43 protein-coding genes, 2 pseudogenes and 1 riboswitch (2 of these 46 only partly in view) are annotated in these 57,671 nt (G+C 72.2%); of the genes and pseudogenes, 15 read left to right on the top strand and 30 right to left on the bottom strand.

Annotation, left to right across the window (positions count from 1 at the left end):
• The 3 genes from H295_RS0107855 to H295_RS0107845 form a co-directional block, all read right to left on the bottom strand.
• Positions 1-702 carry the 5' portion of an arsenic transporter gene (locus H295_RS0107855; RefSeq protein ID WP_199788571.1) on the bottom strand. The gene continues 555 nt to the left of window position 1, outside the view, so 702 of the gene's 1,257 nt are visible here — the first part of the coding sequence; its start codon is at positions 700-702; its stop codon lies beyond the left edge, outside the window.
• A gap of 148 nt (positions 703-850) precedes the next feature.
• On the bottom strand, positions 851-1,510 hold the full coding sequence (locus H295_RS0107850) for a DUF4232 domain-containing protein (RefSeq protein WP_020134797.1): 660 nt from the start codon (positions 1,508-1,510) through the stop codon (positions 851-853).
• Between the two features lie 119 nt (positions 1,511-1,629).
• Positions 1,630-4,011 carry a SpoIIE family protein phosphatase gene (locus H295_RS0107845; RefSeq protein WP_020134796.1) on the bottom strand — a complete coding sequence of 794 codons (2,382 nt, stop codon included), beginning with the start codon at positions 4,009-4,011 and terminating at the stop codon, positions 1,630-1,632.
• Positions 4,012-4,403: 392 nt separating this feature from the next.
• On the opposite strand from H295_RS0107845, the gene H295_RS0107840 reads away from it, so the two are divergent.
• Positions 4,404-6,647: a glycoside hydrolase family 9 protein gene (locus tag H295_RS0107840; protein ID WP_028809168.1), complete on the top strand. Its 2,244-nt coding sequence runs from the start codon at positions 4,404-4,406 to the stop codon at positions 6,645-6,647.
• Here H295_RS0107840 and H295_RS0107835 read toward each other — a convergent pair.
• Positions 6,592-8,121, bottom strand: a complete 1,530-nt coding sequence (locus H295_RS0107835; protein WP_020134794.1) for a cytochrome b — start codon at positions 8,119-8,121, stop codon at positions 6,592-6,594. The genes H295_RS0107840 and H295_RS0107835 overlap by 56 nt on opposite strands.
• On the bottom strand, positions 8,118-9,029 hold the full coding sequence (gene sigJ, locus H295_RS0107830; protein ID WP_020134793.1) for an RNA polymerase sigma factor SigJ: 912 nt from the start codon (positions 9,027-9,029) through the stop codon (positions 8,118-8,120). Before sigJ ends, H295_RS0107835 begins: the two co-directional genes overlap by 4 nt.
• Positions 9,030-9,231: 202 nt before the next feature.
• On the opposite strand from sigJ, the gene H295_RS0107825 reads away from it, so the two are divergent.
• The 3 genes from H295_RS0107825 to H295_RS0107815 all read left to right on the top strand — a co-directional run bounded on the left by H295_RS0107825 (position 9,232) and on the right by H295_RS0107815 (position 12,057).
• Positions 9,232-9,477: a hypothetical protein gene (locus H295_RS0107825; RefSeq protein WP_028809167.1), complete on the top strand. Its 246-nt coding sequence runs from the start codon at positions 9,232-9,234 to the stop codon at positions 9,475-9,477.
• A 3-nt stretch (positions 9,478-9,480) separates the two neighbouring features.
• Positions 9,481-9,858: a hypothetical protein gene (locus H295_RS0107820; RefSeq protein ID WP_020134791.1), complete on the top strand. Its 378-nt coding sequence runs from the start codon at positions 9,481-9,483 to the stop codon at positions 9,856-9,858.
• Between the two features lie 582 nt (positions 9,859-10,440).
• Positions 10,441-12,057 (top strand): RICIN domain-containing protein, encoded by a 1,617-nt coding sequence (locus H295_RS0107815; RefSeq protein WP_020134790.1) that lies wholly within the window; start codon positions 10,441-10,443, stop codon positions 12,055-12,057.
• A gap of 91 nt (positions 12,058-12,148) precedes the next feature.
• On the opposite strand, the gene H295_RS0107810 is transcribed toward H295_RS0107815, so the two are convergent.
• The 3 genes from H295_RS0107810 to H295_RS0107800 all read right to left on the bottom strand — a co-directional run bounded on the left by H295_RS0107810 (position 12,149) and on the right by H295_RS0107800 (position 14,709).
• The gene (locus tag H295_RS0107810) at positions 12,149-13,318 is read right to left on the bottom strand and encodes a lactate 2-monooxygenase (RefSeq protein ID WP_020134789.1); all 1,170 of its coding nucleotides are present in this window, start codon (positions 13,316-13,318) and stop codon (positions 12,149-12,151) included.
• Between the two features lie 59 nt (positions 13,319-13,377).
• A complete protein-coding gene (locus H295_RS0107805) occupies positions 13,378-14,076 on the bottom strand; it encodes an alpha/beta fold hydrolase (protein WP_020134788.1) in 699 nt (232 codons plus the stop codon).
• 69 nt (positions 14,077-14,145) lie between these two features.
• Positions 14,146-14,709: a hypothetical protein gene (locus H295_RS0107800; RefSeq protein WP_020134787.1), complete on the bottom strand. Its 564-nt coding sequence runs from the start codon at positions 14,707-14,709 to the stop codon at positions 14,146-14,148.
• A 323-nt stretch (positions 14,710-15,032) separates the two neighbouring features.
• Between H295_RS0107800 and H295_RS0107795 the strand changes: the two genes are divergently transcribed.
• Positions 15,033-15,467, top strand: a complete 435-nt coding sequence (locus H295_RS0107795; protein WP_020134786.1) for a protease inhibitor — start codon at positions 15,033-15,035, stop codon at positions 15,465-15,467.
• Between the two features lie 134 nt (positions 15,468-15,601).
• On the opposite strand, the gene H295_RS0107790 is transcribed toward H295_RS0107795, so the two are convergent.
• The 11 genes and pseudogenes from H295_RS0107790 to H295_RS47845 form a co-directional block, all read right to left on the bottom strand.
• Positions 15,602-15,973: an STAS domain-containing protein gene (locus tag H295_RS0107790; protein WP_020134785.1), complete on the bottom strand. Its 372-nt coding sequence runs from the start codon at positions 15,971-15,973 to the stop codon at positions 15,602-15,604.
• A gap of 137 nt (positions 15,974-16,110) precedes the next feature.
• Positions 16,111-16,320, bottom strand: a complete 210-nt coding sequence (locus H295_RS0107785) for a CDGSH iron-sulfur domain-containing protein (RefSeq protein WP_020134784.1) — start codon at positions 16,318-16,320, stop codon at positions 16,111-16,113.
• Complete coding sequence (locus tag H295_RS0107780) at positions 16,301-17,005, bottom strand: HemK2/MTQ2 family protein methyltransferase (RefSeq protein WP_020134783.1); 705 nt, start codon at positions 17,003-17,005, stop codon at positions 16,301-16,303. The genes H295_RS0107785 and H295_RS0107780 overlap by 20 nt, the downstream gene beginning before the upstream one ends.
• Complete coding sequence (locus H295_RS0107775) at positions 17,006-18,022, bottom strand: iron-containing redox enzyme family protein (protein WP_020134782.1); 1,017 nt, start codon at positions 18,020-18,022, stop codon at positions 17,006-17,008.
• Between the two features lie 167 nt (positions 18,023-18,189).
• Positions 18,190-19,197 carry a hypothetical protein gene (locus tag H295_RS0107770; protein ID WP_028809165.1) on the bottom strand — a complete coding sequence of 336 codons (1,008 nt, stop codon included), beginning with the start codon at positions 19,195-19,197 and terminating at the stop codon, positions 18,190-18,192.
• Between the two features lie 213 nt (positions 19,198-19,410).
• Positions 19,411-20,913, bottom strand: a complete 1,503-nt coding sequence (locus H295_RS0107765; protein ID WP_020134780.1) for an MFS transporter — start codon at positions 20,911-20,913, stop codon at positions 19,411-19,413.
• A 114-nt stretch (positions 20,914-21,027) separates the two neighbouring features.
• Positions 21,028-23,841 carry an NHLP bacteriocin export ABC transporter permease/ATPase subunit gene (locus tag H295_RS0107760; RefSeq protein WP_020134779.1) on the bottom strand — a complete coding sequence of 938 codons (2,814 nt, stop codon included), beginning with the start codon at positions 23,839-23,841 and terminating at the stop codon, positions 21,028-21,030.
• 1 nt (position 23,842) lies between these two features.
• Positions 23,843-26,065 carry an NHLP family bacteriocin export ABC transporter peptidase/permease/ATPase subunit gene (locus H295_RS0107755; RefSeq protein ID WP_020134778.1) on the bottom strand — a complete coding sequence of 741 codons (2,223 nt, stop codon included), beginning with the start codon at positions 26,063-26,065 and terminating at the stop codon, positions 23,843-23,845.
• The gene (locus H295_RS0107750) at positions 26,062-26,868 is read right to left on the bottom strand and encodes an HlyD family efflux transporter periplasmic adaptor subunit (protein WP_020134777.1); all 807 of its coding nucleotides are present in this window, start codon (positions 26,866-26,868) and stop codon (positions 26,062-26,064) included. Before H295_RS0107750 ends, H295_RS0107755 begins: the two co-directional genes overlap by 4 nt.
• Positions 26,869-26,981: 113 nt before the next feature.
• Positions 26,982-27,197: a hypothetical protein gene (locus H295_RS0107745; protein WP_020134776.1), complete on the bottom strand. Its 216-nt coding sequence runs from the start codon at positions 27,195-27,197 to the stop codon at positions 26,982-26,984.
• A gap of 476 nt (positions 27,198-27,673) precedes the next feature.
• Positions 27,674-27,965, bottom strand: a pseudogene (locus H295_RS47845) (thioesterase); the annotation flags it as partial.
• A gap of 201 nt (positions 27,966-28,166) precedes the next feature.
• On the opposite strand from H295_RS47845, the gene H295_RS0107740 reads away from it, so the two are divergent.
• A complete protein-coding gene (locus H295_RS0107740; protein ID WP_020134775.1) occupies positions 28,167-29,600 on the top strand; it encodes a S1 family peptidase in 1,434 nt (477 codons plus the stop codon).
• A 206-nt stretch (positions 29,601-29,806) separates the two neighbouring features.
• Here the strand turns inward: H295_RS0107740 and H295_RS0107735 are convergent, their stop codons facing one another.
• Positions 29,807-31,954, bottom strand: a complete 2,148-nt coding sequence (locus H295_RS0107735; protein WP_020134774.1) for a SpoIIE family protein phosphatase — start codon at positions 31,952-31,954, stop codon at positions 29,807-29,809.
• Positions 31,955-32,493: 539 nt separating this feature from the next.
• Here H295_RS0107735 and H295_RS48555 point away from each other — a divergent pair.
• Positions 32,494-32,817: pseudogene (locus H295_RS48555) on the top strand (LuxR C-terminal-related transcriptional regulator); the annotation flags it as partial.
• On the opposite strand, the gene H295_RS48550 reads toward H295_RS48555, so the two are convergent.
• The 4 genes from H295_RS48550 to lanKC form a co-directional block, all read right to left on the bottom strand.
• Complete coding sequence (locus tag H295_RS48550; protein WP_020134773.1) at positions 32,740-34,992, bottom strand: ATP-binding cassette domain-containing protein; 2,253 nt, start codon at positions 34,990-34,992, stop codon at positions 32,740-32,742. The pseudogene H295_RS48555 and the gene H295_RS48550 overlap by 78 nt on opposite strands.
• Positions 34,989-36,752, bottom strand: coding sequence for an ABC transporter ATP-binding protein (locus H295_RS0107725; RefSeq protein ID WP_020134772.1), 1,764 nt, complete (start codon positions 36,750-36,752; stop codon positions 34,989-34,991). The genes H295_RS48550 and H295_RS0107725 overlap by 4 nt, the downstream gene beginning before the upstream one ends.
• A gap of 87 nt (positions 36,753-36,839) precedes the next feature.
• Positions 36,840-36,956, bottom strand: a complete 117-nt coding sequence (locus H295_RS0107720) for a SapB/AmfS family lanthipeptide (protein ID WP_020134771.1) — start codon at positions 36,954-36,956, stop codon at positions 36,840-36,842.
• 59 nt (positions 36,957-37,015) lie between these two features.
• Complete coding sequence (gene lanKC, locus H295_RS0107715; protein ID WP_020134770.1) at positions 37,016-39,688, bottom strand: class III lanthionine synthetase LanKC; 2,673 nt, start codon at positions 39,686-39,688, stop codon at positions 37,016-37,018.
• A gap of 194 nt (positions 39,689-39,882) precedes the next feature.
• Between lanKC and H295_RS0107710 the strand changes: the two genes are divergently transcribed.
• The 4 genes from H295_RS0107710 (at position 39,883) to H295_RS0107695 (ending at position 44,430) form a co-directional block, all read left to right on the top strand.
• Positions 39,883-42,330 (top strand): SpoIIE family protein phosphatase, encoded by a 2,448-nt coding sequence (locus tag H295_RS0107710; RefSeq protein ID WP_020134769.1) that lies wholly within the window; start codon positions 39,883-39,885, stop codon positions 42,328-42,330.
• 46 nt (positions 42,331-42,376) lie between these two features.
• Positions 42,377-42,796 carry a CBS domain-containing protein gene (locus H295_RS0107705; protein WP_020134768.1) on the top strand — a complete coding sequence of 140 codons (420 nt, stop codon included), beginning with the start codon at positions 42,377-42,379 and terminating at the stop codon, positions 42,794-42,796.
• Between the two features lie 157 nt (positions 42,797-42,953).
• Positions 42,954-43,130: a hypothetical protein gene (locus tag H295_RS47485; RefSeq protein WP_020134767.1), complete on the top strand. Its 177-nt coding sequence runs from the start codon at positions 42,954-42,956 to the stop codon at positions 43,128-43,130.
• Between the two features lie 496 nt (positions 43,131-43,626).
• Positions 43,627-44,430, top strand: coding sequence for a class I SAM-dependent methyltransferase (locus H295_RS0107695; RefSeq protein ID WP_020134766.1), 804 nt, complete (start codon positions 43,627-43,629; stop codon positions 44,428-44,430).
• A 76-nt stretch (positions 44,431-44,506) separates the two neighbouring features.
• Here the strand turns inward: H295_RS0107695 and H295_RS0107690 are convergent, their stop codons facing one another.
• Entirely contained in the window at positions 44,507-46,459 is a 1,953-nt protein-coding gene (locus tag H295_RS0107690; protein WP_020134765.1) for a glycosyltransferase family A protein, read from the bottom strand.
• 229 nt (positions 46,460-46,688) lie between these two features.
• Between H295_RS0107690 and H295_RS0107685 the strand changes: the two genes are divergently transcribed.
• Positions 46,689-47,201, top strand: a complete 513-nt coding sequence (locus H295_RS0107685; RefSeq protein WP_020134764.1) for a metallophosphoesterase family protein — start codon at positions 46,689-46,691, stop codon at positions 47,199-47,201.
• Between the two features lie 15 nt (positions 47,202-47,216).
• Here H295_RS0107685 and H295_RS0107680 read toward each other — a convergent pair whose 3' ends face one another.
• Complete coding sequence (locus tag H295_RS0107680) at positions 47,217-48,329, bottom strand: XdhC family protein (RefSeq protein WP_020134763.1); 1,113 nt, start codon at positions 48,327-48,329, stop codon at positions 47,217-47,219.
• Positions 48,330-48,562: 233 nt separating this feature from the next.
• On the opposite strand from H295_RS0107680, the gene H295_RS0107675 reads away from it, so the two are divergent.
• On the top strand, positions 48,563-50,479 hold the full coding sequence (locus tag H295_RS0107675; RefSeq protein ID WP_020134762.1) for an elongation factor G: 1,917 nt from the start codon (positions 48,563-48,565) through the stop codon (positions 50,477-50,479).
• A gap of 53 nt (positions 50,480-50,532) precedes the next feature.
• Entirely contained in the window at positions 50,533-52,392 is a 1,860-nt protein-coding gene (locus tag H295_RS0107670; RefSeq protein WP_028809163.1) for a cellulase family glycosylhydrolase, read from the top strand.
• Between the two features lie 489 nt (positions 52,393-52,881).
• Here H295_RS0107670 and H295_RS0107665 read toward each other — a convergent pair whose 3' ends face one another.
• On the bottom strand, positions 52,882-54,126 hold the full coding sequence (locus H295_RS0107665; protein ID WP_020134760.1) for a YncE family protein: 1,245 nt from the start codon (positions 54,124-54,126) through the stop codon (positions 52,882-52,884).
• 219 nt (positions 54,127-54,345) lie between these two features.
• On the opposite strand from H295_RS0107665, the gene H295_RS0107660 reads away from it, so the two are divergent.
• A complete protein-coding gene (locus tag H295_RS0107660; protein WP_020134759.1) occupies positions 54,346-55,008 on the top strand; it encodes a TetR/AcrR family transcriptional regulator in 663 nt (220 codons plus the stop codon).
• A 108-nt stretch (positions 55,009-55,116) separates the two neighbouring features.
• Here H295_RS0107660 and H295_RS0107655 read toward each other — a convergent pair whose 3' ends face one another.
• The 3 genes from H295_RS0107655 to H295_RS0107645 form a co-directional block, all read right to left on the bottom strand.
• A complete protein-coding gene (locus H295_RS0107655; protein ID WP_028809162.1) occupies positions 55,117-56,346 on the bottom strand; it encodes a glycosyltransferase in 1,230 nt (409 codons plus the stop codon).
• 152 nt (positions 56,347-56,498) lie between these two features.
• On the bottom strand, positions 56,499-57,350 hold the full coding sequence (locus tag H295_RS0107650; RefSeq protein ID WP_020134757.1) for a bifunctional 5,10-methylenetetrahydrofolate dehydrogenase/5,10-methenyltetrahydrofolate cyclohydrolase: 852 nt from the start codon (positions 57,348-57,350) through the stop codon (positions 56,499-56,501).
• Positions 57,351-57,372: 22 nt separating this feature from the next.
• Positions 57,373-57,455: riboswitch (ZMP/ZTP riboswitch) on the bottom strand.
• A gap of 129 nt (positions 57,456-57,584) precedes the next feature.
• Positions 57,585-57,671 carry the 3' end of a nuclear transport factor 2 family protein gene (locus tag H295_RS0107645; RefSeq protein ID WP_020134756.1) on the bottom strand. The gene runs 279 nt beyond the window's last position, so the window shows 87 of its 366 coding nt (coding positions 280-366); the start codon falls outside the window, past its right edge — the gene reads right to left on this strand; the stop codon is at positions 57,585-57,587.

The following is a 57,671-nucleotide window of genomic DNA, read 5'->3' as shown; positions in this document are numbered from 1 at the left end:
CCCGGCCAGGGTGCAGCCGACGGTGATCAGGGCGAACAGCGGCAGCGGGGGTTCCTCGGCCGACCCGGGGGAGTGGTCGACCACAGTGAGGTCGGTGGCGAAGAAGCGCCGGAAGACCACGTACTCGACGGCGATCGCGGCGACCCAGGGCAGCGTCATCAGCAGCGCGAAGCGGGTGAAGCTCACCCCGCTCGCCTCGAAGGCCAGCAGGTTGGTGAGGTTGGACACCGGCAGCAGCAGCGAGGCCGTGTTCGACAGGTGGGCGCAGGCGTAGACATGCGGTTTGGCGCGGGCCCCCATCCGGGAGGCGGTGGCCAGCACCACGGGCGTCAGCAGCACGACGGTGGCGTCCAGGCTCAGCACCGCCGTGATCGCCGACGCCAGCAGGAACACCCCGGTCAGCAGCCGTCCGGGCGAGCCGGCCGCGCGTCGTGCCAGCCAGGCCCCGCAGGCGTGGAACAGCCCCTCGACATCGCAGAAGTGGGCCAGCACCAGGACCGCGGCCAGGAACCCGACGACGGGCCCGAGCCGTTCGGCCTCCGCCCAGGCGTGCTCGGGCGAGATGGCCCCGGTCAGGATCACCAGTCCGGCCGCGGGGACGGCGACGACCGCCTCCGGCCAGCCGAAGGGACGCAGGACCGCCCACGCGAGGACGGCTACGAGCAGGGCGATGGACAGGGCTTCGGCGAGCGGGGTGTTCAGGGCGGGTCCTTCGTGAGGTGAGCAGATCGTGCCCGGTCATCAAACCAGGCGAGGGTAAGAACTTCCCGATTCCCCCGGCCTCGACCCCGATACCCCCGATCGTGGACCCGACACGTCCGACCTCTCCCCGGACGCCCGTCTCGGCCGCTCAGGCCCCCGTGCCCGCGCTGAACGGGATGAGCCGCACCGACGACTCGTCGCCGGAGACCGGGACCGCGCCGCCCTTCCAGGTCACCCTCAGCGGGTCCTTCTCGTCCGGCGGGGTCACCACGAGCACGGCCGGGGTGGCGGTCCCGGCCCCGCTGATCTCCGGGTTGGCGAAGGACAGTCCGGCCCAGGCGCTGCCGCCCGGCGCCAGTTTCACGGTCTCCGGCTTCGCGGCGGACCGCTCGGGGTCCGGGCCCAGCTGCTTGCCGGACGCGTCGACGAAGGCGGTGCCCGGATAGCCGTACAGGGTGCAGGTGCGGTGCGACTCGTTCGTCAGCACCACCGGGAAGTTCTCCTGCCCGGCACCGGGGTTGTTGCGGCCGACGGAGGCGCTCAGCTCGGAGGTGTGGCAGCGGGTGACGGACGCGGACGCCGGGGGCGCGGACGGGGTGAGGGAGTTGCTCACCGCGTCGGTCGGGACGCTGCTCGCCCCGGTGGGCGCCCCGGTGCCGGACGAGGTCGCCGTGCCGGACTCCGTCCGCGGGGCGCTCGACGTTCCGTCACTGCTGCTACTGCTGCCGCAGCCCGCCACCAGACCGAGCAGCGCGACCGAACCCGCGGCCAGCACGGCCCGCCGTACACCCAGGAACCTGTTCGTCATGTCTCCACACTCCCGGAGATCTCCCGCACGCGCGCGTACGGTGTCTCGTGCCCCGTCATCAGGGGTCGTCATCAGGATCCGACGCGGCCCGGGCCGGAAAGGTTCGCGCGCTGCACGCCTCACTCCTCGTCGAGGAGGCCGATCTCCGCCCAGATGGTCTTGCCGTCGGCCGTGTGCCGGCTGCCCCAGCGCTGGGTGAGCTGGGCGACCAGGAGCAGCCCCCGGCCGCCCTCGTCCCAGGTCTTGGCGCGCCTGAGGTGCGGGGCGGTGTGGCTGCTGTCGGAGACCTCGCAGATCAGCGTGGTCGCGTCATGGATGAGCCGCAGCCGGATGGGACGGGCGCCGTAGCGGATCGCGTTCGTCACCAGCTCGCTCGTCACCAGCTCGGCGGTGAACGAGGCCTCGGCCAGTTCCCAGCGGGCCAGCTGTTCCACGACCTGCTTGCGCACGGGACCGACCAGGGCGGGGTCCGCCGGGATGTCCCAGGTCGCCACCTGCGAGGCGGGCAGCCCCCGGGTCCGGGCCAGCAGGAGTGCCACGTCGTCGGCGGAGCCGGTCGCCGGGAGCAGCGTGTGCAGCACCCGGTCGCAGGTCTCCTCCAGGGAGTCGGCGGGCAGGGCGAGGGCCTCGCGCAGCAGCGCGTGGCCCGAGTCCACGTCCCGCTCCCGGGACTCGAGCAGCCCGTCCGTGAACAGGGCCAGCAGGCTCCCCTCGGGCAGGTCCAGCTCGGCGGACTCGAACGGCAGCCCGCCGAGCCCCAGCGCCGGCCCCGCGGGCAGGTCCACCTCCCGGGCGACTCCGCCCGGGGTCAGCTGCACGGGCGCCGGATGCCCGGCCCGGGCCAGCGTGCAGCGCCGGGAGACCGGGTCGTAGACCGCGTAGAGACAGGTGGCCCCGACCTCTCCGGGGTTGCCCTCGCCGCCGGCCTCCGCGGACAGCCGTACGACCAGGTCGTCCAGGTGGGTGAGGAGTTCGTCCGGGGCCAGGTCGATGTCGGCGAGGGTGCGGACGGCGGTGCGCAGCCGGCCCATCGTCGCGGAGGCCTGGATGCCCTGGCCGATCACGTCCCCGACGACCATCGCGACCCGCATCCCCGACAGCGGGATCACGTCGAACCAGTCGCCGCCGACCCCGGCCCGCGCGGCCGGGAGATAGCGCGAGGCGGCGTCCACGGCGGCGGTGCGGGGCAGAGAACGGGGCAGCAGACTGCGCTGGAGGGCGAGCGCGGTCTCGCGCTCACGGGAGAAGCGGCGGGCGTTGTCGACGCAGATCCCGGCCCGCGCGGTGATCTCCTCGGCCAGCAGGACGTCGTCCGGGGTGAAGGGGTCCGGCCGCCGGTACCGGGTGAGGACCGCGACCCCGAGGGTCTGGCCACGGGCCTGGATCGGCACGGACATCGTGGAGTGGATGCCGAACTCCTCGACCCGCTCGGCGCGGGTCCGGTTCCAGGTGAGCCACCGGTCGAGCCGTCCGGAGGCCACCGTGGCCACGATGGTGGAGCCCGCGACCAGCGAGTCGGCCTGCGGAGAGCTGGCCGGGTACACCTCGGTGTGGCCCGGCTTGACCACGGCCATCGGGTTCCCGGGGTCCACCGACTGGTGGGCGGCGCGGCGCAGCTCGACCGGCGCGGTGAGCACCGGCGGGATCTCGCCCTGCTCCTGAGGATCCAGCAGGTCGACGCTGACGAAATCGGCGAGCGCGGGAATGCAGACGTCGGCCAGCTCCTGGGCCGTCCGTGTGACGTCGAGGGTGGTGCCGATGCGCACACTGGCCTCGTTGACCAGCTGGAGCCGTTCCCGGGCGAGGAAGTTGTCGGTGAAGTCGTGGGCGGCCAGACACACGCCCCGCACCCGGCCCGACGGGTCGGTGACCGGTGCCATCCGGGCCAGCCAGGCGTGCGCACTGTTCTCGCCGCCGGTCCGCATGTACGTCTGCACGTCCTTGGCCTCGCCGCTGCTGAGCACGTGGAGCAGTTGCTCCTCCAGCTCCTCGCTCTGCCGCTTGCCGCCGATCTCGGACAGTCTGAGGCCCTGGATGCGCTTCTCGGGCAGGCCGATCACCTCGGCCATGGCGTCGTTGATCCGGCGCAGCCGCAGCTGGTCGTCGTAGACGGCGACGGCGCAGGGCGCCTGGGTGAGCACGGCCGTGCCCAGCGGGTCGTCGGCGGAGCGGGCGCCGCCGGGGTCCAGCGGGGTCACCACGAGCCAGTGCCCGGGACCGCCGTCCGCGGAGGGCTGGTGATGGGCGAGCAGCCAGGCCGACACGGCGGTGCCGTCCCGGTGGCACAGGGTGAGGACACCGTCCCAGCGGGCGCCCACGGGCCCGGCGGGCCTCTCCTGGCCGCCGCTGACCAGCAGGTTCATCGCGGGTCTGCCCACCACCTCGGCGGGCGACCAGCCCAGCAGGCGTTGCGCTCCGGCGTTCCACGCGACCAGCGTGCCGTCCTCGCCGACGACGGCCCGCGCTGTCGCCGTGTCGTCGAACGGGTACACGAGGGTCATCGTCGCCACTCCATTGCGGGCACTCTCAGTGAACAAACCGGTCACTTGGGCTCCAAGACTAGTGCGTCGCGCTCGCGCGCGGACGGCGAACCCCTGCCGGACGGGAGACGCCGGTCAAAGGGCACATCCGGTGGGGTCGGTGCGGCGGGCGGAAGCGGCTCACCGCGTCCTCGACGGCCGTATGTGGCTTACCGTCAGGTCCTGTGCGGTCACGATCAGTTGTGGGCGCTTCTGGGCCTCGACGAGGGAGAGGCGTTATGACGGTCGCGTGACAAGTTGGCGCTGCCCGGTGGTTGACGCAGTGTCATGCCTGCAACAAGCATGGCGTCCGTCCGCTTCTGGGAGCGCTCCCATCACGAGCGTCGCCCGCACCTCTCCAGAGGAGCCCAGACGTGAAACGACACAGAACCGCCCTGTTGGCCCTTGCGGCCCTCATGGGGACGGCACTCGCGGGCCTCCCCGCGTCCGGAGCCGCCGCCGACGAGGTCGAGCAGCTCAAGAACGGCACCTTCGACACCGGTGCCGAGCCCTGGTGGACGACCAGCAACGTCACCGCGGGACTGTCCGACGGACAGCTCTGCGCGGACGTGCCCGGCGGCACCGCCAACCGCTGGGACGCGGCCGTCGGCCAGAACGACGTGACCCTGGTGAAGGGGGAGTCGTACAAGTTCTCCTTCACCGCGAAGGGTTCGCCCGAGGGGCACGTCCTGCGCGCGATCGTGGGGCTGCAAGTGTCGCCCTACGACACCTATTTCGAGGTGAGCCCGCAGCTCAGCGTCTCCGGGAACGCCTACACCTACACGTTCACCTCGCCCGTCGACACCGCGCAGGGCCAGGTCGGCTTCCAGCTCGGCGGCAGCGCCGACCCGTTCCGCTTCTGCATGGACGACGTGTCCCTGCTGGGCGGGGTCCCGCCCGAGGTGTACGAGCCCGACACCGGACCGCGCGTGCGGGTCAACCAGGTCGCCTATCTGCCCGCCGGGCCGAAGAGCGCCACCCTGGTCACGGACGCCACGACCAAGCTGCCCTGGCAGCTCAAGAACGCCTCCGGCGCCGTCGTCGCCCACGGCTCGACCCTGCCGCGCGGTGTCGACGCCTCCTCCGGGCAGAACGTCCACTCGATCGACTTCGGCGCCTACCGGAAGAAGGGCACCGGGTTCACCCTGGTCGCCGACGGCGAGACCAGCCGGCCCTTCGACATCGGTGCCTCGGCCTACGAGCAGCTCCGGCTGGACGCGGCCAAGTACTACTACACCCAGCGCAGCGGCATCGCGATCCGCGACGACCTGCGCCCGGGCTACGGCCGTGCCGCCGGTCACGTGAACGTGGCCCCCAACCAGGGCGACAAGAACGTGCCCTGCCAGCCAGGCGTGTGCGACTACACCCTCGACGTCACCGGCGGCTGGTACGACGCGGGTGACCACGGCAAGTACGTCGTCAACGGCGGCATCTCCACCTGGGAACTGCTCAGCACGTACGAGCGTGAACTGCTGGCCCGCACCGGTGAGCCGGGGAAGCTCGGCGACGGCACCCTCGCCATCCCCGAGAGCGGCAACAAGGTCCCGGACATCCTCGACGAGGCCCGCTGGGAGCTGGAGTTCCTGCTCAAGATGCAGGTGCCGGACGGGAAGCCGCTGGCGGGGATGGCCCACCACAAGATCCACGACGAGCAGTGGACCGGCCTGCCGCTGCTGCCGAGCGACGACCCGCAGAAGCGTGAACTGCACCCGCCGTCCACCGCGGCGACCCTGAACCTCGCCGCCGCGGCCGCCCAGGCCGCCCGCCTGTACAAGCCGTACGACAAGGCGTTCGCGGCCAAGGCCCTGACGGCCGCCCGCAAGGCCTGGACCGCCGCGCTCGCCCACCCCGACCTGTACGCCTCGGAGAGCGACGGCACCGGAGGCGGCACCTACGCCGACAACAACGTCACCGACGAGTTCTACTGGGCGGCGGCCGAGCTGTACCTCACCACGGGCGAGAAGGCCTTCCAGGACTACGTCCTCGCCTCACCCGTCCACACCGCCGACATCTTCGTCCCCGTCGGCTACGACTGGGCCCGCACGGCCGCCGCGGCCCGGCTGGACCTGGCGACCGTGCCCAGCAAGCTGCCCGGCCGCGACAAGGTGAGGCAGTCGGTCGTCAAGGGTGCCGACCGCTACCTGGCCACCCTGAAGGCCCAGCCGTACGGCCTTCCGTACGCCCCCGACGGCAACCTCTACGACTGGGGCTCCAACCACCAGATCCTGCACAACGGGATCGTCATCGCCACCGCCTACGACATCACCGGTGCCTCGAAGTACCGGGACGGCGCCCTCCAGGGCATCGACTACATCTTCGGCCGCAACGCGCTCAACATGTCGTACGTGACCGGCTACGGCGAGGTCAACTCCCACAACCAGCACGCCCGTTGGTACGCCCACCAGCTCGACCCGAACATGCCGAACCCGCCGAAGGGCACCCTCGCGGGCGGGCCGAACTCAGGGATCCAGGACCCCTACGCACAGAGCAAACTCCAGGGCTGCGTCGGCCAGTTCTGCTACATCGACGACATCCAGTCCTGGGCGACCAACGAGCACACCATCAACTGGAACTCGGCCCTGACCCGGATGGCGTCCTTCGTGGCGGATCAAGGCTGACCTTCGGATGCTCCACCAGCTCACCGGGCCGCTCGTGCGCGGTGAGCGTGTGGAGCCGGGCCTGATCGAGCGGCTGGTGCACCTCGACGTACTCCCCGTGCGGCAGCCGCTTGATCACACCGGTCTCCCGGCCGTGCAACACCAGCTCCCTGTCCCGGAGTTGGAGACCGAGACAGATGCGCCGGGTGGCCACGAAGACGACCGCCGGGACGACGAGCACACCGATCCGCACGGCCCAGGTGACCGTGTTGATCGACAGGTGGAGCCGGGTCGCCACGATGTCGTTGCCGCCGCCCGCCAGCAGGATCAGGTACAGACTGATCCAGGAGGCACCGATCGCGGTACGCACCGGCCTGTTGCGCGGGCGGTCCAGCAGGTGGTGCTCCCGCCGGTCCCTGGTGAACCGGGCCTCCAGGAACGGGTAGACGCCGATGAACACCAGCAGCAGCGGGAAGACCACGACCGGGATCAGCACCCCGAGGACCAGGGTGTGGCCCCACAGGGTGACCTCCCAGCCCGGCATCACCCGCACCAGCCCCTCGGCGAACCCGAGGTACCAGTCCGGCTGGGCGCCCGTGGAGACCTGGTCGGCGCGGTAAGGGCCGTACGACCAGACGGGGTTGACGGATGCCACGGCCGCGATGACGGTCAGTGCTCCGAAGACCAGGAAGAAGAAGCCGCCCGCCTTCGCCAGGTACACCGGGAAGAACGGCGTGCCGACCACATTGCGTTCGGTCTTTCCGGGGCCCGCGAACTGGGTGTGCTTGTGGTACACGACCAGGATCAGGTGGGCCACCACGAGGGCCGCCATGATGCCGGGGATCACCAGGATGTGCAGCGAGTAGAAGCGCGCCACGATGTCATGGCCGGGGAACTCGCCGCCGAACAGGAACAGCGCGAGATACGTCCCGACGACCGGTACGGACAGCGTGGCGCCGTAGACGAACCTGAGGCCCGTGCCCGACAGCAGGTCGTCCGGCAGCGAGTAGCCGAAGAGGCCCTCGAACAGGCCCAGGAACAACAGGGCCCAGCCGAACAGCCAGTTGACCTCACGCGGCTTGCGGAACGAGCCGGTGAAGAAGTGCCGCATCATGTGCGTGAGCATCGCGGCGACGAAGACCAGCGCCGACCAGTGGTGCAGCTGGCGGATCAGCAGCCCGCCGCGCACGTCGAAGCTGATGTCCAGCGTCGAGGCGTACGCCTCCGACATGCGCACGCCGTTCAGGGGTGTGTAACTGCCGTGGTACGTCACCTCGTTCATCGACGGATGGAAGAACAGGGTGAGCCACACCCCGGTCAGGACCAGCACGACGAAGCTGTACAGGCAGATCTCGCCCAGCAGGAAGGACCAGTGGTCCGGGAAGACCTTGCGCAGGTACTTCGCGCCGAGGGTGCGAGTGCCGAGCCGGCCGTCGAGCCAGCCGGACAGCCGCTCGCCCCTGCCTTGCTCCGCCCGCTGTTCCGTGGTGGTCACGCCTCCTCCTTCTTGACGTGGGTGAGCTTGTCGGGGTTGGTGACGACGAAGACGTTCGCCACCCGGTCGCCCTCCGGGGTGAGGTCCAGGACGATCACCGCGTACGGCGAGCCGTGCGCGAACAGCACGGCCGCGTCGTCGCTGTTGACCCGCCGGTGGCGCAGCTCCAGATCCAGGTGGGCCCCGCCCCGCTGCGCGTACCCGTTGAGCAGCCGGGCGGCCTTGTCCCGGCCGTGCACCGGCCGCAGCGCCTGCTTGCGCAGCCCGCCGCCGTCGGTCCACACCGTCACGTCCGGGGCGAGGATCTCCATCAGCTCCGCGATGTCCCCGCCGACGGCGGCCCGCACGAACCGCTCGGTCGCCTCCCGGCGCACCCGCGGATGCGCCTTGTACAGCGGTCGGCGGGCGTGCACGTGCACCCGTGCGCGATGCGCCAACTGCCGTACGGCGGCCGGTTTCCGGTCGATGATCTCCGCGATCTCGGTGTGGGCGTACCCGAACACCTCGTGGAGCACGAACACCGCGCGCTCCAGCGGGGACAGCGACTCCAGGACCACCAGCATCGCCAGTGACACGGACTCGGTCCGCAGCGCCGGGTCGTCGGCGCCCGGCTCCTCGGTGACCAGGGGCTCGGGCAGCCACGGGCCGACGTACGTCTCACGGCGGCGGTCGACCACGGCCCGCCGCGTCAGGGCGTGGTTGACGGCGATCCGGACCAGGTAGGCACGCGGGTTGTCGACACCGCCGGTGCCCCGGCGCGACCACGACAGCCAGGCGTCCTGGAGGACGTCCTCGGTGTCGGTGACGCTGCCCAGCATGGTGTAGACGACGCCGAACAGCAGTTCACGGTGCTCGACGAAGACGCCGGTCGGGTCTTCGGTGCCGCCGGGCACGGGGATCTCGGTCATCGGGTGGGCCTCCCAGTAGCGCGCTCACTCATGCGAGGCCTTCCGGGGCCCGGAATGTGACATGGAGGGGGCGGAGTGTGACCCACGCCTCACGACGGTGCGTGCCGTGGCGGCATGGTCGGGGACGGCTGCGGTACCGCCGTGATATGGATCTGACCTGCGAGTATTTACGGTGGAGTACCTCGCGCGGTACCGTGAGGGCATGCCTGCTCTCAATGTGGAGTTCAGCGATCGCGAGCTGGAGGACCTGCGGCAGATCGCCAAGGAGCGCGGTACGTCGATGAAGGCCCTCGTGCGGGAGGCCGCCGCGGCGGACATCGCGCGGCACCGGGCCCTCCAGGAAGGCGCGGAGGCGTTCCGGCGGTTCTTCTCCACCCACGCCGACGAGTTCGCCGCCGCCTTCCCCGAGGACGAACCGGCGGGCAAGGGCGCGGGGCGGGTCGCCTGACCGATGGCTTCCGTCGTCCACATCGACGTGCCCTGGCTGCTTCAGCGGCACGAAGAGGTCCTGCCCGAGCAGCCCACGATCAACGACTTCTCGGCGCTCGTCGCCGCCGTCGCCCGGCACCGGGTCGATCCGCCGCGTCTCGGCGTCGACTCCGACCCGGCCTGGCGGGCCGCCGCTCTGCTGCACACCCTGGCCCTGCTCAAGCCCTTACCGTCCGCCAATGCCCGCTTCGCGTGCGCCACCGCCGTGGCCTACATGTTCGTCAGCGGCGTGGGCATCGACCCGCCGTACGGCGCCCTCGTCGACCTCGCCCGCGACCTGATCTCCGGCAAGACCGACGTGTACGGCGCGGCGGACCGACTGCGCTCCTGGCAGATCTGAAGCCCGGGGGCACTGGGCAGGGGGTCCGTGCGAAGCCGTGGCGTACGACCCGGGTGCCGTGGACGTAGGGAAGGGGACCCGGGCCGAGCCGCCGGCCCTCGGTCGTCCCGCCCCGGGGCCGCCGACCGAGGGCGGGAGGAACGGGGTCGGCGGCCGGGGTTTCGCGCGGGAGAGCCGCCGTTCCGCGCGGGGCCTCCGAGAAGGGCCGGTACCAGTGCACTACCGGTCGGCCCCTCGGGGGAGCGTGCGCGGCGCTCCGGCGCGTGCGCGGGTTTCACACGGGGCGCATGGAATGGCGAAAGCCAGTGCGAGGAGGCGCAGTTGCGGCGGCTGCTGACGCGCTTTCAATTGGCGTGGATGTTGCCCGGGTGCCTTGTTGGCCGTGAGTGACTTGTGCAAGGGTGAACCACCTGAGTGGGGGGCAAGGGCCGGGTCGTATTCGTCTCGTGGGGAACCGGGTCGAGGAGGCGTCGGCGAATTCGTGCTTCCCACGCCGCGCCCAAAAGGGATGCCCCGTCCGGCACTTCTTTTCGGCAAGGAGAACTTCTGTGAGTCCCATGCCCCTGGGAAGGAATCCGCTCAGTGCCCACCCCCCACCCACCGCTTCCGCCTTACCCGCCGCCGGGCGGCGCGTCCGGAGAATCCGACGAGGATCTCGCAGCCCGGCTCAGAGGGCGTCCCGACGGTGAGGCCGCCCAGTCCGTCGCCCTGCTCATGGCCCGCCACTGGAAACCGGCCCAGGAATACGCGGTGATCTGTCTGGCGTCCCCGTCCGAGACCGCCTCCATGGTGGCCGCTGCCGCCTTCCACCAGGTCCTGGACCGCCTCGCCCTCGGCGAACCGGCCCTCGCCCTGCGCCCGAGAACCCTCGTGGCCGTGCGGGACACGGTCAGGGAGTGGACGGCGGAGGACCGAATAACGGGTGTGCTGCCGGACTTGGTGAAACCGAACGGCGGCCGCGGGATGCGGGCCGCGAAGTCCATGACCCCGGAAAACCGCAAGCTCGCCGAGCGGTCATTCCAGTCCCTTCCCGGACTGGCCCGCTGCTTGCTGTGGCACACCGAGGTCGAGGCCGACTCGATTGCGGTGCCCGCCGCACTCCTCGGCATGGATGCCGACACCGCGTCGGCAGCGCTCGAACAGGCGCGTGAAAAATTCCGGGAAGGATGTGTACATGCCCATCGGGAACTCGCGCCGACCAAGGAATGCCGCTTCTACAACCGCCTCCTCGATGTTCCGATTCGACGCGGCGGCGCCCTGCTGCCGGATGTCGAGCAGCATCTCTCGGAGTGCCCCTACTGCCGTTCCGCCGCGGAACAACTGAGCCATTTCGAGGGCGGGCTCGGTGTCCTCGTCGCCGAGGCGGTGCTCGGCTGGGGCGCCCGGCGCTATCTCGAACTGCGCGCCGGGCGTACGCCCCCGGACTCGGCCCGCGGCCGGGGGAGCGGCCGGCACGGCGCGGAACGCCGCCGCATCCTGGCGCGCATCCCGACTCCCGGCCGCCGGACCCCCGGCACGGGCAGCGGTCCGCGCTCCTCGCGCACGGTGCTCACCGGAGTGGGCCTGACCTCCGCCGGGATCCTCGCGGCGATGCTCGCCACCGGCCTGTGGTCGCACGACGACGGCGCCGACCCGGCCGCCTCGACCAGCGCCACCGGCAACGACACCGTCCCGAGCACGAGCCCCCGCACTCCGGGCACCGCCCAGCTGCCCACCGCGCCGGCCGTGACCCGGCTGCGCAACGCCGCCTCCGGCCTCTGCCTCGACATCCGGGGCACGGTGAAGGAGGGCGCCGGCACCGAACTGGCGGCCTGCTCGACCGATGTGACCCAGCAGTGGTCGTACGAGGCCGACGGGCTGCTGCGCAGCGAGGCCAACCCGGAGCTGTGCCTGGACTCACACGTGGACGCGGGAGTGGTCATCCTCGGCGAGTGCGCCGAGGACAAGGCGAAGCGGGCCCAGGACGTGCGCTACGACCTCACCGTGCAGGGGGAGTTGATCCCCCGCTGGGACGAGCAGCTCGCCCTCGCCGCCACCACCGGGGAGGCGGGCGCCGACATCGTCGTCAAGGTCCGCGACGGCTCGCAGGAGCAGCGCTGGCTGACCGACCCGCCCGCGGTCGCGAGCCCCGGATCGCTGTCGGTCACCGGGAGCGAGGCCCCGCAGGCCCGGCCGGCGGCGCTCAGGAGCCGGGTCTAGCGGCGGTCCCGCCCCGAACCGGGCCGCCACAGGGAGGTCTCCGTACGCGGAGGCCTCCCCTCAGGCGGGACTCCCTCGGGCGGATCTTCCCTCAGGCGGGGTCCTCCACAAGGTCCTCGGGACCGATCGTGGCCGGCGTCGCGTGGCCCGACAGGGCGAGGGTGAGGTCCAGTTCGGCGAGCAGGCAGCGGATCACATGCTCGACGCCCGGCTGTCCGTCGAGCCCGAGACCGTAGACGTACGGCCGTCCGAGCAGCACCGCTCGGGCGCCGAGGGCGAGGGCCTTGAAGACGTCGTCGCCGGTGCGGACCCCGCTGTCGAAGAGCACCGTCAGCCGCTCGCCCACCGCCTCCACCACCCGGGGCAGCGCATCGGCCGCCGCGACGGACCCGGCCACCTGCCGGCCGCCGTGGTTGGAGACCACGACCCCGTCCATCCCGGCGTCGGCGGCGAGGCGGGCGTCGTCCGGGTGCAGGATGCCCTTGAGCACGATCGGGCCGTCCCAGTGCTCCCGGAGCAGCGCGAGATCGGGCCAGGTCTTGCCGGGGTCCGCGAACATGCCGACGAAGTGCAGCACGGCCGCGTTCGGGTCCTCGTGCACCGGCTTGGCCAGACCCGCCAGGAAGGCCGGGTCGGAGAAGTAGTTGGCGGTGCCCACGCCGTGCAGGAACGGCAGGTACGCCTGGTCGAGATCGCGGGGCCGCCAGGACAGCAGCGGGGTGTCCAGAGTGACGACCAGGGCGGTGAACCCGGCGGCCCTGGCCCGGCCGAGGAAGCTGAGGGCGACCTCCGGGTCCTTCGGCCAGTACAGCTGGAACCAGCGCTCGGCGTCCCCCATCGCCTCGGCGACCTGCTCCATCGGTGTGCTGGAGGCCGACGAGAGGATGTACGGCACGCCCTGGGCCGCGGCGGCGCGGGCGGCGGCGGACTCCGCCTCGGGGTGCATGATCGACAGCACCCCGACCGGCGCCAGTGCCAGCGGTGCGGGCAGGGTGCGGCCCAACACCTCGACGGACAGGTCGCGTTCGTGCACGTCCCGCAGCATGCGCGGGACGATCCGGCGCCGTTGGAGAGCCGCCCGGTTCGCCCGCGCCGTACTGCCGTCACCCGCGCTGCCCGCCACATAGCCCACCGGGCCGGGGCCCAGCCGCTGTTCGGTGAGTTCTTCGAGGCGGGTCAGGTCCGTGGGCAGCCGGGGCACCGCGCCGGACATCCCGTTCAGGTAGATCTCGTACTGGAAGTCCGCCCAGTGCTTGGCCATCGGTCCCTGCCGCCTCTCCTCGTCGAGTGCGCCGACGATATCCGGGAGGTGCCAGGAGTTCAGGAGGCGGTCGTGCCGAGCTCCGCGAGGATGCGGGCCAGTTCGCGGGGCCGGGAGAACATCGGCCAGTGACCGGTGTCCATCTCGACCAGTTCCCAGCTGTCGTTCTTCAGCAGCTCGGCCACGACCGGCATCGGTTCCTCGCCGTCGAGGAGGCACTTGACGTAGGTGGCCGGGAGCTTGTCCAACGGGCCGGTGAGGACGGCGGGTTCGGTGAGGGTGGCGCCCGGGTGCGGGGACGTGCGGGTGATGAGCCGGGATATCTGCTCGTCCGTCAGGCCCTGGTCGGCGAAGTGCTCCGGACCCACCGGGAGCCAGAAGCCGCCGCTCTCCTCGATGGTCCTGCGGACGTCGTCGCTGGGCCAGCCGTCCAGGAAGGACTCCCCGTCGACGGGGACGCTCGCGTCGACGAACACCACGCGCCGCAGCCTGCCACCGATCAGCTGGGCCGCCTGTCCGACCGGGACGCCCGAGTAGCTGTGCCCGACCAGCACCACCTCCCGCAGATCCAGCCGCTCGACCTCGTCGACGATGTCCCGCACATGAGTCCGCTGTCCCGCCGGGACACCCTGCTTCTCCGCGAGGCCCGACAAGGTCAGCGGATGCGGTGCGTGCCCGGCCGCGCGCAGCTCTGCCGCGACCTCGTCCCATGCCGACGCCCCGAGCCTCGCGCCCGCCACCAGTACGTAGTTGGTCATGTGCCGCAATGTAGCCGAGGGCGGCGACCGCGCCGCCGGAGGTCGGGTCCGGTACCCGGGCCGGCCGTCTCATCCGCCCTCGGGGCTCCCGTCGGCGGAGTCGCTCGCCTGCTCGGCGTCCGGCCCCTGGGCCCGCACCCGTTGGACGTGTTCCAGGGACTCCCGAAGTTCGGCCAGCCAGTCGTCGGTGTGGCGCTGCACCAGCCGGACGCACCAGGCGAGCGCGTCGCTGCGGCTGCGGGCGACCCCGGCGGCGATGAGGGTGTCCAGGACCTGACGCTCGGGCTGCCGGAGCCGGGTCATGACGGGGGCCGCCACATGCGTGAACAGGGCGCGCTCGCCGTCGCACTCCACGCCCCAGGACACCTTGCGGCCGAACGTGTGCTCGGCCTCGCGGGCGACCTCCACGCGCTCCTCGCGGGTGCGTTCCCGGAATTCCTGGATCCGGCCCCGCACGGCGGCATCCCGCTCGGCGGCCGAGACGCCCTCGGCGAGCCGCGGCCCGGGGATGCGGCCGATCACGGTGATCTCCTCGCGGTCGACGGTCACCTCGACCAGCGCCTCGAAGAGATCGTCGGGCAGACGGCCGGTGAACCAGCCGCGCAGCTTCTCTCGCTGTTCCTGAGTAATCATGTAATGACGATTACTCCACCCTTCCATGAACGCAAGGGGTCTCGGCGGGGTGCGCCGAGAGCGGAAGCGGAATGTTTCAGGCCTATTGCAGAGGCGGGGTAAACAGGCCATCCGGCCGGAACGAATGATCGAGATCCGTGCGGTTGAGGGGCTCGACTGTTCGGATGATGTGACTTCCCGCCACTGATTCAACACGCAAGGTTACTGAAAACTGTGGGGCTGATGTGAAGTTCGGGCCAGGACTCGGCAGACTCGCGCTCGCCGCTCCGGCACCGACCGAGTCGGACGGCGACACCCTCGAATCCAGCGGAAGGATGCACACAATGCGGAACACCGCGCGCTGGGCAGCGACCCTCGGCCTCACGGCCACCGCCGTCTGCGGGCCCCTCACCGGGGCCGCGCTCGCCGAGCCGGCCGCCGCCCCCCAGAGCCTCTACGCCCCCTCGGCTCTCGTGCTCACCCTCGGCCACGGCGACAGCGCCGCCACCGTCACCCCGGAACGGGCCGTGACCCTCACCTGTGCCCCGAGGCCCTCGGGCACCCACCCGGCCGCGAGCCCGGCCTGCGCCGAACTGCGCGCCGCCGACGGGGACTTCGATGCCCTCGGGGCCAGGTCCGACGTCCAGTGCACCCGGGAGTACAACCCCGTGGTGGTCACGGTCGACGGCGTCTGGCGGGGCAAGCGCGTCTCCTACGAGCGCACCTTCGCCAACGAGTGCGTGAAGGACGCCTTCGGGACCAGCGTCTTCGCGTTCTGAGAGACCGGGATCGTGGGGTGACGTGATCTGCCCGAGGGGCCCGCAACTGGGGAGTGCTACCCCTCTCTCACGGAACCCGGCGATCCCGCTTCGAGGGCCGGCGGACGGAGTGGGGCCGTCCGCCGGCCCCTCGGTCATCGCACCCGGGGAATCGACGGCAGGGGCGTGAAGCGGGCCCACAGGCCCGAGGCGCGCAGCAGCCGGTGCAGCCGGGGATCGTCGGTGACCACGCGCAGGCGCCCGCCGCGCTCCTTGGCCCGGGAGTCGGCGCGGCAGAGCACGCGCAGCCCCGAGCAGTCGAAGAACTCCACGCGCCGCAGGTCGACCAGCACGTCGGGCCGGGCGGTCGCGGTCGCCGCGGCCAGGTGCTCGGCCAGGAAGTCCGCCGTCGCGAGATCGATCTCTCCGGCCGCCTCCACGACCGTGAAGGCGTCGAGGACCCGGGTGCGGGCATACGGGTTCGCCGCGGGCGGTTCGGGAGCGTGGTCGTCGGACTCCGGCGTCATGGCCGCTCCACCTCGGCGAGGGACGCGTTCGGGCTCCGTAATTACCCCGGAGCGGCCGGGAGCATCCATCCCGTGAGGTCCGCAAGAGCTGGTTCACTCGACCCGGTGAATCTCCGCCGATCGTATTGACTTTCTGTCTATAGCCGCTTGCGTTCCCGATGGCTGGTGTCGCACCAGGGGTAGCGCTTACTGCGCCGGCATGTGCACAGGGCCACCCGGAAGCGGTCGGAGGCGACCGTGCTGCCGTCCTCCAGTTCCACCTCCACGGGGCCCTCCACCAGCAGCGGGCCCTGGTGCTGGATCCGGACGCGGCACGGACGCTCGTCCTCAGACGGGGAGTTCGGCACGGACGACCACCAGCTCTTCCTTCTCCTCGGCGGCGTCGCCGGAGTCCCCGGACAGCAGGCCGCGCTCCCGCAGCCAGTCCACCCGCTCCCGCAACACCGGTCCGAAAGCGATCCGGTGACGACGGGTCACCGCGGCCTTGAGCCCCGCCCCGCGCAGATGCCGTACGGTCCGCCCGGGATCGCTCAGTGCGGAGTGCACGATCAGCAGCACACCGCCGGGCCGCAGCAGCCCGGGTGCCTCCCGGCAGACCCGGTCCAGCACGGAGCGGCCGTCATGGCCCGCGTCCCAGGCCCGCGCCCGTCCGCGCGGCGGCCGTCCGTCCCGCACGGGGGCGGGGACGTACGGCGGGTTGGTCAGGATGAGGTCGAACGACTGGTGCCGCACGGGCGTGAAGAGGTTCCCGCGGTGGACCCGGACCGACGCCCCGGTCAGCCAGGCGTTCGCCTTGGTGGTGCACACGGCACGCCAGGACACGTCCACCGCGGTCACCCGGCTGCCCCGGCGGGCCGCCTGGAGCGCCAGTGCGCCGGTCCCGGTACCCACGTCCAGGACATGGGCGCCCGGGTGCAGCGGTTCCTCGGACAGAGCCCCTGCCAGGAGCGCGGTGTCCTCCTGCGGTGCGTAGACACCGGGAAGGGCCAGAGGCGGAATCAGTGATCTCACGTCGGCCAAGTACCCCGGCATTCAGGAAATATGGGAGATTTCGGAAGCCTGGAGTGTGCGCAGGGACGAACGCCCGGCGCGCCAGTCGTCCAGCAGGCGCTCCCCGAGGCGGTCCTCGACGAAACCGGTGGCGTTGATGCCGAAGGCCACGTCAGGGGCGAGATGCGGTTCCTCGGCCAGCAGGCCGCCGATGACGTCGTGGCGGACGACCTGCTCGTGGACCGCGTCCGCCTCGACGTGCTCGTCGTAGAAGTGCTCGGCGGCCGGTCCCGCGCCCGTGCGGCGCATGGCGTCGGCGAGGCGCCGGGAGCCGGGGGAGGAGGTGATCTCGACCGCCGCGAAGTGACCCACCAGCGCCCCGCGCAGGCTGCGGTGCAGTCCCAGCAGCGACATGAGGTTCACCGTCGCGAGCATCTCCGCGCAGGCCGCGTCCAGATAGTGCCCGTACGTCGTGTCCAGGCCGAGGTCCGTCATCAGGTCGGCGAAGAGGCGAGCGTGGACACGTTCGGGTCGGCCGCCGCCGAACTCGTCGAACTCCACCGCCGCCATCCCCGCCTTGGCCCGGCCCCACAGCCGGGGCAGCACCCACGCGTGCGGGTCGGCCTCCTTGAGGTGGTACAGCGAGCGCTGGGCCGCGTACTCGCGGACCTGCCACAGCTCGCCCTCCTTGCTCAGGAAGTGACTGACTCCCGAGCCCTCGACCGGTTCCACGAGCAGGTCGGCGACCGCCTCCTCGACGCTGTCGTGCACCGTGGTGTCGGTGCGCAGCGCGGACAGGAAACGGTGCTCCAGCGCCGCGCGGGTGCGCAGCAGGTCCGGGTCCCACTCCCGGGCGGCGGCCACGCCCGCGAAACCGCGGTAGTGCAGTTCGTAGCAGAGGTACAGGGCGAGCTGGAGGTCGTCGCCGTACACGTCCGCGCCCGCGACGGACTCGTGGCGGGGGAGCGCTCCGGTGCCGAGCAGATGGTCCCGGACGGCCGCGGAGACCGGGCCCCGGGCCGACGGCAGTGCGGGTTCCTGATGACGATCGTCTGGCATGCGCGCCGAGTACCCGCGGCGAAGTGCGTCACCCGCCCGCGGGTACTCCGAGGCGGAATGAAGGCCCTCGTGCTCGACTGATCACGTGGTGCGCCCGCCGACCTGCACGGCATGGCGAGCGCGCCGCCGGAGCAGGTCACTCTCCCTCTGACTCTGTCGGTCTTCGCTCAGCGGGTGGCGGCCGCGATGCGTAGCGGCACCGGGTCCGGGAGCGCGGTCTCCTCGTTGCGGCGGGCTATCTCTGCCCACCAGGACGGGCCGTCCTCGATGTGCCGCAGCAGCACTCCCTCACGGATCGCCCAGGGGCAGATCGTGACGCTCTCGAGGCCGGTGAGCTTCATCGCCGTGTGCCCGATCACCGCGCCCGCCAGGCTCTGGAGGGCCCGCGGGGCGGAGATGCCGGGCAGTTCGGCCCGCTGCGAGGAGGGCAGTGCGGCCAGGGCGGCGACGGCCTCGCGCAGGTCGGAGCGGCGCAACCGACGTTCCACGAAGGGTCCGTGGCGTCCTGCCGGTGCCCCGCACAGCCGTCCCAGCTGCTGGAAGGTCCGTGAGGTGGCGACCGCGGTGCGCGGGCCCTCCCAGCGGATCCGGGCCGCGACGTCCCGCAGCTGATGGCGGACCTTGCGGCGCAGCGCCCGCACCAGCTCGGCGGGCGGCGGGTCCTGGCCCTCGAAGAACTCATGGGTCAGCCGTCCCGCGCCCAGCGGGAGCGAGGCCACGAAGTCGGGCAGCCGGCCGCGCCCGAAGGCCACCTCGAACGAGCCGCCGCCGATGTCCATCAGGGCGAGCGGCCCCGACCGCCAGCCCATCCAGCGCCGCGCCCCGAGGAAGGTGAGCTCGGCCTCCACCTCGCCGGGCAGGGTGTACAGGCCGACGCCGGTGCGCTGCCGTACGGTACGCAGCACTTCCTGGCGGTTGGGCGCCGCCCGCACGACGGCGGTCGCGAAGGCCAGCGGTCCGGCCGCGCCCCATCTCGCCGCCGTCTGGTCCGCCTGCTGGACCGCCTCCACCAGCCGTTCCACGGCTTCCTCCGGCACCGGCCCGCCCGGCCGCACGTCGTCGGACAGCCTGAGCCGCCACTTCGCCGTGTGCACCGGAAGCGGCACGCCGTCCTGGGTGTCCGCCACCACCAGACGCACGGTGTTCGAACCCACATCCACCACGCTTGTTCGCATGGCCCTGTGGGTACCCATCGTCGGCCTCCTCCAACGCTCGGCGCCGATTCCGGCGTCGCTGTGAGCCACAGGTGCCCTACGGTGCGTGCGCCGGGCCCGGTCGGTCGCCACGGCAACGGGAAGGGCCGCCGTCTCCCTGCTGACGGCGGCCCTCCGAGCGGCTCTGTGCGGCTCCGTGCGGCTCTGTGCGGAGCGGTCTACGGGTGCACGCGGCTACATGTGCACGACGGGAGCGGCGCTCGCGTCCTGCTCCGGCACCCCGCGCCGGAAGAGCAGGAAGGCGATCACGGCGCCCGCGGCGAACAGGCCCGCAGACCACCAGAAGGCGGTGGTGTAGCTCTCGATCGTGGCCTGGGCCTGGACCAGCTTGTTCCCCGGGTTCTTGCCGACGAGGTAGTCGGTGGCGGCGCTCGCGGCCAGCGTGTTCAGCAGTGCCGTGCCGATCGAACCGCCCACCTGCTGCATGGCGTTGACCGTGGCGGAGGCGACTCCCGCGTCCTCGGCCGCGACCCCGCCGGTGGCCAGCTGCATGGCGGGCGGCATGACCAGGCCGAGGCCGAAACCGATGACGATCAGCTGCGGCAGCACGGCGGACAGGTAGCTGGAGCCGACACCGATGCCGGTGAGCCAGGCCATGCCGACCGCGGCGACCGCGAAGCCGAGCGGGATGACCACCTTGGGGCCGATCCGCGGGACCAGCACGGTGGTGCTGACCTGGGCCGCGACCATCAGCGCGGCCACCATCGGCAGGAACGCCACGCCGGTCTTGGTCGGGCTGAAGCCCAGGTTCAGCTGGAGGTAGTAGGTGAGGAAGAGGAAGACACCGAACATGCCGCCGCCGGAGATCAGCACGGCCAGGAAGGAGGCGGCGCGGTTGCGGTCCAGCAGGATGCGCAGCGGCAGCAGCGGGTGCGCGGCGCGGGTCTGCCACCAGGCGAAGGCGGTCAGCAGCACACCGCCCGCGATCAGGAAGCCCCAGGTCTCGGGGGAGTTCCAGTCGTGGGTCTCGGCGTTCGAGAAGCCGTAGACCAGGGAGAAGAGACCGGCCGCGACGAGCAGGGTGCCGGGCACGTCCAGCTTGGAGTTGGCGGCGTCACGGTGGTTGTGCAGCAGGATCCAGCCGCCCGCGAAGGCGAACACGGCGATGACGACGTTGACGTAGAGAGTCCAGCGCCAGTCGAGGGCGTCGGTCAGCAGGCCGCCGAGCAGCAGGCCCACCGCGCCGCCGGCACCGGCGATGGCGCCGTAGACGCTGAACGCCTTGGCCTTCTCCCGGGCGTCGGTGAACGTCGTGTTGAGCAGCGAGAGCGCCGCGGGCGCGAGGAGCGCGCCGAACGCGCCCTGGAGGGCACGGGCGGTGACCAGCATCTCGAAGTTGGTGGCGGCACCGCCGAGCGCGGAGACGGCGGCGAAGCCGACGACCCCGACGAGGAAGGCCGTCTTGCGTCCGAAGAGGTCGGCGATCCGGCCGCCGAGCAGCAGGAGGGAGGCGAACGCCAGCGCGTAGGCGGTGACGATCCACTGCCGGTTGCCGTCGGAGAAGCCGAGGTCGGCCTGTGCCGAGGGCAGTGCGATGTTCACGATGGTCGCGTCGAGGACCACCATCAGCTGGGCGAGGGCGACGACGGCGAGAATCCACCATCGCTTGGCCGAGGCTTCGGGCTGCGCGTCGACGGCGCTTTCCCTACCGCTCTCGGTCAGGGTCTTCTCGGACATGGCAAGGCACTCCAGGGAAAGTCGACGGGAACCCGTTCATAAACGAAACGGTTTCGTACGCGTCGAGACTAGACCACGCCGAACGAAACGGCAACGTTTCGCTAGCGTGACCCCTTACGCCATCTGCCGCCGCACCAGCTCGTGCAGCCGGCCGCCCGTGTCCGCGAGCAACTGCGCCGGCGGACCCTGCTGGGCGACCTTGCCGTTCTCCATCACGATCACGCGGTCCGCGTCCAGCACCGTGGACAGGCGGTGGGCGATGACGACCCGGGTCGCGTTGAGGGCCTTCGTGGACTCGATGACCGTGCGCTGGGTGTCGTTGTCCAGGGCGCTGGTCGCCTCGTCGAAGAAGAGGATCCGGGGCCGCCGGATCAACGCCTGGGCGATCATGAGCCGTTGGCGCTGCCCACCGGAGATCGCCCCGCTGCCCGAGACGATGGTGTGCAGCCCCATCGGCATCCGCTGGATGTCCTCCGCGAGCCCCGCCATCGCGGCCGCCGCCATCGCCTCCTCCGGCGTGTACGGCTCGGTGCCGCAGATGACGTCCAGGATGGACCCGGTGAACGGCTGGGCGTGCTGGAGGACGACCCCGCACTGCCGGCGCACCGCCGACTGGTCGAGGGCGGCCAGGTCCTGCCCGTCGTACAGGACGCTCCCGGAGAGCGGGCGGTCGAAGCCGATCAGCAGCCGGAGCAGGGTCGACTTGCCGCAGCCGCTCGGGCCGACGATCGCCACGAACTCGCCCGGCCGGATCTCGAAGGACACGTCGTCGAGGATCAGCGGGCCGTCCTCGGAGTAGCGGAAGGAGAGCCTGCGGGCCTCCAGCGCCCCGGTGAGCGGACCCGGCCGGGTGCTCGCGGTGCGCACCTCCGGCTGCGCCTCCAGGACCGGCTTGATCTCCTCGAACAGCGGAAGCGCGGCCACCGCCGAGACGAAGGCGCCGGTGAGCGAGGTGACCGCGGTCAGCAGCATGGTCACCGAGGTGTTGAAGGTGAGGAACGCGGCCGCCGACATCGAGCCGCGCGCCGGGCCCGCCAGCAGCATGAACATCAGCAGGGTGCACAGCGGCAGATACACCGAACCCAGCACCGTGGTCAGGTTCTTGATCCGGCCGACCTTCTGCTGGAGCTCACGGCTGCGGGCGAACTCCGAGGCCCAGGCCGCGTAGGCGTAGTTCTCGGCCGCCGCCACCCGGAGCTTGGGCAGCCCGCGCAGGGTCTGGAAGGCCTGGTTGTTGAGCTTGTTGCCGAGCACGACCAGCCGCCGCTGCCAGCGCACCTGCCACAGCCCGAGACCGAGGAAGCCGGCCGCGATCACGACGAGCATGGCGATCGCCGCCATCGCCATCGGGACGCTGTACCAGAACAGCAGACCCAGGTTCATCGCGCCGACCGTCACCGACTGGGCGACCGTCGGGCCGATGCCCGCCATCATCCGGCGGATCGAGCTGATGCCCATGGCCTGACTGGCCAGTTCACCGGTCGAGCGCTCGGTGAAGAACTTCGTGGGCAGCCGCAGCAGCCGGTCCCAGACGGCCGGCTGGAGGGTCGCCTCGATACGACCCTCCAGGCGGAGCATCGTGAGGTTCTGGAGCAGCATGAACGCCGCCGTCACCACACCGCTGACCATCACGGCCAGACACACCTGCACGATCAGCCCGGTCTGCGCCCTCGGCACGAACTCGCCGAGCACCTTGCCGGTCGCGATCGGCACCAGCGCGCCGATCGCCACCGTCACGAGACCGCTTAGCAGCAGGTTCGTCACGTCGCCGCCGGTGCCGCGCATGCTGAACCGCACCAGCCCGAGCGGAGTCAGTTTCCGGTCGGGCAGCGGACGGTAGAACATCACCGCCCGCGGCTCGAACTCCTCGGCGTTGTCCTTCTCGATCGGCGTCTCACGCCCGGTCGCCGGATGCACGGCCACATAGCCGCCACGCCGCCACAGCAGCGCCACCGGCGCACCCGACAGGGCCCGGTGACCCACCAGGGGCCCCACGTCGTCCCGCCACCAACTGCCGTCCAGGCGCACGGATCTGATGCGGACGCGGGAGGCGAGGGCGATCCGCTCGACCGGGTCGAGCCGGTCGCTCTCGGTGCCGCTGTGGCCGTTCTCCGCGAGCGTGATCCCGGCCGCGTCGGCGACCAGCCTGCACGCCGCGTAACTCGCGTCCGCGTCGGCGGCCGTCGCCCGCCGCTTGGACCTGCCGATGGACGCCAGCAGGGTCTGGTCGGCCTGCGCGCGAACCGCCTCACCGGCCTTGATGCCGGCGGCCGTCCGGGTCTCGTGGGTGCGCTCCAGCTGCTCGATCCAGCGGTCCAGCGTGGTCAGCAGCCGGTACTGCTGGTCGACCATGGACTGCCAGACCGCCGGGTCCATCAGCAGGTCTGCGGCCGCGTCGGCGCCGTAGAGCGAGCCGTACTGGACGCTGCCCGGCGGGACCTGCATCCAGAACACGTCGTCGTCGGTCGGGGCGGCAACCCGCTCGTCGGCCAGCGGCGCCTGGAAGAGGATGGACAGGCTCCGGCCGACGCCGAGCGCGAGGGCGTACTCCAGCGGGCTCGTCGTCGGCGGCACGTACTGGGGGTTGCCGTACTCGTCGTACGACCAGGTCTGGGTGTGGGCGGGCTCGTACAGCTCGCGCAGGCCGATGCGGTGCACCACGCAGTCCCGCAGCGGGCGTGCGACCAGGGTGTGCTGCGGGCCCGGCACCGGCCCGAGCAGCAGCGCGCCCGGCTCCAGACGGCCCAGGTGGTGCCAGTGGCCCTGCTGTTCGGCGTCCACCGCGAACAGGTCCACCGCGCCCGACACGACCAGCCACAGCACCTGCGGACCTTCGAGATCGATACGGCTGAAGCCGGCGCAGTCGATGCGCGTGCCCATCCCGCCGAGGGCGCCGAGGACCACGTCCCCTTCGTGTGCGGTCGTCATCTCACCGTTCCTTGACCAGCGCCGCGTACGCGCCGCCGCGCGCCACCAGCTCCTCGTGCCGCCCGCGCTCCACGATCGTGCCGTGCTCCAGTACGACGATCTCGTCGCTGTCGCGCACGGTGCTGAGCCGGTGCGCGATCACCACACAGGCACAGCCGCGCCTGCGCAGGTTGTCCATGACGACCAGCTCGGTCTCCGCGTCCAGCGCGCTGGTCACCTCGTCGAGGACCAGGATGCTGGGCCGGCGCACCAACGCCCGTGCGATCTCCAGGCGTTGGCGCTGACCGCCGGAGAAGTTGCGCCCGTCCTGCTCCACCCTGCTGTGGATGCCCCCGGGCCGCCGCACCACCACGTCGTACAGGGCCGCGTCCTTGAGCGCGTCCACCACGGCCTCGTCCGGGATCGACGGGTCCCACAGCGCCACGTTGTCGCGGACCGACCCCTCGAAGAGGAACACGTCCTGGTCGACGAAGGACACCGAGGAGGCGAGCGCACCGCGCGGGATGTCGTCCAGGCGCTGTCCGTCGATGCGGATCACGCCCTCCCAGGGTGCGTACAGGCCGGAGATCAGCCGGGAGACGGTCGACTTGCCGCTGCCGGAGCCGCCGACCAGTGCCACCTGCTGGCCCGGGCCGACGGTCAGGTCGAAGCCGGTGAGCAGCGGCTTGTCGAGCGGGTTGTAGCCGAAGGTGATGTTCTGGAGCTCGACATGGCCGTGCAGGCGGCGCGTCGAGTCGCCGGCGCCGGGGCGGCCGTAGAGCGGATCGGCCTTGAAGTTCTCCACGTCCTTCAGCCGGGCCACGTCCGCCGCGAAGTCCTGGATGCGGCCCGCCACACCGTTGAGGCGGGTGATCGGCGCGGTGAACCGCGTGACCAGGGCCTGGAAGGCGACCAGCAGACCGACCGAGATACCGCCCTCCACGGCCCGCATGCCGCCGATCCACAGGATGAGCGCGCTGTTGAAGGTGGCCAGCATCGGCGCGACCACTCCCAGCCAGGCGCTCGGCACCCCGAGCTTCTGCTGCTCCTCCAGGGTCGTGGCGTGCTGTCCGGCCCACTTGCGGAAGTAGCCGTCCTCGCCGCCGGTCGCCTTCATCGTCTCGATCAGCTGGAGACCGGTGTAGGCGGTGTTGGTGAGCCGGGCGCTGTCGGCGCGGAGCTTGGCGGTACGCGTGGCCCGCAGCCGGATCACGATCCGCATCGCCACCACGTTCAGCAGGGCCACGCCGATCCCGACGAAGGTGAGCTGCGGGTCGTAGGTGTAGAGGAGGAGCGCGTACAGGACGACGACCACCGCGTCCACGCCCGCCGCCGCGAGGTCGCGGGCCAGGGTCTCGGCCACCTGGTCGTTGGACTGGAGCCGCTGCACCAGGTCGGCGGGGCTGCGCTGGGAGAAGAACGTCACCGGCAGGCGCAGCAGATGGCGCAGGAAGCGGGCGCTGGAAAGCGTCGAGGAGATGATCCGGCCGTGCAGCAGGTTCGCCTGCTGGAGCCAGGTCAGGGCGAGGGTGAGGGCCACACAGGCCCCCATCGACGCGAACAGCACCCCGAGCAGCGAGGTCTGCCCGCCGATCAGGAACATGTCGATGTAGGTGCGGGAGAGCGCGGGGGTGGCCGCGCCGACCAGCACCAGCAGCAGGCTCGCCAGGACCGCGGCCGGCATGGTGCCCGCGGTGCCGCGCAGCCGGGCCGGCATCGCGCCCAGCACACCGGGCTTGCGGCCGCCCTTGGTGAAGCCCTCGCCGGGTTCCATCACCAGGACGACACCGGTGAAGCTGCCGTCGAAGTCCTCCATCGGGACGAACCGGCGGCCCTTGCCGGGGTCGTTGACGTAGACCCCGCGGCGGCCGAACCGGCGCCCCATGCCGTCGTAGACGACGTAGTGGTTGAACTCCCAGAACAGCACGGCCGGGGTCTTCACCTCGGCGAGGGCGGCCGTGTCCATCTGCATGCCCTTGGCGGTCAGGCCGTAACTGCGGGCCGCCTTCAGGAGGTTGCTGGCGCGCGAGCCGTCCCGGGAGACTCCGCAGGCGATCCGCAGCTCCTCCAGCGGGACGTGCTTGCCGTAGTGGCCGAGGACCATCGCAAGGGAGGCGGCGCCGCACTCCACGGCCTCCATCTGGAGAACGGTGGGCGTACGGACCGTCTTCGACTTGCCCGTGGGGACCGGGCGTTTGGGCGGGGCGGAGCGGCGCCTGCCGCGGGTCTCCTGTGCGGTGCTCACGGCAGCAGCCAATCGACGGGGCGCTGATCGGCCAGCCGGATCGAACCCGAGGCCACGGTCATGGAGGTCAGGGCGAACGGGGGCCCGTCGGCGGACGACCACTTGTAACCGCTCTTCGTGCCCTTCGACTTGTCCAGCTTCACGAGCACGGCGACCGGACGGCCGTCCTTGGTGAACTGCTCGCCGAGCTGGCTGTCCCCGAGGAACGCGGCGATCTGCTGCGCCGACTGGGCCGAGCGGTCCACCGACTTCACACGGCCGCGCAGCACGCCGTACTCCTGGGTGGGCACCGAGGACACGGTCAGGTCCACGGCCGCGTCCTCGGGTATGGAGGCCGCGTTCTCGGCGGGCACGTACACCGTGGCATACATCGGGTCGTCGGCGTGGGCGACCTTCTCCACGGCGGCGACGTTCGCGCCGGTCGAGATGATCTGCCCGATGGTGGCCGCGAGCGCGGTGATCCGGCCGGCGGCGACCGTGCGCACGACGGTGTCCCCGTCGGCGGTACGGACCTTGAGCACCGGGGAGTCGGCCGGCAGCCGGACGCCCTCCTTCGCGATCACCTGGGTGACCTGCCCCGCGACGGGGCTCTGGAGGATGTAACTGCCCTGCCCGTGCGTGAGGATGGCGGGTGCGCTCACCGTGGAGGCGACCGAGCCGGTCACGGCCCACACGGACGCGGCGGCGACCACCACCACCGTCACGGCCATCACGAGCCAGCCCTGCGGACGGGCGAAACGCACCGGAAGGTCGAGCTCCTCCGGCGACTGGAGCTTGGCGAGGGCCTGTTGGCGGAACTGCACGCGACTATCCCTCACCTCGAGATGTTTCCGAGCACCCGAAAGTCCCGGAACCGCCGGTTTGCGGTCCGGGACGGGTCGACCACAAGAGTGTGATCAGATCGCAAGGAGTGCGATCAGAGGCCGGCGACCAGGCCGGTGACCGGGGCGGTGTTCAGGCCGGTCACACCCTCGACGGTGCCGACGGCCGTGTTGACCAGGCCGGAAACCGGGGCGACGCCGTCCACCAGGCTGGTGACGGTGCCGAGGGCGTTCAGCTGCAGGCCGCCGGAGACGTTGTCGAGGTCCGCGTCGGAGATCTCGACGGTCTCAACCTGGGGGGTGGAGTTCATGATGGAACTTCCCTTCGTATGGGTATTTCACAAGGGGGAGCGGCCCCCTCTGGGGGACAGATGACGGCCGCATTCGCATGGCGCCGAATCCCGTTTCCGGGAGCCCCGACTGCCTTGCGGTGCGATGGATCAAAGCACGCCGCCGCTCTGCCCTTCCAATCAACCACCCGCCTCACCAGGGAACTTGAGTCACAGAAGCCTTCATCCGTGCAGAATTGCGCACGCCTTGGTGCCCACTTCTTCACATGTGGTGTTGCGGTCCTGTGTACGGACCCTTGTCGCCCACGAGGCGAATGCGACACACCTCGCCAATGTCATGAGCGGCGCCGGGCGATTGTGCAGAACTTCCGTCTCCAGTGGCCCGGTTGCGCATTCGGTGTGCAGATTCGCTGAAGAGGGGATTCGGGGTGCTCCGCACAACGGAGCGCATCCGCCCGCTCGCTGAGCGTGTCAGCCGAGCAGTGCGTGGACCGTGCTCGCCCGAGCCTGGTGAGGACCGCCGTGATCAGGACATCCGAACCGGTCACCGCCCGTTGGAAGCTCGTGGACTGCTGCGCCGTCGTCATCGGCACGAAGGCACCCCGGGCGGCGGCCATCAGCGCCTGGCCGCCGAGCCCGCCGCCATCCCGGGCCGGCCTCGGTGACCAGGGAAGTCGCAGAACCGCGCGGTCGTCGCCGAGCGACTCGACCCCTCGGCCCGAGATCGAGGACCCACGGGGCGAAATTGTCGGCGAGGACCTTGTCGGTTTCGGCGGGCGTCATCGCCATATGGGGGGTTCTTCCCGTCCACAGCCCGCCCACAACCCGCGCGGTATCGCCCGTGGCCGAATCGGCATGGCAATCCAGGCGTAAAGAAACGGCATTGAACGCACCGCGCGCACCGCCCGTACCCATGGCCATCCAGGCGTCCCGAACAGAACAACTGCCGTACGGCGGTACAGACTCCGGTCCCCCAGGAGGTCGAGAAGTTTGAGTCACAAGCGAATTCCGAAGCGCAAGGCCGCGTTCGCGGCAGGCACCGTCGTGGCGCTCGGAGCGGCCGCGATTCTGCTGCCCAACGCCAACGCGTCCCAGGACGGCCCGTCGAACGACGCGGCGGCCGTCGCGCCGAAGCCGCTGAAGGCGACGGACGCCTCGGACCTCGCCTCGCAACTCGAGAAGCTGCTGGGCGACGCCTTCGCCGGGTCCTACTACGACGCCGACAGCCGGCAGCTCGTCGTGAACGTCGTATCCGGCGACAACAACGTCGTCGTCCAGGCGAAGCAGGCCGGCGCCAAGGTCCGGGTGGTCGACAACAGCCTCTCCGAGCTGGCGGCCGGCGCGAAGACCCTGAAGGACGAGGCGACCATCCCGGGCACGTCCTGGGCCGTCGACCCCAGGACGAACAAGATCCTGGTCACCGCCGACAGCACGGTGACCGGCGCCAAGTGGAACACCCTCGAGTCGACCGTGAAGAGCCTCGGCTCCGACATGGCCACCATCAAGAAGTCGGCGGGCACCTTCAAGACCTTCGTCTCCGGCGGTGACGCGATCTTCGGCGGCGGCGCCCGCTGCTCGCTCGGCTTCAACGTCACCGCGGGCGACGGCAGCCCCGCCTTCCTGACCGCCGGTCACTGCGGGGTCGCGGCCGAGCAGTGGTCGGACTCCGAGACCGGTCAGCCGATCGCCACCGTCGACCAGGCCACCTTCCCCGGCGACGGCGACTTCGCGCTCGTCAAGTACGACGACCCGGCGACCCAGGCGCCCAGCGAGGTCAACGTCGGCGGCGGCCAGACCGTCGCGATCAACCAGGCCGCGGACGCCGAGGTCGGCTCCCAGGTCTTCCGGATGGGCTCCACCACCGGGCTCGCCGACGGCCAGGTCCTCGGACTCGACGCCACCGTGAACTACCCCGAGGGCACCGTCACCGGCCTCATACAGACCGACGTCTGCGCCGAACCCGGCGACAGCGGCGGCTCGCTGTTCACCCAGGACGGCTCCGCGATCGGTCTGACCTCCGGTGGCAGCGGCGACTGCACGGTGGGCGGCGAGACCTTCTTCCAGCCGGTGACCACCGCTCTCCAGGCGGTCGGCGCCACGCTCGGCGCCGGTGACGCGGCCGGCGGCGCGGGCGGCGACCAGGCCGGCGGCGGGGAAGCCGGTGCCGGTGCCGGTGCCGGTGACGAGGCGGGTGCGGGCCAGGAGGCCGGTGCCGGTGGCGACGCGAGCGCGAGCCCGGGTGACGAGGCCGGCGCGGGCCAGGAAGTCGGCGGCGAGCAGGCCGGCGGCGACGTGATCGGCGGCCAGGACACGGGCAACGGCCAGGACGCCGGTAACGGTCAGGACGCCGGCAATGGCCAGGACGCCGGCAATGGCCAGGACGCCGGCAACGGCACCGGCGATGCGGGCCAGTCCCACAACTGATCCCGCCCCACCGCACCACACCCCGAACCGGCCGCGTCGGCAGCGGTCCCCCCACACCCACCTGCCCGCTGCCGACGCAGGCCCGTACGAACACCTCCCGGCCACACCGCGGTTCCCGGCCCGGGAGGTGCGACGGTCCGGCCCTCCGGCGGGAGGGCCGGACCGTCGCGTCGTTCCACGGACCGCCCCCGTGTCGTGACGGCCCGTCAGCCGTCCGCCCGCAGCAACAGCAGCGCCACGTCGTCGCTCCGCTCCCGCGCCGCCGCGCCACGGTGCACGAGTTCGTCGGCGAGTTCGTCGAGCGGACGGTCACCCGTCTCGGCGAGCTGCCCGCCCAGTTCCGCGAGCGCGTCCTCGATGTCGACGCCGGGTGACTCGATCAGACCGTCGGTGTAGAGGGCGAGGACACAGCCCGGGGTCAGCTCCACCTCGGTCGTCGGATATCCGGCCGCGCCGTCGACCCCCAGCAGCGGCCCGCCGGCGAGGTCCAGCACGCGCACCCGGCCGTCCGGCCGCCGGAGCAGCGGCGGCGGATGCCCCGCCCGTGCCATGACCGCCCGCCCCCGCTCCGGATCCAGCCGCAGGTACAGACAGCTGGCGAAGAGGTCCGCGCCGAGGTCGATGAGCAGCCGGTTGGTGGAGCGCATGACCTCCTCCGGCGTCTGGCCGACGGTCGTGTACGCCCGTACCGCGGTCCGGATCTGCCCCATCAGCCCGGCCGCCGTCACGTTGTGCCCCTGCACGTCCCCGATCACCGCGGCGGCCTTGCCGTGCACCGGCACGAGGTCGTAGAAGTCACCGCCGATGTCCATGCCCTGGGTCGCCGGCAGATAGCGGGCCGCCGCCTCGATGCCGGGCAGCACGGGCAGGGTGTGCGGCAGCAGAGCCGCCTGGAGGCCGTGCGCCAGCTGGTGCTTGGCGTCGTACAGCACGGCCCGCTCCAGGGCCTGGGCGATCAGCCCGCCCAGACTGGTCAGCACCGCCCGCTCGTCCGTGGGGAAGGGATGCCGTTCCGTGTAGGCCAGCACACAGGTGCCCACGGGCCGTCCGGAGGCGATCAGCGGCAGATACGCCCAGGCGGCGAACCCGTCGGGGGTGGCCTGCCGCCCCGGGTACAGGCGCTCCAGCTGCTCACGGGAGTCGAAGAACGCGGGCACGCCGGTGGTCAGGGCCTGGGTGCCCGGAGTCGGTTCGGTCAGCGGCAACCCGTCGAACCGCTCCACGACCCGCGCGTCGGGGTATCCGCGGTGCCCCAGCACATGCAGCCGCCCGGCCCGGGAGCCGAGCACGACCAGCGCCTGGCTGCCCACCGCCGGAGCGATCTCGTCCGCCACCAGCTGCACCACGTCCTGCACGCCCACCGCCTCGGTCAGCGCCCCGGCCAGGCTCAGCACCTGCGAGATCGTCACCAGCCGGGCCGGCGAGTCGCCGGGCCGCGGCCCGGACCGGTTCATCTCCGCCACCGCCCGGGCCCGGGTGATCCGCACGCTCAGCCCGGTCGTGCTCGGGTACAGCCGGAACGACAGCCAGTCCCCGGGCGGCCGCAGCGCCACGAACGACGTGCTGTGCTGACTGATCAGCGCGGCCCGGTAACGGTCCTCGTAGACAGGGTCGTTGAGCCAGGGCACCGTCGCCCACAGCTGCGAGCCCAGCAGCTGGGAGACCGGCACACCGATCAGCTCGGCAGCCGCCGCGGTGGCGAAGGACACCCGCCCGTGCAGATCGAGCGAGCACAGTCCGTACGGCAACCGGGCCACCATCCGTGCCGCCTCCACCGTGCCCAGCGTCCCGGCCGGGCCGCTGACCGGTGCCGCGCCCAGCAGATCCGGTTCGGTGTGCGGCGGCACACTGTCCTCCACGGCCCGCTCAAGTCGCACCGCGAGCCGCCCGCAGGCCGCGATCAGATGGTCCCGCTCCCGGTCGGACAGGTCCGGCGGGTGCGCACCGGGCCAGGTCACGAAGACCGCGCCGTACACCTTGGACGGGGTCGCCACCGGGACGGCGGCCAGCGCGAAGGGATACGGCAGCACCACCGCGATCCGGGGGAAGCGGCGGGCCATCTCCTGTTCGCCGCCGACCCATACCAGCCGCCGCTCCCGCGCCGCCTCGGCCACCGGGATCGGCGCGCTCAGTCCCACCCGCTCCCAGGGGGCCGCGAACGCCCGGGGCAGGCCCGCCACCACCGCCATCTCCAGCACCGGTTGGTCGGCGGCCAGCAGATAGACCGCGCCGGAGTGCGCGTGGACCTCGTCCATCATCGACGCGAGGGCCAGGGAGAGCAGGGGGCGTCCCACGCGGGTCCGGGCGCTCGCCGGCGCCGGGGCCGACGTATGTCCGTCGGACACGCCGACCACCTCCTCGCACGGGGCGCGTCCCCCAGGGGCGCGGGCCGCTGTCGCGAGCCGGGCTCCCAAGGATCAAATCTCCCCCCTCCCGGCGCGTCCCGCACGGCGAGCCCGCACCCGTGCGGGCACACGGGTGCCCGTGCGACGGCGAGGAGGCCCGCGTACCCGCTTCGCCCCCGGCCATGCCCCCTCAGTCGAAGCGCACGACGGCACACGGGCGCCCTGTGTGCGCCCCCGCGCATCCTGATGGCCGATTCCTCGCGCCCGAGAGCGGTCCGGGACACGAACAATGGGGCACGCGTTCATGACCACGAAACCGAGCGGCGAGTCAAAGGGGACGAGCAGTGATCCAGGTGCTTCTGGTGCACGACGCAGGTCTGGAGAGATCGGTACTGGCGGAGTGGCTCCGCCGGGAACCGGACCTCGGAGTGTTCGACACCCCGTGGCACACCGCGCCGAGCCGCCTGCGGTCCGTGCGTCCGGACGTCTGCGCGGCCGACCTCGAGTGTTCGGACGCGTACGGCATCCCGCCCCTGGGGGAGTTATCCATGCGCGAGCCGGACCGTAGTCCGCCGCGCTTGCTCGTGATGGCCAGCGCCAACCGCCCCGGTCTGCTCAAGCGGGCCGTCGAGGCGGGGGCACTCGGATACGTGGACAAGGAGGGGGCGGCACCGGAGCGGCTGGTGCGGGGGATCCGCCGGGTCGCCGAGGGGAAACGTTTCGTCGATGACTCGCTCGGCTTCGGGTTCCTCCAGGCCGCGGAGATGCCGCTGACCAGACGGGAGCTGAGCGTGTTATCCCTCGCGGCCGAGGGGGCCTCCGTCGCGGAGATCGCGGGAAGCCTGCACCTGTCCCACGGGACCGTGCGCAACTACATGGCCGCCATCACCCGCAAGACCGGGGCCCGCAACCGCATCGACGCGATCCGGATCTCGCAGGGGCAGGGCTGGCTCTGACGGTGGTACGGCCGGACGGCCGCCGACGAGTTCGCGGTACGCCGGGGACTCGCGCACCAGCTCGTCGTGCGTGCCGTACGCCGTGCGCGGGCCGTCCATCAGCAGCACGTGCCCGGCGCGGCGGGCCGAGCTGATGCGGTGGGCGACGACGACCAGCGTCGTCCCCGGCCGCTCGGCGAAGGCCCGCTCGGCGCGCTCCTCGGTCCCCGGGTCGAGGTGGCAGGTCGCCTCGTCGAGCAGGACCAGGGGGGCGGGTGACAGATAGGCCCTGACCAGCGCGACGAGCTGGCGCTCACCCGCGGACAGCGCGGCCGGGTCCACGCTCGCCCCCGGCCCGCCGAGCGCTTCCATCAGCGGGGCCAGCCCGACCGCTTCGGCGGCCGCGCGGAGCTCGGGCTCGGGCACCGGCCCCTCGCGGAGGTGGGCGAGGTTCTCGGCGAGGGTGCCTGTGTGGACGTACGCCTCCTGCGGGATCAGCACCCGCCGGGCGGCGGCACCGGGGGAGGGCACGGGATGCCCGAGGAGCCGGATCCGCCCGCCCGTGGGCCGCAGCAGCCCGGCGACGAGAGCGGTCAGCGTGGACTTCCCGATCCCGCTGGGCCCTACGACGGCCAGGTGGGCCCCCGGCGCCAGGGTGAGGTCCAGCCCGTCGACGACGCGGGTGGCGGTGGGGCCGTAGGCGAAGGAAAGCGAGGTGAGCTCCAGGGCGGGCGTCCCGGCGGACGACGGCGGGGCGGCGGAGGCGCGTGCCGTGGCCGCCGTGACGCGAACGGCGCCGGAACCGCGATCGGCTGTCCGGGTCGCCGGATCCGGGCGCCGGCCCGGCCCGCCCGCCCACCGCCCGGGCCGTATGCCGACGCCGGGGCCCGACACACCGCCCTCCGTGTCGGCGCGGGGCGGGTCCACCGGTGACACGGGATGAGAGGTGGAGTCGGCTGCCCGCCGGGACCGTGCGCTTGAGGCGGGCTCGGGGTGGGGGTTCGTGTCGTCGGCGTGCGTGTTCTGCCGCGGTGCGGAGTCGTCGATGTGCGGGGGGTTGCGCTCGGCTGCTTTCCGGGCGGGGCGGGGCGAAACGTGCTCGGGGTGGGGATTCGGCTCGTCGGCGTCGGCAAGGGGGACCGGGCCCGGTTCGTCCTCCAGCGTCGGCTCGCGGATCAGGCGGCGCAGCACCACCACCAGCCTCGACCCGCTCGTGCCCAGGCCGTGGACCAGGTTGTGCAGGGCGGGGAGCAGGGACTGGGTGACGTAGGCGAGGGCGCCGACCAGGGCGCCCGTGCTGACGCCCCGGGACAGCAGCCAGGGGGTGCAGACCAGCAGGAGCACGATCGGGAGCTGGCCGCCGAGGGTGAGGGAGGCCACGCGCAGGACGGACCAGTGGGCGAGGGAGTACGCGGCCCGCTGTTCCGCCTCGACGAGTCGTCCGGTGTGCTCGGCGACCCGCTCCTCCGCGCCCGACGCGGTGATGTCCCGCAATCCCGGGCAGACCCTCCCGAGACCGTCGGCCAGGGCCTCGTCGGCGACCAGGAACTCCTCCTGGCGCCGGGCCAGCGGCCGCAGCGTGGCCGCGAACAGGCCCAGTCCGGCGGCCAGCGGCGGCCCGACCACCAGCAGGAGGAGCGGGTCCAGCGAGGCGAGTCCGACGACCGCCCCGACCGCGGTGAACACGAACGAGCGCGACACCATCACCAGCCCGGCGAAGGTGTCCCGCGCGATCTCCACCTGCTGGGTCAGCCCGGACAGCGCCCCCGGGTCCGCCTCCCGCACGCCCCGCGCGACGACCCGCCTGACCAGCGCGTCCCGCAGCGGCTCGACCAGCGCGGCGACGGCGGCGTACACCCGCACCGTCCCGAACGCCCCGACCAGCACGCCGAGCCCTGCCACCGCGAGCCACCCCAGCCCCACGCCGGGCCGTCCGGCCAGGAACCCCTCGTCGAGCGCGCGGGCGGGCGCGTACCCGGTGAGGAAGGTCTGCGCGGTCTCCAGCACCGACCACCCGCCGAGCCGCACGACAACCCGCCACCGGGCCCGCAGATACCGCAGCCCGCGGGCGGGGACCCCGTCGCTCACCGCCGCGCCCCTCGCCGTGGTCATGCCGGCCCCCCGTTCGGGGCGTCCAGGCCCGCTGCCTCCCCGCCCGCCCCGAACACCGCCCGGTACTCCGCCGCCCGCCACAGCTCCGCGTGCGGCCCCACCGCCCGCACCCGCCCCCCGTCCAGCCATGCCACCGCGTCCGCGCGGGCCGCCGTCGCGGCGCGGTGGGCGACCAGGAGCCGAGTGCCGGGCGTCGCGTGGCGCACGAGGGCCTCGGCGATGCGGGCCTCCGTCACCGTGTCGAGGCTGGAGAGGGCGTCGTCGAGCACGAGCAGGCGGCCGCCGTGGGCGAACGCCCGGGCGAGGCCGAGCCGTTGGGACTCCCCGCCGGAGCGCGGGGCGTCGGCGACGAGGGTGTCGTAACCGTGCGGCAGGCGGCGGACGAATTCGTCCGCGTGGGCCGTGCGGGCCGCCCGGCGGACTCGGGCGGGGGAGGGCTGGGGCAGACCGAGCCCGATCTCCTCCTCCAGGGTGCCGCCGAGCAGGGCGGGCCGCTCGAAGGCGTAGCCGATCGCACCGCGCAGCTCGTCATGGGTGAGCTCGCGCAGCGGCACCCCGTCCAGCAGCACCTCGCCGGAGTCCGGGTCGGCGAGCCGCCCGGCGACGGCGGCGAGCAGCGACTTGCCCGCCCCGGACCGGCCCACCACGGCGAGGGTGGTGCCGCCGGGCACCACGAGGTCGACGCCGTCGAGCACGGCCCGTCCGCCGCGCAGGGCCGTGACGCCCCGCAGTTCAAGGCGTCCCGGGCCGGGTGGCAGCCTGCGGGTGCCGTAGGCGATGGCGGACTCTGCCAGGACCTCGTCCAGGCGGCCGGTCGCGGCCCTGGCCCGGGCGAGACCCGCGAGCTGGCCCACCAGGACGCCGACGCCGGCCGCGAGGACGGCGTACCGGGAGGCGGCGAGGACCTCGCCCACCGTGACCAGGTGCCGGGCGAGCAGGACGCCCGCGGCGGCCACGACGCCGAGCTGGAGCAGCGGGGCGATCGCCACGGACTGCCCCGAGGCCCGGCCCTGCACCCGCCACATGCGGTGGCCGGCCGCGGACAGCTCGGGCAGCGGGCGCAGGACGCGCGCGGTCTCGCGGTCCTCCGTCCCGGCGGCCCGGATCGTGCGGTGGCCGCCGACGGCCTCCGACAGCGCCTGCGCGATCCGCCCCTGCACCTCCTGGTAGCGGGTCACGCACTCCCGGGTGTCGCGGGCGAAGGCGCGCAGCAGCAGGGCGAGGACCGGCGCTCCGGTGAGGAACACGGCCGCGAGCCAGGGGGAGATGAGCCCGAGGGCCACCACGGCGCCGACCGGGCCGGCGAGTGCGGCCGGCAGGGCGGCGCGCGCGGCCGGTGCCGTGCCGGCCTGGGCCGCGTTGCCGACGAGACGTGCGACGAGGTCCCCGGGCCCGAAGCGGGCTGTGGCGCGCGGGCCGACGGCCAGGACATGGCCGGTGAGACGGCGGCGCAGCCAGGAGGTGGCGCGGGCGGTGACGGTGCCGCCGAGGACGGTCTCCGCCACGTCGAGCAGGGCGAGCAGCAGCACGAGGGCGGCGCAGGCCAGCACCCAGCGGGTCGCCGGTTCCCGGGCGAGCAGCAGGTCGAGGGTGCGGCCGAGTGCGGTGGGCAGCAGCAGCGCGGCGCCGGTGGAGGCCGTGCTCACCAGGCACAGGGCCAGGCAGCGGCCGGGTGCCGGTCCCAGGAGGCGGCGCGGGGCCAGGGGGCCGTGCGGGGCCGGCGGGCCGTGCGGGGCCGGGGGCGCGGTGCTGGTCGTCATACGGCGGCCTTCCCGAGGTGGGCAGGACCCCGGGCGGCCCCTCCCTCGTGGGAGTGACCGCCCGGAGTCATGGGCGCACGGTGTCCGTCAGAGACAGAGCGTGACGCTCGCGGCGCTGACGCAGGACAGCAGGCTCAGCGTGCTGTTGGCGCCGCCGCCGGTGTGCTCGTCGGACTCCATCGTCTGCAGGTCGAGAAGTGCCATCTCGTTTTCCTTTCCTCGGTGTCGTCCACCCGTGGGGACGGGGTTGGGTCACGGCTCCGTCAGGTCGCGGAACCGCGTATCGGGGGCCGCCGGAGCGGCGGCAGGAACGGCAGGTGCGCGGTGGCGGGAGCGCCGGGGGCCGCGGGGTCCCCGTGCGCCTCCTGGACCTCCTGGGCCGCGCCGAGCGCGAGCAGGCACCCTGCCGTTCCGGTGCCCAGGTCCATCGACAGACGCATCATCTGGTGGCCTGGGAAGGCCAGTTGGCCCTGGTAGTCCATGGCGAGCCAGCCGAGACCGTCGATCTGTTCGGCGAGCCGCTCCCGGCCCGCGCCCGGCGTGTCCGTGCGCGCGAGGTGCAGGATCATCCCGGCGCGGCCCTGGAAGAGACCGGGCTGCACGTAGAAGCGGCTGGTGGCGGCGGTCAGTATCCCGGCCCGCGCCCGCTCGAACTCCCCCTCGGTGTCGGCGCCGTGGGCGAGGAAGTCGTCCAGCACCATCCCGATGCCCGCGCTCCCCTCCCCGAGGTAGGGCAGCGTCCGCCAGCCCTCGTCGACCTCGAGCGAGCCGCCCGGATGCGTCACACAGCACTCCAGGTCCCTGCGCAGCGCCACCTCGGCCGCCCTCAACAGCAGCGGCTCACCGGTGCGTTCGTACTGCCGCAGCAGGAACAGCGCGGGCCCGGTCCAGCCCCGCAGCAGCCCCGCCCGGCGCTTCCTGGGCGAGTCCGGCAGGGGCTGCGTGAGCCGCCGTACGAGGACGTCGGCCGCCTCGGTCGCGCGGTCCCGCAGCTCCGACTCGCCTGTGGTGTCGGCCAGTTCGCCGAGGACCAGACCGAGGCCCGCGAGGCCGCCGTGCAGGTCGGCGGAGAGGTTCTGCCAGCGTTCCGCGAGGATCCGCCCGACCAGATCGAGGGCACGCTGCCGGTGGCCGAGCCGGTCCAGGACGTGGGCCACGCCCGCGAGGCCGTCGTAGAGCCCGAGCGGGGTGCCCGTGGGCGGGGGCGCGGTGCGCTCCAGGAGCCAGCGCTCGCCCTCCTCGTACCGCTCGGCGCCGATCGCCTCCAGTGTGTACAGCACGCCGGCCGCGCCGTGCGCGAGTCCGAGGCCGCCGCCGTCGTTGAACTGGGTGATGTCGCCGGGGAAGAGCCGGTCCGTGCGCTCGGGGCTCGCCGAGGCGAGGATCGCCTTGACCATGGAGTCGCGGCTGTGGGGCCAGTCGCCCGGCTCGACGAAGGCCGTCGCGGCCAGGGAGGTTCCGGCCCTCGCGGGGTCCGGGGGAGCGATGTCCCGGGTGATCTCCGCGACCGCCTCGTCCAGGAACTCCTTGGGCACGTCCGGGAACTGACGCAGAATCACCTCGGCCAGGTGGGCCGCCTTGCCCCGGTCCACCACGAACAGCGTGGTGACCGGCAGGAACAGGGCGATCCTGAGACAGGCCAGCGCGTAGCGGTCGACGTCCACGCCCTTGCGGTCCGGCGGGGCGAAGAAGCCGGGGTGGGCGACGACCTGGCGGCCGTTCTCCTCGACCGGCGCCGCCGCCTCGAAGTCGAGCAGGGACACCGACTCCTCGTCGGGGCCGACCATGATGTTGAAGACGTGCAGGTCGTTGAAGACGATCCCGCGGGCGTGCACCGCCTCCACGGCCCGCTGCACCGCCCCGTGGATGCGCACCGCCCACGCCGTGTAGTCGGCCACGGCCTTCGGGTCGGGGTCCGGACCGAGCAGCGGATGCCGCTCGGCGAAGAACGAGTTGAGGGGGCGCCCCTCCAGGAAGTCCATGACGAGGAACCGGTGGTCGCCGAGGGTGAACCAGTCCCGCACCTCGGGCACCACGCCGGTGCCCGCCACCCGCTCCAGGGCGTCCTTCTCCCGCTCCAGCCGGGCGATCGCGTCCGCTCCGTCCGCGGCGAGCCCGGCGTGCGGCCGGCCCTCCTTGAGGACGACCTTGCGACCGTTCCGGGTGTCGGTGCCGGTGTAGACCCCGCCGCCGTTGGAGAAGTGCAGCGCCTTCTCGATCCGGTACGGCAGCTCGCCGACCGTCGTGGTGTTGCGGGCCTCCAGATGCGGCTCCAGGAAGTCCGGGAGCGTCACCCAGTCCGGCACCTGGAAGGACGGTTCCCGCCGGTCCGGCACCAGAGTGCCCTCGCCGTTCCGTACCGCCGGCACCAGCGAGCCCCGCTCGTCGACGACGAAGGTGCGCGCGAACGCGCCGTAGCGGACGTACAGCGGGCCCTCGTACCAGCGCAGGTCGGTGAGGATGTACGGCCCCTCGAAGCCCTCCAGGAGCTTGCCGAGCTCGCGGAGCACCTCGTGCAGCTGCTCCTCGTCGGCCGGGTAGATCGTCACGAACTTGCCGCTGGTGTCGCGGGCCGCGTACTTGGTGTTGCGCAGGTGCAGCAGGTGGGGGGCCGGGACGAACTTGAACGAGATGCGCCGGGGCACGCAGTAGTCCCACACGATCGCGGCGATCCGGTCGGCGTTCTCCCGGGTGGCCGAGGCGTGGATCTTCCAGCCCTGCGAGGGGCCGGGCGCCGGCCTTCCGTCCGGACCGAGCGGCGTCAGCGTCAGCCAGTCACCGATCCGTGCCGCGTCCCAGCCGTCCGGGACCGCCCGGCGCGCCGTCTCGTAGCCGGGCGCCCTGCCCGCCTCGCCCGCCACGCCCGCCGAGATCCGGTCGGGCGTCTCGTAGAAGTGTCTGTCGGCGAGCGCGTACACCTCGTAGCGCTTGTCCATGTGTCCCCCTCCTTGGCCCGCCACAGAGCCTTCCAGCGCGGCACGGCCACGGACAGTCACGGCTGTCACGAGATCGCCGTGCGGAACGCATGGGTTTGGAAGTGTCAGGAGGGGTACGGGCGCGGCCCCCGCGGATACCCCTCGGAACGCCCACAGGGGCTGCGCAGGTGCCGTATTAGCGCTGTAATGGCGAAGTGGTGAGTGAGGGCGCTGCGGGACGCGGAGCGAGAACGCTGCGTGCCGAGAACGCCCTGGCCTCCCTCACGCACAGTCCCGGAGCACCGGAACGCCTGCACCGTGTCCTCGAACAGGCGCTGGTCTTCGCCGGGGCGTCCTTCGCCGCCGCGTACACGCCCGGCGACGATCAGGACCTGTTGGTCCTCGTGGAGGCCGCGGGCGTCCCCCGGACGGTCTACGGGCTGCGCGACAGTTACGACGGCTCCGGCGGCTCACCGCTCGCCGAGGCGCACCGCTCGGGGCGGCCCCTCTTCCTCGGCTCCGAGGAACTCGCGGCCGGCGCCGAGTCCGGCGGAGTTCCGCCACGGGAGGTCCACCTGGCCGTGCTGCCCGCGCACGGCAGCGACGGCCGGGCCTGTCTGCTCGCCGTCAGCGAGGCCCCGCGCGGCTTCGACGACGAGGACCGCAAGTGCCTCGAACTCATCGCCGACGCGATGGTCTGCCCACCCCCCGCCGCGGCCCCCGAGGACGGCGAACCGCCCGCCGACGCGTTCAGCCTCGCCATGGACACCGGCCACATCGAGGTCGGCGACCAGATCCTGGACCTCTTCGGCATGAACCGGGCCGACTTCGACGGCAAGGTCGAGACCCTCCTCGGACGCACCGTCCCCGAGGACCTGCCGTCCCTGATGTCCCTGTTCGAGGCCGGTCACATGTCCCTCGGCGACCGCGAGCTGGAGTTCCGCGTCCTCCAGCCCTCCGGACCGCCCAGGTGGCTCCGGCTGCGCGGCCGCATGCTGCCCGGCGGCGAGGGCCGGCCCGCCCTGCTCGTGGGCACCGTCGCTGACGCCTCCACCCTGCGCTCCGACGTCACCGACGTGGCCCGGGTCCAGCGGCTGGCCGCCGCCCTCTCCACCGCCGGCACCGTCCGCGACGTCAGCCAGGCCGTCGTCTCCGCCCTGCGGGCCCCGCTCAGGGCCGACCGCATCGCCCTCGCCGAGCTGGAGAACGACCGGCTCGTCGTCACCGTCCTCGACCCGCCCGAGGCGGAGTCCTGGCCCGAGCTGTGGCGCCTGGAGTGGCGCGGCGAGTGGCCCGAGGCGCCCGTACGGGCCATGCCCACCCTGGCCGGCGCCCTGCGCGAGGGACGCGCCCAGATCTGGCCCGCCGGCACCGTCCTCGAACCCGCCCTGGCCGACGTCGGGCCCGGCGGCCTCGCCGTGCTCCCGCTGCCCGCCGCGGGCCGCATGGCGGGCGCCTGCCTCATCGGCTGGGACACCCCCCACCACTTCGGCCCCGACGAACGCGCCCTGCTGACCGCCTCCGCGGGTCTCGCCGGACAGGCCCTGATGCGCGCCCACGCCCTGGACGCCGAGCACGAGCTCGTCGGCATGCTCCAGCGCCAGCTGCTGCCCCGCAGGCTGCCGGAACTGCCCGGCGCGACCGCCGTCGCCCGCTATCTGCCCAGCACCGCCGGGCTGGAGCTGGGCGGCGACTGGTACGACGTCATCCCGCTGCCCGACAACCACGTCGCCCTGGTCATCGGCGACGTCCAGGGGCACAGCGCGGCCGCCGCCACCCTCATGGGCCAGATGCGCACCGCCCTGCGCGCCTACGCCGTCGAGGGCCACCCGCCCGACGTCGTCGTCGCCCGCGCCAACCGGCTCCTCATGGACCTGGAGACCGACCTCTTCGCCACCTGCACCTACGTCGACCTCGACATGGAGGAGGGCACCGCCTGGTGCGTCCGCGCCGGCCACCTCCCGCCGGTCCTGCGCCACCCCGACGCGAGCACCGACATCGCGGAGTCCGACGGCGGCCCGCCGCTCGGCGTGACCGCCCAGGCCGACTTCCCGATGACCCCGCTGCGGCTGCGGCCCGGCACCCTGGTCGCCCTGACCACCGACGGACTCGTGGAGTCCACCGAGGCCGACATCGACGAGGGCATGGCTCGCTTCGCCCGCGAACTGTCCCTCGCCGACCCCGCCCACCTCGGTCTCGTCGCCGACGCCCTGCTCGGCGGAGCCCGCCGCAGCGACGACGTCGCCCTGCTCCTGCTGCGCTACGACGGCATGGCCACCCATCCGCTGCGGGACGGCTGGACGGTGTGGCGCGTCCCCCAGGCCGCCGGTCACGCCCGCCGCTTCACCCGGCGCGTCCTGCGCGGCTGGGGCGTGCGCGGCGAGCCCCTGGACACCGCCCTGCTGGTCGTCTCCGAACTCGTCACCAACGCCCTCGTGCACACCGACGGCCGGGTCCGCCTCGACCTGACCCTGGTCGGCCCCCGGCTGCGGATCTCCGTCACCGACTCCTCGCCCCGCACCCCCGCCAAGCCCACCAGCATCGGCTGGGAGGCCACCGGGGGCCGCGGTCTCCTCCTCGTCGAGACCGTCTCCGCGACCTGGGGCACGCTCCCGGTCAGCGGCGGCAAGCAGGTGTGGAGCGAGATCGCGGTGGACCTCTGAGCAGGGGTACCCGGGGCGCACCAACCCGCGAACAGAGGGGTACGTCATGACCCAGCACGTCAGCGACATCATGACCAGCGCTCCGGTCACCGTGGAACCCCAGACCTCCGTGACCGCCGTCGCCCGGATCATGCGCGACCAGGACCTCGGAGCCGTCCTCGTCACCGACGGCGGCGAACTGCGCGGCCTGGTCACCGACCGCGACCTCGTCGTGCGGTCCCTCGCCGACGGCGGCGACCCGGAACAGGTCACCGTGGCCGGCGCGTGCAGCGCGGACCTGGTGACCGTGGCTCCCGAGGACGACCTGGACCACGCCATCGCGCTCATGCGCGAACACGCCGTACGCCGGATCCCGGTCGTCGAGGGCGGCCACCCCGTCGGCATCGTCGCCCTCGGCGACGCGGCCATGGAACGCGACCCGGAGTCGGCCCTGGGCGACATCAGTGTGGCCCGCCCCAACACCTGATCCGGGAAAGGGAGTTCGACTGGCCGTCAAGCGGCCGGGTGGCCGCTCACCGGTGAACGGGTGTGCGGCACCGGTGCCCTGACGGCCGGACCGGACCCGTTTGGTATCGCCGGCACCGGGGACCCGGAGCAGCAGCATGGAAGGACGGTGAACCGCCGTGACCCCGCAGACCGCACCGATATCCGTCGTACGCCGGCCCGAGACGGGCTGGTCCAGGGCCCGCCGCCTGCACGGCAAGGGAGACCTGCGGACGTGCCTGCCCGCGGTCGACGAGCCGGGCGGACCCACCACCGCGCACACCGCGGAGGACAACATCGTCCGCGGCGAGGACTGAGCGCTCCCCGAGCCCTCCTCGCCCCCGTCACCGACGCTCCACCATCACGTCACCCCCTGACGCGGCCGGTCCCTCCGGATGCGGGCTAGGGTGACGCAGATGAAGGCTCTCGTGCTGTCCGACGGAGCCGCCACCCGGTCACGGCCGTGCATGCTCCCGTCGGCCACCTCATCGCGTGCTCTCCCGCACCTGACCGACGGCAAGGTGCGGACCGCGTCATGAGTTTCTCCGCCCGGAGGTTCACCTTCCGGCTTCCCGTCCTTACCAAGCCCTTTCCCTCGGGATCGCGCTCCTCGCCGCGAAGTCCTGTCATGGGAAGCTCACAGCAGGTATGTTCCACGGAACCGGTCTTGGCCGGGGCAGCCGGGCCCGCACCACGCCCCGCCGTCGGCGCCCTAGGGTGCGGCCGGAGGACGGGGGCCGCGCCGGACGCGCACCGGGACCGGCGGTCCGCCCTGCACGAAGCACTGCCACACATCCGCAAGGAGATTTCCCAGTGAAACGTCACGAGTTCCTGCGGGGGCTCCACCAAGCCAGCGCGAACCGCAACTACCTGGAGATCGGCGTCAACGACGGCCGCAGCCTGACGTTCTCCCGGGTACCGAGCATCGCGATCGACCCGGCGTTCAAGGTGGTCTCCGAGATCCGCTGCGACGTCCACCTGGCGAAGGCCACCAGCGACGACTTCTTCGCGCGCGAGAACCCGCTCCAGCACCTCAAGGGCGGCCGCCACCCCCTGCGGAACATCATCCGCAACCGCAGCCCGTTCGGGTACTGGAAGGACGTCACGCTCGACCTGGCGTTCATCGACGGCATGCACCTGTTCGAGTTCGCGCTGCGCGACTTCATCAACGTGGAGAAGTACGCGGACTGGGCGAGCGTGATCGTCTTCGACGACATGCTGCCGCGCAACGTGGACGAGGCGGCCCGCGACCGTCACACCAACGCGTGGACGGGCGACGTCTACAAGGTGATCGAGGTCCTGAACCGCTATCGGCCCGACCTGGTGACGGTTCTGGTCGACACCGAGCCCACCGGCCAGCTCGTGGTGTTCGGCGCCGACCCGACCAACACCGTCCTCAAGGACAAGTACGACGAGATCATCGCGGAGTACGTGGTCCCGGACCCGCAGAAGGTGCCCGAGACGGTCCTGGAGCGGACCTCGGCGATCAAGCCGGAGGCGCTGATCGAGGCGCCCTTCTGGAAGGCGCTGGTCAACGCCCGCAACCGGGGCAGCAAGCGGGACCGCAGCTGGGAGCACCTGCGCACGAGCCTCACGCAGCTCAACAACGCGGGTTGACCGCCGCACCCAGGGCATGAGCAAGGGGAGGACGCGTCCGGCGTCCTCCCCTTACTGCTGAGGTGTGCCCGTAGCGCTACTTGCGCCGGGCCCTGAGCCGGGCGAGCACCTTCCGGGCGAGCGGCCTGGCCCTGCGGACCAGTCGCTGTCCGACACCGGGCCGGGGCGGACGTACGGCCGTGACCTGGACCCGGCCGTCCTTCACCCGGAGGACGAACGGCAGCGGGTGGAAACGCGGCTCCGGGGCGTCGGGCGCCGGGCTCAGCGCCACCTGCCAGGGCGTCCCCCCGAGGTCGCCGAGCGGCAGCTCGGCCTCCAGCAGGGCGGCGGAGCCCTCGGGGCGCAGCGCGCCGGGCACCTGCCTGGGCGCGGTCCCGGCGCCCCCGGTGAGCTTGAGCAGGACCGGCGTGTCACCGGGCACGTGGAACGGCACCGGCACCGCGACCCGGTCGCCGGAGACGGTGACCTCGCCCGGTGTCAGACGGCCGAGCTCCAGGCGCTTGCCCGCGGTGTCGACGTCCAGGGCGAGCGTGCCCTGCTTCGCGGTCCAGTACGGCAGCACCACCCGGCCGCCGGCGACTCCGGCGTCCGCCGCGGTACGGCCCTTGAGCGCGACCGGACCCAGCCGGCTCTGCTTGGTCCAGCCGCCGAGCTTGACGCGCACGAACACGTCGTACAGCCCGGCCCCCAGCGGAGCGCCGTCGGCGGCGGTGGCCGGGTCCACGGTCGTGGTGCCCCGCAGCACGAGCCGCACCCGGTCGTCGCCGTCCGCCGGGACGGTCTCCCGGGCGAACTCCACCGGCTGGAAGAACTGCGCGGAGCTGGTGCGTTCGGTCAGCAGCACTTCGACGGTGGCGCGGCCGAAGCCGGCGACGCTGTGGGCGCCGACCCAGTCCACCGCCTCCCGCACGGAGGCCGGCGGCCCGGCCAGCGGCTCCTTGCTGCCCTTGGCGGGGAACGTCATCGGCGTGCCGCCCGACGCGAGTTCGGCGGACAGTCCGATCCGCAGCACCCCGCCGTCCCACTCGACGCCGTCGGGCACCGCCGTGGGCGTGACGGAGACCTCCCACTCGGCGAACGCCACCAGGTCGTCGAGCCGGCCGTCGGCGATCAGCGCCGCGACGACCTGCTGGGTGGGCTGGAGACCGGCCGCGACACCCGGCCCGAAACGCTCGACGACGACGGAGCGGATCTCTTTGAAAAGCTCCTGGCGGTAGTCCTCGGGAGCGGAGAGCAGCCGCTTGCCGCGCATCCGCTCGACCATCTCGTTGCGCAGCCAGCGGCGGAACAGCCGGTCGCGGGTCTTCCCCGGCTCGGTGTACTTCTCGACGACGTCGAGCGCCTCGCGCAGGTTCGCGAAGTAGCCCACCGGGTCGAAGCGCTGGAAGCCCGCGTTGGAGGCGTCGTCGCGCTTGAGGTGGTAGTAGCAGACGTAGTCGCTGAGCACGGAGACGTTGTCCGCGCGCAGGTACGCCTCGGTGACGAAGACGTGGTCCTCCAGCCGGCGCCTGCCCTCGGGGAAGCGCAGACCGATCCGGTCGAGGAAGGCCCGCCTGAACATCTTGTGCGGGGTCAGGCTGTCGATCAGCGGGGCGTTGTCGACGGTGGCCCGGGGATGGTTGCGGCGGAACAGCTCCACCGGCACGCCCCGGCCCTTGCCGGCCATCTTGCCCACGACCACGTCGGCGCCGTTGGCCACCGCGTAGTCGTACATCCGCTCCAGGGCCTCGTCGCCGAGGTAGTCGTCGTTGTCGACGAACATCACGAACTCGCCCGCGGAGGCGGCGATGCCGACGTTGCGGGGCTTGCCGGACCAGCCCGAGGCCTCCTGGTGGATGACCTTGATGTTCTCGACCTCGGCGGCCACCGCGTCCAGCCGGGCCGGGGTGTCGTCGGTCGAACCGTCGTCGACGAAGATCGCCTCGAACTCGTCCGGGGGCAGGGACTGCCTGCGCAGCGAGGCGATGCAGTCCTCGATGTAGTTCCCCGGGTTGTAGACGGGGATGACGACGCTGACCTTGACCGGCATCGGTGTCCGGACTCCTTGGGTGGCTTGTGGCTTGCGTCACGGATTGACGCGTTGTGCGCCGATGTTAACGCCGCCTGGACAAGTGCCGGGGCAGCGGGCTGCCTTGACCGGCAGTACGTCTGGCGTGAGTGAAGATGACAGAAGGGCGTCCCCGGTTCCGCGATATCGACCTGGATGTCGGGACCCGCGCCGCAACGCCCTTCACCTGGCGCCCGCCTACGCTGACCCCGTGCGCCTGCTGCTGATGTCCGACACCCACCTCCCCAAGCGTGCCAAGCAGCTCCCCGACCAGCTGCTCGACGAACTCCCGCGCGCCGACGTCGTGTTCCACGCCGGGGACTGGGTCGACACGGCCACCCTCGACCTGCTGGAGAGCCGCAGCGCCCGGCTCGTCGCCGTGTACGGCAACAACGACGGGCCCGGACTGCGCGCGCGGCTGCCCGAGGTGGCGTACGCCGACCTCGGCGGTCTGCGCTTCGCCGTCGTCCACGAGACCGGCGCCGCCCAGGGCCGCGAGGCCCGCTGCGCCGCGCGCTTTCCCGACACCGACGTCCTGGTCTTCGGCCACAGCCACATCCCCTGGGACACCGTCGCCCCGGGCGGACTGCGACTCCTCAACCCCGGCTCGCCCACCGACCGGCGCCGTCAGCCGCACTGCACCTACATGACCGCGACCGTGACCGACGCCCGCCTCACGGACGTACGCCTGCATCGCCTGCCGCCCCGCTCGGCCGCACGCTGAGCCCGGGGGCCCGCCTCACACGTCTCGCCTCCCGGGCGGGTGGATCGCCCCCGCCGTCGCCGTCAGCGGGACCCCGGTGCCGCCCCAGCGCAGCGCGACGATCTCGGCGGCCACGGACACCGCGACCTCCTCCGGTGTCCGGGCCCCGAGGTCCAGGCCGACCGGTGAGCGCAGCCGGGACAGCTCGGCCTCGGTCAGTCCCGACTCGGTGAGCCGTTTCATCCTGTCGTCGTGCGTACGGCGGCTGCCCATCGCCCCGATGTACGCCGCCGGCCGGCGCAGCGCCTCCTCCAGCAGCGGTACGTCGAACTTCGGGTCGTGGGTCAGGACGCAGATCACCGTGCGCTCGTCGGTGTCGGTGCCGCGGAGACAGCGGTGCGGCCAGTCCACGACGACCTCGACGCCCTCCGGGAAGCGCTTCGGGGTGGCGAAGACCGGGCGGGCGTCGCACACGGTGACCCGGTAGCCGAGGAAAACGCCGATCCGGGCGACGGAGGCCGCGTAGTCGATCGCGCCGAAGACCAGCATGCGCGGCGGCGGGGCGAAGGAGTGCAGGAAGACGCCGACCGCGTCCTCACGCCGTTCGCCGTGCGGGCCGTACCGCCTCGTCCCCGTCGCACCCTGGGCCAGTTCGCCGCGCGCGTCGGCGGTGACCGCCACGTCCAGGCCGGTCGCGCCCAGCGTCCCCGCGAACCGGTCCGGCCACACCGCGAGCGTGGCGCCGAGCGGTGCGGGGCCCTCGGTCACGGTCGCCAGGGTCACCGGGCGGTTCTTCGCGACGGCCTCCGCGACCTCGCCGAACACGGGATCGAGGGCGGCCGTCACGGGCCGTACCAGCAGGGTGATCTCCCCGCCGCAGGTCAGCCCCACCGCGAACGCGTCCTCGTCGCTGTAGCCGAAGGTCGCCAGGCGGGCCTCGCCGCTCGCCACGACCTCCTGGGCCAGTTCGAAGACGGCCCCCTCGACGCAGCCGCCGGACACACTGCCGACGACCTCGTCGTCCGGGCCCACGGCCATGGCCGCGCCGGGGTCACGCGGCGCGCTGCGACTGGTCGAGACGACGTTGGCCAGCCCGAACGGCACGCCCGCCCGGTACCAGCCGGCCAGCACCGGGAGGATGTCACGCATCGTCGGCTCCTTTCACCACCACCGCCCCACAGTGCCACGGTGGCTCCCCGACCCCGGGTACCCCCGCTCGGCGACGCGTCCGGCGTTAATCCGTTGCCGTCGTCGGCGTGCAGCTGCTGGACTCTCCCTGTACTCGTCGTACTCGTCGTCGCACGATCCAGGAGCCGCAATGCGCACTGCGTCCATGTCCCCCCAGGAAGGAACGACACCGCTCTCCAAGGACATGACGCCTCGTGCACCTGCTCAACCTCGGGATCCTCGCCCACGTCGACGCCGGTAAGACCAGCCTGACCGAGCGGCTGCTGCACTCCGTCGGAGTCATCGACGAGATCGGCAGCGTCGACGCCGGCAGTACGCACACCGACACCCTCGCGCTGGAGCGCCGGCGCGGCATCACCATCAAGTCCGCCGTCGTCTCCTTCACCGTCGGCGACGTCACCGTCAACCTCATCGACACCCCCGGTCACCCGGACTTCATCGCCGAGGTCGAGCGCGTCCTCGGCGTGCTCGACGGGGCGGTCCTGGTCGTCTCTGCCGTCGAGGGCGTCCAGGCGCAGACCCGGGTCCTGATGCGGACCCTCCAGCGGCTGCGCATCCCGACCCTCGTCTTCGTCAACAAGATCGACCGACGGGGCGCCCGATACGACGGCCTCCTGCGCTCCCTCGCCGAGCGGCTCACCCCGGCGATCATGCCGATGGGAACCGTCGCCGGACTCGGCACGCGCCAGGCCCGCTTCAGCCCGGGGGCCGGCCCCTGTGACGTCCTCGCGGACCACGACGACGACCTGCTGTCCGCCTACGTCGAGGAACGGGTCGACGAGGCGCTGCTGCACCGGGCCCTGGTCGAGCAGACCCGGCGGTCCCTGGTGCACCCGGTGTACTTCGGATCCGCGGCCACCGGCGCGGGCGTGCCCGAACTGGTCGCCGGCATCCGGGAGTTGCTGCCCGCCGCCGACGCGGATCCCGAAGGGCCCGTCTCCGGCACGGTGTTCAAGGTCGAGCGGGGGCCGGCGGGGGAGAAGATCGCCTACACGCGGATGTTCTCGGGGACGCTCGGCACGCGCGACCGCGTCCCGTTCGGCGAGGCCCGCGCGGAGGGCCTCGTCACCGCGATCAGTGTCTTCGACGGCGGTTCCGAGACCCGCCGGGACACGGTCCCCGCGGGCCGGATCGCCAAGCTGTGGGGCCTGAACGGCATCCGGATCGGCGACACTCTCGGCGAACCCCGCAAGGCGCACGGCCACTTCTTCGCCCCGCCCACCCTCGAAACGGTCGTCGTGCCGGGCCCGGGCGCCGACACCAGGTCCCTTCATCTCGCCCTCACCCAGCTCGCCGAGCAGGACCCGCTGATCGGCCTGCGGCACGACGAGAGCCGCCAGGAGACCTCCGTCTCGCTCTACGGCGAGGTGCAGAAGGAGGTCCTCCAGGCCACCCTCGCCGAGGAGTTCGGGCTCGACGTCACCTTCCGCGAGACCACCCCGCTGTGTGTGGAGCGGCTGGCCGGCACCGGCTCGGCGGTGCGGTTCAACAAGCGGGGCGGCAACCCCTTCCTCGCCACCGTCGGCCTGCGCGTCGAACCCGCCCCGGTCGGCTCCGGAGTGGCGTTCCGGCTGGAGGTGGAGCTGGGCGCCATGCCGTACGCCTTCTTCCGGGCCGTCGAGGACACCGTGCGCGAGACCCTGGGGGAGGGCCTGTGCGGCTGGCCCGTCCCGGACTGCACGGTCACCATGACCCACTCCGGCTACTCACCCCGGCAGAGCCATGCGCACCAGGGCTTCGACAAGAGCATGTCCAGCACCGGCGCCGACTTCCGGGGCGTCACCCCGCTGGTGCTCGTCGAGGCGCTGCGCCGGGCGGGCACCCGGGTCCACGAGCCCCTGCACCGGTTCCGCCTGGAGGCGCCGGCCGACACCCTGGGCGCCCTGCTGCCGGTGCTGGGCGCGCTGCGGGCCGTACCGGAGGACACCGTGGTCCGCGGGGAGACCTGCCGGGTGGAGGGCGTGGTCCCCGCGGCCCGGCTGCACGAGCTGGAGCAGCGGCTGCCCGGACTCACCCGCGGCGAGGGCGAGTTGGAGAGCGCCTTCGGGCACTACGCGGCGGTCACGCACGGGCCGGTCCCGTATCGGGCGACCCCTACCCGAAAAAGCTGAAACTTACTCATCAGTCATAAGTGTTGACGGTGTGCCGGATGAGTCGGACTGTTATGGACATGCCGAATATGCGTGCGCGTCTGCTCGTTGTTCTGGTTGTCCTCTGCGGATTCCTGACGGTCGCGGGCACCCCGTCCGCCTCCGCCGCCCCCATCGCCGACTCCCTGTCCTTCGACGGCACCGCCCTCACCGTGGCGAACGGCCGCTTCGTCGACGGCAACGGCCGCGAGGTCGTCCTGCGCGGCTACAACGTCTCCGGTGAGACCAAGCTCGCCGAGAACAAGGGCCTGCCCTTCGCCTCGGTGGCCGACGCCAAGAAGTCGGCGACCGCCCTCAGAGCCCTCGGCGGCGGCAACTCCGTGCGCTTCCTGCTGTCCTGGGCCTACGCGGAACCGGTGAAGGGCCAGGTCGACGCTGCCTACCTGACGGCCGCCACCGAGCAGATGCGCGCGTTCCTCGACGCGGGCATCCGGGTCTACCCCGACTTCCACCAGGACCTGTACTCGCGCTGGCTGTTCAACTCCGGCAGCTGGTACACCGGCGACGGCGCCCCCGCGTGGGCGGTGGCGCTCGGCAACTACTCCGCCGAGTCCTGCGGGATCTGCATCATGTGGGGCCAGAACATCACCCAGAACGGCGCCGTGAAGGCCGGCCAGTACGACTTCTGGCACAACAGGTACGGCCTCCAGGACTCCTTCCTGGCCACCGCCCAGAAGGTCATGACGTACCTCAAGGCCAACCTCTCCACCGAGGAGTTCGCGGGGGTGGTCGGCTTCGACCCGTACAACGAGCCCTACGCCGGCAGCTACGACTCCGGGCAGAACAGCCGCACGTGGGAACGGGACCTGCTGTGGCCCTTCTACGTGAAGTTCCGGGCCCGGATGGACGCGGCCGGCTGGACGGACAAGCCCGCGATGGTCGAGCCGAACCTGTTCTGGAACGGCAACGTCAGCAAGGAGGAGGGCGGTCTGCTCGACGCGGGCACGATCGGCTCCCGCTATGTCTTCAACACCCACTTCTACGACCAGAAGGCCATCTCCGGGATCCTGATGTGGGGCAACGCCTCGGACGGCCAGTACGTGAGCGACTTCGGCACCGTCCGGGACCGCGCCTCGGCCCTCGGGACGACGTCCGTGGTCAGCGAGTTCGGGCATCCGCTGAACGGCTCCACCGCGGGCAAGGCGCCGACCGTCCTCAAGGCCATGTACCAGGCCATGGACTCCCGGGTGAAGGGCGCCAACTGGTGGTCCTCGCCCGCGACTTCGGGCCCTGTGCTGTCCGGTTCCCAATGGCAGTGGGACATCTACAACGGCCGCCACCACGAGCTGATGAACGACAACCCCAGCAAGGTCATGACCTCGGGTGACGCCTGGAACGACGAGGACCTGTCGGCCGTCCGGCTCGACGACTCCGGTACGGCCGTGCTCCGCCAGGACGCCCGGCTCCTGGACCGGATCTACCCGAGCGCCACCTCCGGCTCCACGGTCGCCTTCACCTACGAGGACCGCTCACGCGACGGCTCCACCACCCTGACCTGGAACCCGGTGCCGAGCAGCCTGCCGAACGTGGCCTCGCTGGTCGGCTCCGGGCAGTACTCGCTGCTGGTGTGGCGGTCGGGCGGCGGTTCGGCACCCACCGAACTCCATCTCCCCGCCTCCTTCCCCACCGCCGCGACCACGGTCGTCTCCGACCTCGGCACGATCTACGGCCCTCCGGCGTACACCTCGTCCACGCCGATCGGCGCGGCCCTCGAACCGGGCGGCACGGGCAGCCGCCGCCTCCTGCTCACCGACGCGGACTCCGGCGTCCTGCACTACGCGCTGGTGACCAACGGGGCGACCTCGCCCTCCACGTCCCAGCTCAACGCGGCCAGGTCCGAGCTGGCGTCCTGGGTGACATCGAAGATCGGCTGACCCTGCGGGATTTCGGTTGAGTGTGCCGAGGCGGCTCGGCACACTCGCCGGATGATCAACTCCGTCGTGATTGAGGGTAGTTGGGGCGAGCTCCGGTGTCGCGTGCGGACGGAGACTTCTGGTGTTCCGACGGTCTGATCGTCCGTGAGCCCTGTGTCTGCAACATGGCCCGCGTGCTCGTCGGCCTGCTCGAACCGTGTCGCCGCTTGCGGGTGCGGGTCGTGGGGGCCGGTCGCGCAGTTCCCCGCGCCCCTGGGTGGGTCCACCGGACCTCGGGTTCACCCGGCAACCGGCTTTCCGCCGGCCACGGCTGTCCACCGGCCGGCCGGTTCCCGCGTCACCGCGGCCGGACTGCTCATGCTGCCCATGCTCGTGGCGATGACACCGGCGACTTCGCGTGCATTCTTCGACGGCTCGACGACGACTGACCGCTCCGCCCCCGCGTACGGGAGCGGAGCGGTCAGGAGACGTCCGGGGGAGTGGCGGGCATCAGGACGCCGGGCTCGTCCAGTTCGCGGCCACGTGGCCCAGCCGCACCCGCTGCGGGTGGTCGCCCACCGCCACCGACGCGGTCTTCTGCCCGGTCGCGAAGTCGATCGCGGTGACCTGGTCGGCGCCGCTCTCGGAGATCACACAGCTCTTGCCGTCACCGCTGACGGTCGCCCAGTACGGCTTCGAGGCGGGCACCAGCGGGCCCTCCTGGAGCGTGGAGCGGTTCACGACGGTCGCGTAGTCGTCCATCGTGCCCGCGACGCACAGCTTGCTGCCGTCCGGGCTCATCGAGATCCCGTGGTGGCGCGAGTCGTTGACCATGGTGGTGCGGTCGTCGCTGGTCGCCGGGTTCTTCGGCAGGGTCTTGGTACGGGTGATCCTGTCCGTGGCCACGTCGTACTCGAAGAAGCCGTTGAAGAACGACACCTGGAAATACAGCTTGGACTCGTCGGGCGAGAACACGGCGGGCCGGACCGCGTCCGAGTAGTCCGTGAGGCCGATCGCGTTCAGCTTGTCCCGCATGTCGATGGTCTTGACCTGCTTGTACGTGGTCGCGTCCACCACCGTGATGTGCCGGTCGCCCTTCGTCCAGTCCAGCCAGGGCGCGTCGGAGTCGGTGTTGACGTCACCGATCGCCATGTTCCAGATGTACTTGCCGTCCTTGGTGAAGATGTTCTCGTGCGGCTTGTCGCCGGTGGCGAAGGAGCCCAGCTGCTGGCCGGTGTCGATGTTCAGCACGTGCACGGTGTTCGCGGTCGAGGCGGACACCGCGACCCGGGTGCCGTCGGGGGAGACCGCCATGTGGTCCGCCCGGTACCCCGAGACCTTGAAGCGCCAGTTGATCTTCCCGGTCGCCAGGTCGATGGACACGACGTCCGCGAAGCTGGGCCGCGAGACGACCACCGACTTGCCGTCCGGGGTGGAGTACATGTCGTCCACGAACTGGTCGTGGCCCTCGCCGACGCTGTTGCGGATCGCCATGAAGTAGATCCACTTGATGGGGTCGGCGTTGATCTCCGCCATCCGGGCGTCCTTGTCGGGGATGACGTTGATCCGGCCGATCTTCGCCAGGTCGCCGGAGGACTTGATGACGTCGGCGGTGCCGTCCCAGTTGTTGCCCACGAACAGCACCTCGCGCAGGGCGGGGCCGTCCGCCGCGGAGGCGGCGGACACGGGGGCGGTGACGGTCAGGACGACGGCTGCGGCCAGGGCACAGAGGTGCCTGGGGCGGATAGCGGGCAAGGCGGGTCTCCCTACGGGGCGGCTCAGACGGGGCGGCGCATTCGGGCGGCTCGAACAAACTCATGGCGTGGGCATGCCAGAGGTAAATCTGAAGATGTGCGCATTCAGAGTGAACTTACTGCAAAGTAAGGAAGGGGCGCCCTTCTCCACAAGACTGCGTGCACGACAAAATTGCACTCCTACGGGTGGCCGGACCTTCCGGCCCGAACAGGAGGTGCGGTGACGGGCAGGCTCAGGGCCCCGACCGGTCGCTACGGCGGCAAGACCGCCGCGGAGCGGCAGGCCGAGCGACGCCGTCGCTTCCTGGACGCGGCACTCCAGCTCTTCGGGGACGCTCCGGGCTACCGCGCCACGACCGTCGCCGCCCTCAGCGAGGCCGCGGGCCTGTCCACCCGCCAGTTCTACGAGGAGTTCCGCACCCTCGAGGACGTCCTGGCCGCGCTCCACCTCAAGGTCAACGACTGGGCGACGGCGGCCGTGCTGGCCGCGGTGGCCGACGCGGACCAGCTGCCGCTGACCGAACGGGTGGCGGCGATCTTCCGGGCGTACGCGGCCAACGTCACCTCCGACCCGCGGCGGGTGCGGATCACGTTCGTGGAGATCATCGGGGTCAGCGCGCGGATGGAGGAGCAGCGTCTGGCGCGTCGGGCGCACTGGGTCGACCTGGTGTGCGCCGAAGCGGAGCGGGCGGTCGCCCGGGGGGAGGCCACGCCCCGGGACTTCCGGCTCGCGGCGACGGCGTTCATCGGCAGCGTGAACGGCCTGCTGCACGACTGGAACGCGGGATGGGTGGACGCCACGCTCGACGAGGTGGTGGAGGAACTGATGCGCCAGCTGCTGGGGATCCTCCAGCCACCGGGGTGGGATTCCGGCCGGGGGTGAGCGGGGGTGCCGGCCGGGTGGTGAGTGGGATTCCGGCTTGGTGTGAACGGGGCTTTCGCCCGGGCGTGAGCCGCGGCGCCGCCCGTGCGTGAGTGGGGCGCGGGCGCGCTACCGCCCCAGCTTGTTCACCGCATCGAGTACCGGTGTCACTCCGTCCTCGTCGCGGATGTGCGCCCCCAGCGCCCGGGCCCGCTCCCGGTGACCGGTGTCGCGGGTCGCCTCGGTCAGCGCCGCCGCCAGCGCCTCGGCGGTCAGTCGCCGCAGCGGCACGGCCCGCGGTGCCACGCCCAGTGCCACCAGCCGCGCCGCCCAGAAGGCCGCGTCGAACTGGATCGGCACCGGCACCGCCGGGACTCCCGCCCGCAGCCCCGCCGCCGTGGTGCCCGCGCCCGCATGGTGGACCACCGCCGCCATGTGCGGGAACAGCGCCGAGTGCGGCACCTCGTCGACCGTCAACAGGTCGTCCCCCGTCGCCGCCAGGCCCGCCCAGCCGCGCTGGACCACCCCGCGCAGCCCGGCCAGGCGCAGTGCCCGCACGATCGCGGCGCTGACCCGCGCGGGGTCGGGCACGGTCGCGCTGCCGAGCCCCACGAAGACCGGCGGCGGCCCCGCGTCGAGGAACGCCCGCAGCTCGTCGGGGAGCGGCGCGTCCGCGTCGTACGGCCACCAGTAGCCGGCCACGTCGAGCCCGCGCCGCCAGTCACGGGGCCGGGCGACGACGCGCGGGCTGAACCCGTGCAGCACCGGCCAGCCCTGCCGGTCCCGGGCCCGCAGTGCCGCGGCCGTGCCCATCGGCGGCAGACCCAGACGGCTGCGCACCGGGGGGAGGGCCGCGCCGAATACCTGTTCCACGGCCAGGTTCAGGGCCGTCCCGGTGGCCCGGTTGCCGAGCGAGCCCCAGGAGCGGATGCCCAGCATGGGCGGGGCGAACTCCCGGGTGGCGGCGAGGGGTTGGAGGTTGAGGCCGAGGCTGGGCAGACCGAGGCCCTCGGCGACGGCGTGTCCCAGGGGGGCCACCGAGCCGGACAGCAGCAGTGCGTCGCTCGACCGGGCGGCGGCCACCAGGTCGTCGGCCATCTCCACGGCCAGGGTCCGGGCCATCGCGACCACCCGCACCAGCTTGCCCACGCCGGTCGTGCTGCGGTGCAGCGCCCGCCCGCGCGAGGACTCCAGCTCCGCCCGGGGATCGACGGGCAGGGCGTGGAACCGGAGGCCGGCCCGGGCCGCGAGCGGCTCGAAGCGGCCGTGGGTGACCAGGGTGACCTCGTGCCCGGCCCGCGCCAGTCGGTGCCCCAGACCGGTGAAAGGGGCGACATCGCCCCGGGAACCCGCTGTCATGATCGCTACCCGCACGCCGGACAGTATGGCGCCGGGGCCCGGCTTCCGGGGCGAACGACCCGTGCGTACCGGCCAGTTCAGGCCGGTACGCAGGCGTAGGCCTCACCCTCCTGTGGCTGTGGCTGTCTGTCTCTGTGGCTTTGGCGGTCGAGTCAACCCACCCGGGCGGCGGTCTCGGCCGCCGTCACCGTCTGCTCCAGCAGCGTGGCGATGGTCATCGGTCCGACACCACCCGGCACCGGCGTGATCAGCGAGGCCCGTTCCACGGCGGAGTCGAAGTCGACGTCACCGACGTTCCCCTCGTTGTATCCCGCGTCGACGACCACCGCGCCCGGCTTGACGTCCTGGCCCCGGACCAGCCGGGGCCGGCCCACCGCGGCGACCACGATGTCCGCCTCCCGCACGGCCGCCGACAGGTCCGTGGTGCGCGAGTGGCAGTAGGTCACCGTGGCGTCCCGGGCGAGCAGGAGCATCCCGGCCGGCTTGCCGAGGATGGCGCTGCGGCCCACGACCACCGCCCGCTTCCCGGCCGGGTCGACGTCGTACGCGTCGAGCAGCCGCATGATCCCGCCGGGGGTGCAGGACACGAACCCCGGGAGGCCGAAGCTCATCGTCGCGAAGGAGGCGAAGGTGACTCCGTCGACGTCCTTCTCCGGCGCGATCGCCTCGAACGCCGCCCGCTCGTCGATGTGCGCGCCCATCGGATGCTGGAGCAGGATGCCGTGCACGGTCGGGTCGGCCGACAACTCCCGCAGGGTGACGACCAGTTCCTCGGTGGTGGTGGCTGCCGGGAGCGCCACGTGCCGTGACTCGACACCGGCTGTGCGGCAGCGGTTCCGCTTCATCCGGACGTAGGTGACGGAGGCCGGGTCCTCACCGACGAGAACCGTCGCGAGACAGGGCGCCCGACCCGTGCGGGCGGTGAGGCCGGCCGCGCGCTCGGCGGTCTCCCCGACGATGCGCCGGGCGAGCGCGGTGCCGTCCATGATGCGGGCCTGAGACATGATCCACTCCTGGGTCGATCGTGGGAATCGCCCAGGCGCACGGCTTCGGAGTCATGGACCGCTCCCCGGTGGTGCTCCACCTCAGCGCCAGTCACGGCCCGCCACCAGCCTAACCGGCTCCGGTACGCCCGCGGTCTGCGCGTGCAGCAGCTCCGCCCCGGTCGCCCCGGCCCGCTCGTGCCGAGAAGGTCCAGGTCGGGCAGGGCGTGATCTGGACCCTCGGCGCCTTTCTCGTTACTCGTCCCAGGCCTGGATCATGGTCTGTTCGGTGATCTTGCCGTCCTTGAGGGTCAGCATCGACTCCGACAGGACGCGCACGCC

This window comes from Streptomyces sp. 351MFTsu5.1, assembly GCF_000383655.1.
Taxonomy (GTDB): Bacteria; Actinomycetota; Actinomycetes; order Streptomycetales; family Streptomycetaceae; genus Streptomyces; species Streptomyces griseorubiginosus.
The sequence above is the reverse complement of the archived record's forward strand: the minus strand, read 5'-3'. Positions and strand labels throughout refer to the sequence as shown.

Excerpts from the sequence above, each read along its gene's own strand:
- H295_RS0107850 (WP_020134797.1), bottom strand. The coding sequence starts at position 1,510 with ATGACGAACAGGTTCCTGGGTGTACGGCGGGCCGTGCTGGCCGCGGGT.
- H295_RS0107845 (WP_020134796.1), bottom strand. The coding sequence starts at position 4,011 with ATGACCCTCGTGTACCCGTTCGACGACACGGCGACAGCGCGGGCCGTC.
- sigJ (WP_020134793.1), bottom strand. The coding sequence starts at position 9,029 with ATGACCGAGATCCCCGTGCCCGGCGGCACCGAAGACCCGACCGGCGTC.
- H295_RS0107825 (WP_028809167.1), top strand. The coding sequence starts at position 9,232 with ATGCCTGCTCTCAATGTGGAGTTCAGCGATCGCGAGCTGGAGGACCTG.
- H295_RS0107820 (WP_020134791.1), top strand. The coding sequence starts at position 9,481 with ATGGCTTCCGTCGTCCACATCGACGTGCCCTGGCTGCTTCAGCGGCAC.
- H295_RS0107810 (WP_020134789.1), bottom strand. The coding sequence starts at position 13,318 with ATGGCCAAGCACTGGGCGGACTTCCAGTACGAGATCTACCTGAACGGG.
- H295_RS0107805 (WP_020134788.1), bottom strand. The coding sequence starts at position 14,076 with ATGACCAACTACGTACTGGTGGCGGGCGCGAGGCTCGGGGCGTCGGCA.
- H295_RS0107800 (WP_020134787.1), bottom strand. The coding sequence starts at position 14,709 with ATGATTACTCAGGAACAGCGAGAGAAGCTGCGCGGCTGGTTCACCGGC.
- H295_RS0107795 (WP_020134786.1), top strand. The coding sequence starts at position 15,033 with ATGCGGAACACCGCGCGCTGGGCAGCGACCCTCGGCCTCACGGCCACC.
- H295_RS0107790 (WP_020134785.1), bottom strand. The coding sequence starts at position 15,973 with ATGACGCCGGAGTCCGACGACCACGCTCCCGAACCGCCCGCGGCGAAC.
- H295_RS0107780 (WP_020134783.1), bottom strand. The coding sequence starts at position 17,005 with ATGCCGGGGTACTTGGCCGACGTGAGATCACTGATTCCGCCTCTGGCC.
- H295_RS0107775 (WP_020134782.1), bottom strand. The coding sequence starts at position 18,022 with ATGCCAGACGATCGTCATCAGGAACCCGCACTGCCGTCGGCCCGGGGC.
- H295_RS0107770 (WP_028809165.1), bottom strand. The coding sequence starts at position 19,197 with ATGCGAACAAGCGTGGTGGATGTGGGTTCGAACACCGTGCGTCTGGTG.
- H295_RS0107765 (WP_020134780.1), bottom strand. The coding sequence starts at position 20,913 with ATGTCCGAGAAGACCCTGACCGAGAGCGGTAGGGAAAGCGCCGTCGAC.
- H295_RS0107760 (WP_020134779.1), bottom strand. The coding sequence starts at position 23,841 with ATGACGACCGCACACGAAGGGGACGTGGTCCTCGGCGCCCTCGGCGGG.
- H295_RS0107745 (WP_020134776.1), bottom strand. The coding sequence starts at position 27,197 with ATGAACTCCACCCCCCAGGTTGAGACCGTCGAGATCTCCGACGCGGAC.
- H295_RS48550 (WP_020134773.1), bottom strand. The coding sequence starts at position 34,992 with ATGACCACGGCGAGGGGCGCGGCGGTGAGCGACGGGGTCCCCGCCCGC.
- H295_RS0107725 (WP_020134772.1), bottom strand. The coding sequence starts at position 36,752 with ATGACGACCAGCACCGCGCCCCCGGCCCCGCACGGCCCGCCGGCCCCG.
- H295_RS0107720 (WP_020134771.1), bottom strand. The coding sequence starts at position 36,956 with ATGGCACTTCTCGACCTGCAGACGATGGAGTCCGACGAGCACACCGGC.
- lanKC (WP_020134770.1), bottom strand. The coding sequence starts at position 39,688 with ATGGACAAGCGCTACGAGGTGTACGCGCTCGCCGACAGACACTTCTAC.
- H295_RS0107705 (WP_020134768.1), top strand. The coding sequence starts at position 42,377 with ATGACCCAGCACGTCAGCGACATCATGACCAGCGCTCCGGTCACCGTG.
- H295_RS0107690 (WP_020134765.1), bottom strand. The coding sequence starts at position 46,459 with ATGCCGGTCAAGGTCAGCGTCGTCATCCCCGTCTACAACCCGGGGAAC.
- H295_RS0107680 (WP_020134763.1), bottom strand. The coding sequence starts at position 48,329 with ATGCGTGACATCCTCCCGGTGCTGGCCGGCTGGTACCGGGCGGGCGTG.
- H295_RS0107670 (WP_028809163.1), top strand. The coding sequence starts at position 50,533 with ATGGACATGCCGAATATGCGTGCGCGTCTGCTCGTTGTTCTGGTTGTC.
- H295_RS0107655 (WP_028809162.1), bottom strand. The coding sequence starts at position 56,346 with ATGACAGCGGGTTCCCGGGGCGATGTCGCCCCTTTCACCGGTCTGGGG.
- H295_RS0107650 (WP_020134757.1), bottom strand. The coding sequence starts at position 57,350 with ATGTCTCAGGCCCGCATCATGGACGGCACCGCGCTCGCCCGGCGCATC.